The organism is Microbispora sp. NPDC046973, assembly GCF_040644495.1.
In the GTDB taxonomy this organism is placed as follows: Bacteria; Actinomycetota; Actinomycetes; order Streptosporangiales; family Streptosporangiaceae; genus Microbispora.
Window position 1 is genome coordinate 1 of sequence record NZ_JBEYWQ010000036.1, and the last position, 57,086, is coordinate 57,086.

The 57,086-nt window shown below is 72.1% G+C and carries 47 protein-coding genes (1 of these 47 running past the window's edge); 26 read left to right on the forward strand and 21 right to left on the reverse strand.

The genetic code is table 11. From position 1 onward, the window contains the following. Window positions 1-1,413: LuxR C-terminal-related transcriptional regulator (locus tag ABZ860_RS37305; protein ID WP_357229801.1), on the forward strand; the 1,413-nt coding region annotated here is incomplete at its 5' end. Here ABZ860_RS37305 and ABZ860_RS37310 read toward each other — a convergent pair. After that, window positions 1,310-1,789 (reverse strand): ATP-binding protein, encoded by a 480-nt coding sequence (locus ABZ860_RS37310; RefSeq protein ID WP_357229803.1) that lies wholly within the window; start codon window positions 1,787-1,789, stop codon window positions 1,310-1,312. The two genes, ABZ860_RS37305 and ABZ860_RS37310, sit on opposite strands and share 104 nt — an antisense overlap. Before the next feature lie 226 nt (window positions 1,790-2,015). On the opposite strand from ABZ860_RS37310, the gene folP reads away from it, so the two are divergent. Then, window positions 2,016-2,906 (forward strand): dihydropteroate synthase, encoded by an 891-nt coding sequence (gene folP / locus ABZ860_RS37315; RefSeq protein ID WP_357229899.1) that lies wholly within the window; start codon window positions 2,016-2,018, stop codon window positions 2,904-2,906. 563 nt (window positions 2,907-3,469) lie between these two features. After that, the gene (locus ABZ860_RS37320) at window positions 3,470-4,663 is read left to right on the forward strand and encodes a Cmx/CmrA family chloramphenicol efflux MFS transporter (RefSeq protein WP_357229805.1); all 1,194 of its coding nucleotides are present in this window, start codon (window positions 3,470-3,472) and stop codon (window positions 4,661-4,663) included. A 68-nt stretch (window positions 4,664-4,731) separates the two neighbouring features. On the opposite strand, the gene ABZ860_RS37325 is transcribed toward ABZ860_RS37320, so the two are convergent. From ABZ860_RS37325 to ABZ860_RS37345, 5 genes are all read right to left on the reverse strand, one after another. Then, the gene (locus ABZ860_RS37325; protein WP_357229806.1) at window positions 4,732-5,799 is read right to left on the reverse strand and encodes a glycerophosphodiester phosphodiesterase family protein; all 1,068 of its coding nucleotides are present in this window, start codon (window positions 5,797-5,799) and stop codon (window positions 4,732-4,734) included. A gap of 170 nt (window positions 5,800-5,969) precedes the next feature. Further along, entirely contained in the window at window positions 5,970-7,739 is a 1,770-nt protein-coding gene (locus ABZ860_RS37330; protein ID WP_357229808.1) for a bifunctional metallophosphatase/5'-nucleotidase, read from the reverse strand. Window positions 7,740-7,851: 112 nt separating this feature from the next. After that, complete coding sequence (locus tag ABZ860_RS37335) at window positions 7,852-9,270, reverse strand: aspartate aminotransferase family protein (protein WP_357229810.1); 1,419 nt, start codon at window positions 9,268-9,270, stop codon at window positions 7,852-7,854. Window positions 9,271-9,278: 8 nt separating this feature from the next. Further along, a complete protein-coding gene (locus tag ABZ860_RS37340) occupies window positions 9,279-10,631 on the reverse strand; it encodes an ATP-binding protein (RefSeq protein ID WP_357229812.1) in 1,353 nt (450 codons plus the stop codon). Between the two features lie 77 nt (window positions 10,632-10,708). Continuing rightward, entirely contained in the window at window positions 10,709-11,383 is a 675-nt protein-coding gene (locus ABZ860_RS37345) for a response regulator transcription factor (RefSeq protein WP_357229814.1), read from the reverse strand. A gap of 135 nt (window positions 11,384-11,518) precedes the next feature. Between ABZ860_RS37345 and ABZ860_RS37350 the strand changes: the two genes are divergently transcribed. The 4 genes from ABZ860_RS37350 (at window position 11,519) to ABZ860_RS37365 (ending at window position 15,241) form a co-directional block, all read left to right on the forward strand. Then, window positions 11,519-12,676: a DUF2092 domain-containing protein gene (locus ABZ860_RS37350; RefSeq protein WP_357229815.1), complete on the forward strand. Its 1,158-nt coding sequence runs from the start codon at window positions 11,519-11,521 to the stop codon at window positions 12,674-12,676. Then, entirely contained in the window at window positions 12,673-13,731 is a 1,059-nt protein-coding gene (locus tag ABZ860_RS37355) for an ABC transporter ATP-binding protein (protein WP_357229817.1), read from the forward strand. Before ABZ860_RS37350 ends, ABZ860_RS37355 begins: the two co-directional genes overlap by 4 nt. Then, entirely contained in the window at window positions 13,718-14,701 is a 984-nt protein-coding gene (locus tag ABZ860_RS37360; RefSeq protein WP_357229819.1) for an ABC transporter permease subunit, read from the forward strand. The genes ABZ860_RS37355 and ABZ860_RS37360 overlap by 14 nt, the downstream gene beginning before the upstream one ends. Before the next feature lie 63 nt (window positions 14,702-14,764). Next, on the forward strand, window positions 14,765-15,241 hold the full coding sequence (locus ABZ860_RS37365) for a hypothetical protein (RefSeq protein ID WP_357229821.1): 477 nt from the start codon (window positions 14,765-14,767) through the stop codon (window positions 15,239-15,241). Here ABZ860_RS37365 and ABZ860_RS37370 read toward each other — a convergent pair. The 4 genes from ABZ860_RS37370 to ABZ860_RS37385 are packed head-to-tail and all read right to left on the reverse strand — an operon-like array spanning window position 15,165 to window position 17,784. Beyond that, complete coding sequence (locus ABZ860_RS37370; protein WP_357229823.1) at window positions 15,165-15,971, reverse strand: ATP-binding cassette domain-containing protein; 807 nt, start codon at window positions 15,969-15,971, stop codon at window positions 15,165-15,167. The two genes, ABZ860_RS37365 and ABZ860_RS37370, sit on opposite strands and share 77 nt — an antisense overlap. Before the next feature lie 5 nt (window positions 15,972-15,976). Continuing rightward, window positions 15,977-16,765: an ABC-2 family transporter protein gene (locus ABZ860_RS37375; RefSeq protein ID WP_357229824.1), complete on the reverse strand. Its 789-nt coding sequence runs from the start codon at window positions 16,763-16,765 to the stop codon at window positions 15,977-15,979. A gap of 6 nt (window positions 16,766-16,771) precedes the next feature. Beyond that, window positions 16,772-17,572, reverse strand: a complete 801-nt coding sequence (locus ABZ860_RS37380) for an ABC-2 family transporter protein (RefSeq protein ID WP_357229826.1) — start codon at window positions 17,570-17,572, stop codon at window positions 16,772-16,774. After that, complete coding sequence (locus ABZ860_RS37385) at window positions 17,569-17,784, reverse strand: hypothetical protein (protein ID WP_357229828.1); 216 nt, start codon at window positions 17,782-17,784, stop codon at window positions 17,569-17,571. The genes ABZ860_RS37380 and ABZ860_RS37385 overlap by 4 nt, the downstream gene beginning before the upstream one ends. A 115-nt stretch (window positions 17,785-17,899) precedes the next feature. Between ABZ860_RS37385 and ABZ860_RS37390 the strand changes: the two genes are divergently transcribed. Beyond that, entirely contained in the window at window positions 17,900-18,880 is a 981-nt protein-coding gene (locus ABZ860_RS37390) for an alpha/beta hydrolase (protein WP_357229830.1), read from the forward strand. A 19-nt stretch (window positions 18,881-18,899) separates the two neighbouring features. Here the strand turns inward: ABZ860_RS37390 and ABZ860_RS37395 are convergent, their stop codons facing one another. The 3 genes from ABZ860_RS37395 to ABZ860_RS37405 are packed head-to-tail and all read right to left on the reverse strand — an operon-like array spanning window position 18,900 to window position 21,607. Beyond that, the gene (locus ABZ860_RS37395; RefSeq protein ID WP_357229832.1) at window positions 18,900-20,249 is read right to left on the reverse strand and encodes a HAMP domain-containing sensor histidine kinase; all 1,350 of its coding nucleotides are present in this window, start codon (window positions 20,247-20,249) and stop codon (window positions 18,900-18,902) included. After that, window positions 20,246-20,917: a response regulator transcription factor gene (locus tag ABZ860_RS37400; RefSeq protein WP_357229834.1), complete on the reverse strand. Its 672-nt coding sequence runs from the start codon at window positions 20,915-20,917 to the stop codon at window positions 20,246-20,248. Before ABZ860_RS37400 ends, ABZ860_RS37395 begins: the two co-directional genes overlap by 4 nt. A gap of 51 nt (window positions 20,918-20,968) precedes the next feature. After that, window positions 20,969-21,607, reverse strand: a complete 639-nt coding sequence (locus ABZ860_RS37405) for a hypothetical protein (protein WP_357229836.1) — start codon at window positions 21,605-21,607, stop codon at window positions 20,969-20,971. 347 nt (window positions 21,608-21,954) lie between these two features. On the opposite strand from ABZ860_RS37405, the gene ABZ860_RS37410 reads away from it, so the two are divergent. Together ABZ860_RS37410 and ABZ860_RS37415 are read left to right on the forward strand one after the other, a co-directional pair. Further along, entirely contained in the window at window positions 21,955-23,652 is a 1,698-nt protein-coding gene (locus ABZ860_RS37410; RefSeq protein ID WP_357229838.1) for a protein kinase, read from the forward strand. Window positions 23,653-23,697: 45 nt separating this feature from the next. Continuing rightward, window positions 23,698-24,501, forward strand: coding sequence for an ATP-binding cassette domain-containing protein (locus tag ABZ860_RS37415; protein ID WP_357229839.1), 804 nt, complete (start codon window positions 23,698-23,700; stop codon window positions 24,499-24,501). A gap of 111 nt (window positions 24,502-24,612) precedes the next feature. Here the strand turns inward: ABZ860_RS37415 and aceA are convergent, their stop codons facing one another. After that, window positions 24,613-25,905, reverse strand: a complete 1,293-nt coding sequence (gene aceA / locus ABZ860_RS37420; RefSeq protein ID WP_357229841.1) for an isocitrate lyase — start codon at window positions 25,903-25,905, stop codon at window positions 24,613-24,615. Between the two features lie 244 nt (window positions 25,906-26,149). On the opposite strand from aceA, the gene ABZ860_RS37425 reads away from it, so the two are divergent. After that, on the forward strand, window positions 26,150-27,622 hold the full coding sequence (locus ABZ860_RS37425; protein WP_357229843.1) for a helix-turn-helix domain-containing protein: 1,473 nt from the start codon (window positions 26,150-26,152) through the stop codon (window positions 27,620-27,622). A gap of 32 nt (window positions 27,623-27,654) precedes the next feature. Here ABZ860_RS37425 and ABZ860_RS37430 read toward each other — a convergent pair whose 3' ends face one another. Then, a complete protein-coding gene (locus tag ABZ860_RS37430; RefSeq protein WP_357229845.1) occupies window positions 27,655-29,532 on the reverse strand; it encodes a propionyl-CoA synthetase in 1,878 nt (625 codons plus the stop codon). A gap of 308 nt (window positions 29,533-29,840) precedes the next feature. Here ABZ860_RS37430 and ABZ860_RS37435 point away from each other — a divergent pair, with 308 nt between their 5' ends. The 3 genes from ABZ860_RS37435 to ABZ860_RS37445 are packed head-to-tail and all read left to right on the forward strand — an operon-like array spanning window position 29,841 to window position 32,552. Further along, window positions 29,841-30,515: a response regulator transcription factor gene (locus tag ABZ860_RS37435; RefSeq protein WP_357229901.1), complete on the forward strand. Its 675-nt coding sequence runs from the start codon at window positions 29,841-29,843 to the stop codon at window positions 30,513-30,515. 7 nt (window positions 30,516-30,522) lie between these two features. Beyond that, on the forward strand, window positions 30,523-32,076 hold the full coding sequence (locus ABZ860_RS37440) for a HAMP domain-containing sensor histidine kinase (protein ID WP_357229847.1): 1,554 nt from the start codon (window positions 30,523-30,525) through the stop codon (window positions 32,074-32,076). Next, a complete protein-coding gene (locus tag ABZ860_RS37445) occupies window positions 32,073-32,552 on the forward strand; it encodes a GerMN domain-containing protein (protein ID WP_357229849.1) in 480 nt (159 codons plus the stop codon). Before ABZ860_RS37440 ends, ABZ860_RS37445 begins: the two co-directional genes overlap by 4 nt. 194 nt (window positions 32,553-32,746) lie before the next feature. On the opposite strand, the gene ABZ860_RS37450 is transcribed toward ABZ860_RS37445, so the two are convergent. Then, on the reverse strand, window positions 32,747-33,718 hold the full coding sequence (locus ABZ860_RS37450; protein ID WP_357229851.1) for a serine hydrolase: 972 nt from the start codon (window positions 33,716-33,718) through the stop codon (window positions 32,747-32,749). Between the two features lie 883 nt (window positions 33,719-34,601). Further along, complete coding sequence (locus tag ABZ860_RS37455) at window positions 34,602-35,201, reverse strand: TetR family transcriptional regulator (RefSeq protein WP_357229853.1); 600 nt, start codon at window positions 35,199-35,201, stop codon at window positions 34,602-34,604. A 115-nt stretch (window positions 35,202-35,316) separates the two neighbouring features. Here ABZ860_RS37455 and ABZ860_RS37460 point away from each other — a divergent pair, with 115 nt between their 5' ends. The 3 genes from ABZ860_RS37460 to ABZ860_RS37470 are packed head-to-tail and all read left to right on the forward strand — an operon-like array spanning window position 35,317 to window position 38,819. Continuing rightward, window positions 35,317-36,549 carry an MFS transporter gene (locus ABZ860_RS37460; RefSeq protein ID WP_357229855.1) on the forward strand — a complete coding sequence of 411 codons (1,233 nt, stop codon included), beginning with the start codon at window positions 35,317-35,319 and terminating at the stop codon, window positions 36,547-36,549. A gap of 35 nt (window positions 36,550-36,584) precedes the next feature. Continuing rightward, window positions 36,585-37,550 (forward strand): glucosyl-3-phosphoglycerate synthase, encoded by a 966-nt coding sequence (locus ABZ860_RS37465; protein WP_357229903.1) that lies wholly within the window; start codon window positions 36,585-36,587, stop codon window positions 37,548-37,550. Window positions 37,551-37,607: 57 nt separating this feature from the next. Then, a complete protein-coding gene (locus ABZ860_RS37470; RefSeq protein ID WP_357229857.1) occupies window positions 37,608-38,819 on the forward strand; it encodes an acyl-CoA dehydrogenase family protein in 1,212 nt (403 codons plus the stop codon). A gap of 121 nt (window positions 38,820-38,940) precedes the next feature. Here the strand turns inward: ABZ860_RS37470 and ABZ860_RS37475 are convergent, their stop codons facing one another. Both ABZ860_RS37475 and ABZ860_RS37480 read right to left on the reverse strand, forming a co-directional pair. Then, a complete protein-coding gene (locus tag ABZ860_RS37475; RefSeq protein WP_357229859.1) occupies window positions 38,941-39,108 on the reverse strand; it encodes a hypothetical protein in 168 nt (55 codons plus the stop codon). A gap of 3 nt (window positions 39,109-39,111) precedes the next feature. Beyond that, window positions 39,112-39,585, reverse strand: a complete 474-nt coding sequence (locus ABZ860_RS37480; RefSeq protein ID WP_357229861.1) for a hypothetical protein — start codon at window positions 39,583-39,585, stop codon at window positions 39,112-39,114. A 475-nt stretch (window positions 39,586-40,060) separates the two neighbouring features. Between ABZ860_RS37480 and ABZ860_RS37485 the strand changes: the two genes are divergently transcribed. Continuing rightward, on the forward strand, window positions 40,061-40,588 hold the full coding sequence (locus tag ABZ860_RS37485) for an NUDIX hydrolase family protein (protein ID WP_357229905.1): 528 nt from the start codon (window positions 40,061-40,063) through the stop codon (window positions 40,586-40,588). 124 nt (window positions 40,589-40,712) lie between these two features. On the opposite strand, the gene ABZ860_RS37490 is transcribed toward ABZ860_RS37485, so the two are convergent. Beyond that, the gene (locus ABZ860_RS37490) at window positions 40,713-41,885 is read right to left on the reverse strand and encodes an ROK family transcriptional regulator (RefSeq protein ID WP_357229863.1); all 1,173 of its coding nucleotides are present in this window, start codon (window positions 41,883-41,885) and stop codon (window positions 40,713-40,715) included. A gap of 131 nt (window positions 41,886-42,016) precedes the next feature. Between ABZ860_RS37490 and ABZ860_RS37495 the strand changes: the two genes are divergently transcribed. The 7 genes from ABZ860_RS37495 to ABZ860_RS37525 all read left to right on the forward strand — a co-directional run bounded on the left by ABZ860_RS37495 (window position 42,017) and on the right by ABZ860_RS37525 (window position 54,849). Then, a complete protein-coding gene (locus tag ABZ860_RS37495; RefSeq protein WP_357229865.1) occupies window positions 42,017-43,144 on the forward strand; it encodes a Gfo/Idh/MocA family oxidoreductase in 1,128 nt (375 codons plus the stop codon). Continuing rightward, on the forward strand, window positions 43,141-44,643 hold the full coding sequence (locus ABZ860_RS37500) for a sugar ABC transporter ATP-binding protein (RefSeq protein ID WP_357229867.1): 1,503 nt from the start codon (window positions 43,141-43,143) through the stop codon (window positions 44,641-44,643). Before ABZ860_RS37495 ends, ABZ860_RS37500 begins: the two co-directional genes overlap by 4 nt. Further along, a complete protein-coding gene (locus ABZ860_RS37505) occupies window positions 44,640-45,665 on the forward strand; it encodes an ABC transporter permease (RefSeq protein WP_357229869.1) in 1,026 nt (341 codons plus the stop codon). Before ABZ860_RS37500 ends, ABZ860_RS37505 begins: the two co-directional genes overlap by 4 nt. Next, window positions 45,662-46,666, forward strand: a complete 1,005-nt coding sequence (locus ABZ860_RS37510; protein ID WP_357229871.1) for an ABC transporter permease — start codon at window positions 45,662-45,664, stop codon at window positions 46,664-46,666. Before ABZ860_RS37505 ends, ABZ860_RS37510 begins: the two co-directional genes overlap by 4 nt. Before the next feature lie 29 nt (window positions 46,667-46,695). Next, complete coding sequence (locus ABZ860_RS37515) at window positions 46,696-47,892, forward strand: substrate-binding domain-containing protein (RefSeq protein WP_357229873.1); 1,197 nt, start codon at window positions 46,696-46,698, stop codon at window positions 47,890-47,892. Then, window positions 47,889-48,740: a sugar phosphate isomerase/epimerase family protein gene (locus tag ABZ860_RS37520; protein WP_357229875.1), complete on the forward strand. Its 852-nt coding sequence runs from the start codon at window positions 47,889-47,891 to the stop codon at window positions 48,738-48,740. Before ABZ860_RS37515 ends, ABZ860_RS37520 begins: the two co-directional genes overlap by 4 nt. 100 nt (window positions 48,741-48,840) lie before the next feature. Beyond that, entirely contained in the window at window positions 48,841-54,849 is a 6,009-nt protein-coding gene (locus ABZ860_RS37525) for a ThuA domain-containing protein (RefSeq protein ID WP_357229877.1), read from the forward strand. Here ABZ860_RS37525 and ABZ860_RS37530 read toward each other — a convergent pair. After that, window positions 54,828-56,096: an MFS transporter gene (locus tag ABZ860_RS37530; RefSeq protein WP_357229879.1), complete on the reverse strand. Its 1,269-nt coding sequence runs from the start codon at window positions 56,094-56,096 to the stop codon at window positions 54,828-54,830. The two genes, ABZ860_RS37525 and ABZ860_RS37530, sit on opposite strands and share 22 nt — an antisense overlap. A gap of 130 nt (window positions 56,097-56,226) precedes the next feature. On the opposite strand from ABZ860_RS37530, the gene ABZ860_RS37535 reads away from it, so the two are divergent. Further along, on the forward strand, window positions 56,227-57,086 hold the 5' portion of the coding sequence (locus ABZ860_RS37535) for a helix-turn-helix domain-containing protein (protein WP_357229881.1). 139 nt of this gene lie beyond the right edge of the window; 860 of the gene's 999 nt are visible here — the first part of the coding sequence; its start codon is at window positions 56,227-56,229; the stop codon falls past the right edge of the window.

Consider the following 57,086-nt stretch of genomic DNA (forward strand, 5'->3'; position numbering starts at 1 on the left):
CGGGTCCGCTACCGCATGCTGGAGACGCTGCGGGAGTTCGGCAGGCTTCGGCTGCAGGGGCCCGGCGAGCGGCGGGCGCTGGCCCGCCGCCACCGCGACCACTACCTCCGCCTGATCGAGCGGGCCGTGGCCGAGTGGTTCGGCCCCGCCCAGGCCGTCTGGTTCGTCCGGCTGCGGCTGGAGCGGGCGCACCTGCGCGCCGCCATGGAGTTCTGCCTCGGCGAGCCCAGCGAGGCGGAGACCGGACTGCGCATGGCCATCCTCTTGTTCGATCCCCTCTGGATGCCCAACGCGTTCTACAGCGAGGGCCGTTACTGGCTCGACCGGTTGCTGGAGGCGACGCCGGGACCGACCGCCGTACGAGCCGAGGCGTTGTGCACCGACGCGCACCTGGCGTTCATGCAGGGCGACCCGACGGCGGGAGAGCTTCGGCTCGGCGAGGGCCGGGCGCTGGCGGAGAAGCTGGACGACTCCAGGATCCTGGCCTGGGCGTCGCTGATCGCCGGCATAGCGAGCCACCAGAGCGGCGACCACGCGCGGGCGGCCGTCATGCTGGAGGAGGCCGTGGACGGGCTCGCCGCCGCCGCGGGGGAGGGCATCGCCCTCGTCGTCGGCCTCTTCTCACTCGGGGCCGCGGTCGGCTATCTGGGCGACGTGGAACGGGCGGAGCGGTTGCTCGAGCGCAGCCTCGCGATCGCCGAGCGCCATGGTGAGAGCTGGATCCGGTCCTGGGTGCTGAACGTGTACGCCATCCAGGCCTGGCAGCGCGGGGACAACGCCCGGGCGGCGTCCGCGGCCCGTGAGAGCCTGCGGGTCGGCCGCGGTTTCGACGACGGGCTTGCGATCGGGACCTCGCTGGAGGCGCTCGGCTGGATCCTGCAGGGCGAGGGCCGGCACGCCGCCGCCACCCGCCTGCTGGGCGCCGCGATGGGGGTGTGCCGGACGGCCGGAATAGACGCCCTGTGGATGGTGCAGCACCGCGAGTTCCATGAGCGGTGTGTGAACGCGCTCCGGGCGCGGATGGGCGAGCGGGCCTTCGACCGCGCGCTGCGCCAGGGAGGGCGGTTGACGCCGGACGACGCCATCGCCGAGGCGCTCGGCGAGCCGGCGGACGCGGGCGGGACCGAGGACCGGGGCGAGGAACCGCAGGAGGCCGCCGTACCGGCGGCGTCACCGCTGACCAGGCGCGAGAGCGAGATCGCCGAGCTGGTGTCCCAGGGGATGAGCAACCGGGAGATCTCCTCGGCGCTCGTCATCTCCCTGAGAACCGCGGAGGGCCACGTCGAGCGCATCCTGACCAAGCTCGGCTTCAACTCCCGCGCCCAGATCGCCGCGTGGGTGATCGCGCGGAAGGCCGGCGGTCAGGACGGCCGGGATCGCGGCAGAGCCGCGCCGCCTCCCCATCCACACTGAGGAGCACGGGCTTCGCCGTCCACGCTGACGAGCATGCGATCTCCTTGACGGCCTCTCCGGCGATGGCCGGCCCGAGGCCGGAGCCGCCCGCGGACCTGCTCTTGGCGGTGTCCCTGCGGAAGAAGCGGTCGACAATGCGTTCGCGGTCGGCCTCGGAGACGGTCTCGCCGTCGTTGCTCACCGCGAGGACGGCCCGCTCGCCGTCCGTGCGGGCGTCCACTCGGACGGCCGTGGCGGCGTGCCGTTCGGCGTTGTCGAGTAGAGCCCCGTCGATCGCCTCGGACACGTCGTCGGAGTAGAGCCGCGCGGCCTCCAGTTGGGCTCGTATGGCGGCGATGGGGGTGAGCAGCCGGGTGCGGGCGCCGGCCTCCGTCAAACAGCCTTCACGGCGGACGGCCGCGCGATAGCGGGGTAGCCCACCCAACGGCTCAACATGGGTGATTTCCCCCGTGGCCCGGACCGTTGACCTCGCGATCGACGGGTTCCCCATGCGGGCGGAAAGTCGAACTGCTCAATCCGGGCGGCGCTTCGCCACGATGAGATCCGCGGGACGGTCCTCGGCACGCCGGCGGCAGTACGCTGGCGGCGTGTCCAGTTCGCCGATGCCCACCGGGGCGCCCGGCACCCAGCCCGGTGCGCAGGCCGTCACGCCGTCCGTCCTGCGCCTGCGCGGCCGTGCCTTCGGTCCCGGCGACTTCGCGGTCATGGCCGTGGTCAACCGGACCCCCGACTCCTTCTACGACAGGGGATCGACCTACGCATTCTCCGCCGCGGTCGACGCCGCCTCCCGCCTCATCGAGGAGGGGGCGGACATCGTGGACATCGGCGGCGTGAAGGCCGGTCCCGGCACGGAGGTCGATCCGGCCGAGGAGATTCGCCGCGTGGCGGAGGTCGTCGCCGCGGTGCGCGACCGGCACCCCGACGTGATCATCAGCGTCGACACCTGGCGGTCGGAGGTCGCCGAGGTGGTCGCCGAGGCCGGGGCGGACCTGCTCAACGACACCTGGGGCGGCGTGGACCCCAAGCTCGCCGAGGTCGCCGCCGCGTACGGCATCGGCCTGGTGTGCGCGCACGCCGGGCGGGTGGAGCCGCGCACCCGGCCGCACCGCATCGCGTACGCCGACGTGGTGGCCGACGTGGTCGCGTACACGACGGACCTCGCGGAGCGCGCGGTCGCCGCGGGGGTGCGCCGCGACGCGATCCTGATCGACCCGGCCCACGACTTCGGCAAGAACACCTGGCACTCGCTGGAGGTCAGCAGACGGCTCGGCGAGCTGACCGCCACCGGATGGCCGGTGCTGGTGGCCGTCTCCAACAAGGACTTCGTCGGCGAGACGCTGGGCGGCCTGCCCGTGGAGGAGCGCCACGCGGGCACGCTGGCCACGCTCGCCGTGTCGGCGCTGCAGGGCGCCCGGGTGTTCCGCGTCCACGACGCGGCGAGCGCCCGTACGGCTCTCGCGGTCGTCACCCGCCTCGGCGGGGTGCTGTCCTAGCCCGGCTCCGCCAAGGGTGCGGCAGGCCCCGGCGCGGTTGCCGGCAGGGCACCCGGGCTTCGGTCCTACCCGGGAAGACCGGCCGTGCCCGTCCGGCCGCGGGAGCAGCCGGTGACCGGAGCGGCCGCGACGAGACCGGGACGCGATCAAACCGGTGGACAGGGCGCTCGCGCCGTGACTAACGTGGCCGCCATGTCGAGCCCCGAGGCGTCGAGACGCTAGCCACCGGTCATTCGGTGGCTGAGTCGTCGCACCGCCGGCTGTCGTGCCGCTGAGCCGTCGTACCGCCCACCTTTGGTGCTGAGCGGTCGCGGCCGTTACGCGTCGCCGCGCGCTGCCTGTCACCGAATCACCGTCGTATGGGCCGTTTCTCCCGGGCTCCGCGCATGGTCACCGTCGTCGTGCCCCCATGGCCGGAACCGGGTTCCGTCGGCGCGGTGATCCCGTTGTACGCCGTCTGGACGCTCTCCTCGTCGTCCGGCTGCTGACCGCCATGGCTCGCCGCGTCCCCATCGACCCTTCGCGACCTTTCGCGACCTCTTACGACGCGGTGTGGAGTTGTCATGCCATTCGCCATCTACATGCTCGGACTGGCGGTCTTCGCCCAGGGGACCTCCGAGTTCATGCTGTCGGGCCTGGTGCCCGGCATCGCCCGCGACCTGCAGGTGTCCGTCCCGGCCGCCGGCGCGCTGACGTCGGCCTTCGCCGTGGGAATGATCGTGGGCGCGCCGCTGACGGCCGTCCTCAGCCTGCGGTGGCCGAGACGGCGGGCGCTGCTGGTCTGCCTGACCGTCTTCATGATCGTTCACGTGGCCGGTGCGGTCACCACCAGCTTCGGCGTCCTGCTGGCCGCGCGCGTCGCCGGAGCGCTGGCCAACGCCGGATTCCTGGCCGTGGGTCTCGCGACGGCGACCGCCATGGCCGGGCCCGGCGCCAAGGGCCGGGCCGCCTCCGTACTGCTCGGCGGGATCACCCTCGCCTGCGTCGCCGGGGTGCCGGCCGGCGCCGTGCTCGGCCAGGCGTGGGGGTGGCGCTCGGCGTTCTGGGCGGTGGCGATCGTCTCGGTGCCGGCCGTCGTCGCGGTCGCACGCACCGTTCCGGCCACGCCACCGGAGGCGGCCGTGCCCGACGCGCGGCGCGAGCTGCGGGCGTTGCGCCGCCCCCGGCTGCTCGTGACCCTGCTGCTCGGCGCCCTGGTGAACGGCGCCACGTTCTGCACCTTCACCTACCTGGCTCCGCTGGTCATCGAGGTCGGCGGGTACGGCCCGCAGTGGGTGCCGGTGCTGCTGGCGCTCTTCGGCCTGGGATCGTTCGCCGGGGTGTCGATCGGCGGCCGGATGGCGGACCGGCGGCCGATGCGGCTCCTGGTGCCCGGCGGCCTGGCCCTGCTGGCCGGCTGGATCGTGTTCGGCGTGGCCGCGGGCAACCCGGCGGCCGTGCTCGTGCTCGTCTTCGTGCAGGGCACGCTGTCGTTCGCCGTCGGCTCCACGCTGATCACCCGGGCGCTCTACGCGGCGGCCGACGCGCCGTCCCTGGGCGGCTCGTTCGCGACCGCCGCCTTCAACGTGGGCGCGACCGCCGGGCCCCTGCTGGGCGGGGCCGCCATCGGCGCGGGCCTGGGCTACCGTTCTCCGCTGTGGGTCGGCGCGCTGCTGGTGGCGACGGCGTTCGCGGTGGCGGTGGCTGCCCTGGCGGCGCAGCGGGGCGACAGGACCGGTGGGAGGACGCCCGACCCCCGCGACGCCGCCGCACTGTGAGTGCCTGTCCGTGAGCCGCGACAGGGCCGCCTCCGGATGAGGGAGGCGGCCCTGCCGGGGCGTGACCGTCAGCGCGGCTCGTAGGCCTTCGGCAGCCGCATGCCGCGGTCGGCCATGATCTGGCGGACGACGTTCGGGTAGTCGGTGATGATGCCGTCGATGCCCATGTCGATGAGAGCCTCGATGGTGGCCGGGTCGTCGCAGGTCCACGGGATGACCTTCAGGCCGCGTGCGTGCGCCTGCTCCACCATCGCCTCGTCCACGTAGAAGCGGAAACCGGGGTCGCTGACCTTCCCGTTCTGCGGGAAGCCGTACACCGGGGACAGCGCGGTGACGCCGGGGATGGCCGCGGCGGCCTTCACGAAGTCGCCGCCGAAGTCGTCGGCGTCGAGCCCGCCGAGCCAGGGCGAGGCGCCGGGCCTGCCCACCTGGAGGAAGTCGTAGTTGGTGAGCGCCACCAGCGGCCAGTTCGGGGCGAGCCGGTGCATCTCGTTCAGCGCGCCCCAGTCGAAGGACTGGATGGTGACCTGATCCTCGATGCCCGAGGCGTGGATCTCCTCGTACACCCGGCGGACGAACAGCTCGCGCGGCGCGGTCTGCTCCGGCGCGCCCGCCTCGACCTTGGTCTCGATGTTCAGCGTGACCTGCTTGGCGTGGTAGCTCTTGACGAGGTCGAGCACGTCCTTGAGCTCGGCCATCCGGAAGCCGTGGATCACCTCCTGCTCGGGGAACCCGGGCAGCTGCTGGTAGCCGCAGTCCATGGTCTTGATCTGGGCCAGGGTCAGGTCCTTGATGTACTTGCCGACGTAGGGGTACATCGGGTCGCCGGGCACGACCGGGCCGGTGTCGCGGCACTTCTGGGCGCTGATCTGCCGGTCGTGGTTAACGACGACCTTCTCGTCCTTGGTGACGTGGGTGTCCAGCTCCAGGGTGGTGACCCCGAGGCGCAGGGCCTTGGCGAAGCCCTCCAGCGACTCCTCGGTCGTCATGCCGATGCCGCCGCGGTGGGCCTGCAGGTCGAAGTGGGTCTTCTGGGGCAGCACGCCGGGGCCGCCGGCCGCCGAGGCGTGGGCGGCCGTGGGCGCGGCGAGCGCGGGTGCGAGGGCCAGGCTCAACAGAAGCTTGCGAAGGTGCACGGGGGGCTCCGGTTCGTTGGGTCGGTCCGGCGCCGGGACACCGTCATCGGCGGCCGGCCGCCGTTGCCGACGGGACATGCGGGAATCTGCGGGGACGGTGCACGGCGGGGCCGTCTCCGGGAGGGGAGACCGCCCCGCCGGCCCTGAATCAGAGCGCGGTCAGAGCGTGGTCAGAGCGCGGTCACCCGGTCGAGTGCGGGCGGAGCGACCGTCTCGTTGGCCTGGAAGTAGGCACGGAACGCGTCGTAGTCACGCGAGTTGCGCACCGGGTCGGTGAAGGCGGTCAGCGCGGTGAAGCCGTCCGCCCCGATCAGGGTGTACGCGAGGGCGGCCACCCGGTAGGTCCTCCCGAGGTCCAGGGGGACGCCGCCGATCAGCACCCGGGAGGGGTCGATCCGGTCGCCCACCGGCCGGGAGGCGTCATAGGAGTAGCGGACGCCGGCCGACACCGCCAGCGGGCCGAACCGCACCGTGCCGTCGGCCTGGGTCTGCCACTGCTGTTCGAGCGCCTGCTCGATCTGCCGCCCGGTCAGCGAGACGGTGAGCACCGGGTTGGCGTAGCCGTACGCGCCCCAGGCCTCGCCGAACAGGACGGTGCCGTCGGCGTCCGCCGGGTTGGTCCCCTTGGCGAAGCGCAGGTCGCCGCGCAGACTGGCGGAGCCCGTCAGCGGCGCCGCGGCGACCAGCGCCAGGTCGACGGGCCCGCCGCGCCGCGCGTCGGCGTACTCCACGTCGGCGACGAGGTTGCCCAGGGCGCTCTCGCCGTCGGTGGCGCGGGTCCGGGTGATGTCGCCGCTGATCCTGCCGACCGGGCGGGCGGCCGTCTGCGCGGACCTGGCGTTCCAGTAGTCGACGAGCCGCACCGTCGCCGGGTCGGGGGCGACGTCCCGGGTGACCGGGTGGTTCACGGCGGTGGTGGCGGAGCGGATGACCTCACCCGTCTTCGGGTCGATCTTGAGGTTGATCTCGCTGATCAGGCGTCCGTGGTTGGCCGCCTCCACGACGGGACGGGGGTTGCCGGCCGGGTCGGGGATGGTGCAGTTGAACAGCGCGTGCCAGTGCCCGGTGACGATCGCGTCGATGTCGGGGGAGGCCTGCCTGGCGAAGTCGACGACCGGGCCCGACGGGTTGGTGCAGCCGTCGTAGTAGCCGCCGGCCGAGCCGCCCTCGTGCACGTTGGCCACGATGGCCTCGACGCCCTGGCGCTTGAGCTCGGCCGCGTACCGGTCGGCCGTCTCGACCAGCGGCAGGTTGTCCAGCTCGGGCTGGTACGACGTGGAGCCGGCGACCGTCGTCGTGGTGGTCAGGTTGATGAAGCCGATCCGGACCTCCCGGCCGCCGTGGACCTTCACGTGCTTGATCACGTACGGCTTGAAGATCGGCGTGGTGGAGCCCTCGCGGGTGACGTTCGCGGAGGAGATCGTGTAGTCCGCGCCGTGGAACCTGCGGCCGGTGGAGTCGGTGAAGCAGCTGTCCACGTCGACGACGCCGAAGCACCGGCCCTTGCCCATGTGGTCGCGGAGGAACTCCAGCGGCCGGTCCAGCTCGTGGTTGCCCACCGCCGCGAACTCCACGCCGATGGAGTTGAGGAACTCGACGGTGGGCTCGTCCTCGTGGTAGGCCACCTCGACCGGCCAGCCGCTGAAGTCGTCGCCGGTGGTGAAGGTGATGGAGTTGTCGTGGCCCTGCCGCAGGTCCTTCAGGTGGGCGGCGATGTACGCGGCGCCCCCCACCACGATCGTCCTTCCCTGGGCGTCCTTCACCGTGCCGTTCGCCGCGTCGTTCTGCGGCGTCAGGTAGCCGTGCAGGTCCGTCAACGACAGGAGCTGCACGTCCACCGGCGGCGGTGCGGCGTCGGCGGCGGCCGGCAGGGCCGTCGTCACCGAGAGGGCCAGGGCCGCCGTGGCCATCGCCCAGCGCCGGAAGCTGTTGTGATCCACGTAGATGCCTTCGCTAGCTCGTGCTTGCTTGCGGCAGGCATCTGATCAACTCCAGATGACGGACAACGGGCGGGGGAGCGCCCAAAAGGTGAAGATCGGGAAGACAGCCGCATCAGGAGTACATAACCGACAGGAACCGGACGAGGATCGCCTCGCGGGTCGCGGCCGGCAGCGCGTCGAGCACGGCGTTCACGACCGCCATCCCGGGCTGTCCCGTCGCGGTGAGGTCGATGCCCACCGACGCGGCGAGCTCGGTGAACGTCGCGTCGTCCAGCGCGTCGAGGTCGAGGGACGCGATGAGCTCGGGCAGCCCCTCGGGCACCTCGGCCGGCCCCCGCAGCCGGGCGGCCGCGGCCGCCTCCGCGATCACCTCCAGCATCGCGTCCACCCCCGCCAGCGTCACACCGGTGACCGTGACGTGGATGTTGGCCGGGATCCCGGCGTACGACAGCTGCGGCTGGAGGAACCAGCCGAGCCGGCGCGCCTCGTCGGCGAGCACGAAGACGTCCACCTCGGCGGATCCGGCGATGGCGACCAGGGCGGCCTCCGGCTCCCCGAGCACCCGCAGCCCGGGGATCTTCGCCACGCCCTCCACCAGCCGCCGGGTCGCCTCCAGCGTCCTGCGGCCGAGCTCCAGGTAGCCCTCCCTGCCGAGGGACTGCAGGGTGGCCCAGGCGCCGCCGAGCGGCCCGGCCGACCGCGAGCTCTGCACGGTCGCGTTGATGATCGTGTAGCCGGGCCAGGCCGCCGAGGCGAAGTAGGCCCGGCGGCGCAGCTCCGCGTCGCGGAACAGCAGCACCGACGCGCCCTTCGGCGCGTACCCGAACTTGTGCAGGTCGCACGAGATCGAGGTGACGCCGGGCACGCTCAGGTCGAAGGGCGGGATCGCGGCGCCCGCCTCGCGCAGCCACGGCAGCAGCCATCCGCCGACGCAGGCGTCCACGTGGCACGGCACGCCGCGCGCGGCGGCGAGCGCGGCGACCTCCCCGACCGGGTCGACGACCCCCTGCGGGTAGGAGGGGGCCGAGACCACCGCCAGCGCCGTACGGTCGTCCAGGGCGGCCTCGAACGCCGGGACCGAGGCGCGGTAGGTGACCGGGTCGACCGGGACCGGCACGATCTCCATGCCCAGGTAGTGTGCCGACTTGTGGAACGCCGGGTGCGCGGTGACCGGCAGCACGACCCGGGTGGCGCCGGGACGGGCGTCGCGGGCGGCCTTCACCGCCAGCATGATCGACTCGGTGCCGCCGCTGGTGAAGATTCCCGGCGCGCCGGGACGCCCGAGCAGCTCGGCGACCGCCCCGACCACCTGCCGCTCCAGCGCGACCATGCTGGGGAAGGCCGTCGGGTCGAGCATGTTGACCTCGAGCATCTCCGCGTACGCCCGGTGCGCGGCCTCGTGCACCTCCGGCAGGCCGGTGTCGTAGACGTAGGCCGTCACCTTGCCGCCGCGCACCGGCAGGTCGGCCTCCTTCAGGGCGGTCAGCTCGGCGAGCAGCTCGGTGACGGGCCTGCCGTACTCGGGAAGCATGGAACTCCTCAACGTGCCAGGGGGAGCCGGACGACGGCGCGCAGTCCGGGGGAGGCGTCCTCCAGGTGGACCGTACCGCCATGGGCCTCGACCGTGGTGCGCACGATCGCGAGACCGAGCCCGGCGCCGCCGTCGTCGCGGCTGCGGGCGTCGTCGAGCCGGGTGAACCGGTCGAAGACCCGCTCCCGGTCCTCGGGCGGGATGCCCGGCCCGTCGTCGGTGACGGTGAGCTCCGCGGCCGTCCCTCCGGCGCGCACGCCGATCCGGACCGCCGACGTCGCGTGCCGCAGGGCGTTGTCGACCAGGTTGGCGAGCACCCGCCGCAGGTCCAGCGCGTCGCCCAGCACGACGCACGACCCGCCGGGTGCGAGGTCGAGGTCGAGGCCGTACCGCTCGGCCGTACGGCGGGCCATCTCCGCCAGGTCGACCGGCTCTCGCCGGCCGAGGCGGCCCTCGTCGAGCCGGGCGAGCGCGAGCAGGTCCTCGGCGAGGCGGGACAGCCGGAGGGTGTCCTCCAGCACCCCCTCGGCCGTCTCCTTCCAGTCCTGCCCTTCCGGATGGCTGAGCGCGACCTCCAGCTGGAGCCGGATGCTCGCGAGCGGACTGCGCAACTCGTGCGCCGCGTCGGAGACCAGCGCCCGCTGGCGCGCGTCGGCCTCCTCCAGCCGCCCGAGCATGTCGTTGAGCGTCGTGGCGAGCGCGTGCACCTCGTCGCGCGCCTCGGGCACCGGCAGCCGCCGCGACCGCGCCGTGGCGCCCACCTCGGCCGCGCCCCGCCGCAGCAGCGCGATCGGCCGCAGCGTGCGCCCGACGACCAGCCACGAGACCGCCGCCAGCAGCGCGAGCAGGAGCGGCATGCCGGCGATCAGCACGTGCCCGATGGTCACCAGGCTGCTCTCCACCTCGCCGAACGACCGCGCCACGATCACCGTCACGCCGCGGTCCGCGCTGAGCGCCCGCACCCGCAGCGGCCCCGGCAGCGCGTACGGCCGGCCGTCCAGGAAACGGGCCGCGCCCGTGCGCACGGCGGCCTCCCGCGCCTGCGCGGACAGCAGGGGGACCAGGCGGTCGGTGTTCGGGGTGGCGTCGACGATCCGCCCGTCCCGGTCGAGCACCTGCACGATCGTGTTGTCCACCGAGACGACGGGATCGGACAGCCGGTTCGCGTCGGACAGCGCGACGATCTCGCGTCCCCGCTGGTAGACCTGGTCGTCGATGCTGCGGACGAGCGCCTCGCCGAGCACCGCGACGAACACGTACGCCGACACGGCGAGGGCGAGCGCCAGCACGGCCGTCGCCGCCGCGGTGACCCGGAACCGCAGGCTCTGCCGCCGCCACCACGTCACCGGGCGCGCGAGCACGGCCAGACCGGGCCCGCGTGATAGGGGCGCGGACGGCTGGGGCGGGGGTGACGTGGGCCCGGGTGACGTGGGCATGCTCAGCCGCCGTCGCTCGCGAGCCGGTATCCCGCCCCGCGCACGGTCTGCACGGCGGCGCGGCCGAAGGGCGTGTCGATCTTCCTGCGGAGATACCCGACGTACACCTCGACCACGTTCGGGTCGGTGTCGTAGGTGTCCCACACGTGCTCCAGGATCTCCGGCTTCGACACCACCTCGCCCGGCCGGCGCATCAGGTACTCGAGCAGGGCGAACTCCCTGGGCGTCAGCTCGACCGGCGCCTCGCCCCGCGTGACCACCCGCGCCGCGGGGTCGAGCGACAGGTCGCCCGCGCGCAGCACGGCGGGCCTGCGGCCGCCGCCCCGGCGCAGCAGCGCCCGGAGCCGGGCCACCAGCACGACGTACGAGAACGGCTTGGTGAGGTAGTCGTCGGCGCCGAGGTCGAGCCCGTCGGCCATGTCGTACTCGCCGTCCTTGGCCGACAGCATGAGGATCGGCACCCAGTTCTCCTCCGCGCGCAACTGCTTGCACACGTTGTAGCCGGACATGCCGGGCAGCATGATGTCGAGCACGACCACGTCGTAGTCGCCGACGCGGGCCAGGTGAAGGCCCTCGTTCCCGTCGTGCGCCAGGTCGACGGCGAAGCCCTCCGCCTGCAGCCCCCGGCGCAGCGCCGCCGCCATCCGCCGCTCGTCCTCCACCACCAGAACCCGCATTGCCCCAGTGTGGACCCTTTCGGACGTGCGGGCGCGGAGAGCCTGAGAGCCCTCTCAGCCCGTCTCAGCGTCGGCACAGGAACGTCCCGGCAGTCTCGGGTCGTCAGGTTTTCCGCCCATAGTGGGAGATGTGAAATGGCGAAGAGAGCCCGCGCCGTGAGGTGGGGAGTGCCGGTGGCGGCGGTGGCCGTGGTGGCGGCGGCCGTGGGGACGGGACCGGTGATCGCGGCGGTGAGCAACGAGCCGTCCCTGCCGGACCGTACGGCGGAGCAGTTGCTGGCCGACGTCGCGCGCACCTGGCAGACCGGCCGGATGCCGCAGATGTCCGGCACGATCGTCGAGACGGCGTCGCTCGGTCTGCCCGCGCTGCCCGGCCTGTCCGGGGCGCCCGGGCCGTCCGGGGCCTCGGCGGCGTCGCTGCTGTCGGGGTCGCACCAGCTCAAGATCTGGTACGCGGGGGAGGACCGGTTCCGCCTCATGCTGCCGGGGGAGATGAGTGAGACCGACGTCGTCGCCGACGGCGGCACGGTGTGGTTGTGGGACAGCGCCGCCAACAAGGCGACCCGTCTCACCGCCCCGGCGGCCTCCGGCGGCAGGCCCGACGGCGCCTTCCCGATGCGGTCCGGAGCCGCGTCGCCGTTCGCGACGCCGGAGCAGGCCGCGCGGCAGGCGCTGCAGGCGGCCGGGACCGACACCGCGATCAGCGTCGGCGACGTCGTCACGGTCGCGGGCCGGGCGGCCTACCAGATCGTGCTGACGCCCAAGTCGGCCGACTCGCTGATCAGGGACGTCCGGGTGGCGCTCGACGGCGAGAAGCTGATGCCGCTGCGCGTCCAGGTGTACGCCAAGGGAGCGGCCGAGCCGGCCTTCGAGGTCGGCTTCGAGTCGCTGTCGTTCACCGCTCCCGCGCCGGAGAATTTCTCCTTCACGCCGCCGCCCGGCGCGAAGGTGGAGCAGGGGACGGTCACGCCGCCCGCCGGTCACCGGCCGGAGGCGGCCGCCGAGGCGCACGACCGCAGCAGCGTCGTCGGCTCGGGCTGGGACAGCGTGCTCGTCACCTCCCTGCCCGACGTCCCCGCCCAGAAGCAGGACGGGAAGGGGCGTGACGGAGTGGACCTCGGCGCGCTGCTCGACGGTGTGAAGTCGTCGGCCACCCCCGTCAGCGGACAGTGGGGCAGCGGCCGGCTGCTGCGCACGAAGGTCGTGTCGATCCTCATCACCGACGACGGCCGCCTGCTCGCCGGCGCCGTGACCCCGGAGGCCCTCTACCGCGCGGCCGGTGTGAAGGGATGACCGAGCCCACGCACCGCGGACGAGCGGGGGTCGCGGGGGACGCGGTGGACGCGGTGACGGTGGGCACGCGCGCGGGGGCGCCACGGGTGGACACCGGGGCGCCCCCGCCCTCCCCCGAGGGCGCGCACGCCATCGTCACGTCGGGTCTCACCAAGCGCTTCCGCGGCGGCCAGGTGGCCGTCGACGGCGTCGACCTGGCCGTTCCGCGCGGATCGGTCTTCGGCTTCCTCGGCCCCAACGGCTCGGGCAAGACCACGACGATCCGCATGCTGCTCGGCCTGGTCGCCCCGACCTCGGGCACGTGGTCGCTGCTCGGGACGCCCGTCTCCGCCGGACCGGCCCGGGCGCTGCCGCGCGTCGGCGCGGTGGTCGAGGGGCCGGCCTTCTATCCGTACCTGTCGGGCGAGGCCAACCTGCGCCGCTTCGACGCGGCCGATCCGTCGGCCGACGCGCGTACGGCGCGGGCCAGGGTCGGCGGGGCGCTGGAGCGGGTGGGGCTGACGGCGGCGGCGGGCAAGCGCTACCGCACCTACTCGCTCGGCATGCGCCAGCGCCTGGCCATCGCGGCCGCGCTGCTGGTCCCGAGGGAACTGCTCGTGCTGGACGAGCCGACCAACGGCCTCGACCCGCAGGGCACCCGGGAGGTCCGCACGTTGATCAGGAGGATCGCCGAGGACGGCACGACCGTCTTCGTCTCCTCCCATCTGCTGAGCGAGGTCGAGCAGATGTGCACCCACGTGGGCGTCATGCGTACGGGCAGGCTCGTCGCGCAGGGCCCGATCGCCGCGCTGCGCGCGTCGGGCGAGGAGCCCCGCCTGCGGGTGGAGACGCCGGACGTCGGTGCGGCGGCGGCCGTGCTGGCCCGGGCCGGGCTCGGCGACGTGCGCGCCGAAGACGGCGAGGTCACGGCGGTCATCGGCGCCCGGGCGCCGGAGGAGATCTGTGCGCTGCTCGTCGGCGAGGGCGTGGCCGTGCGCGGGTTCGGCGTGGTCCGCCCCACGCTCGAGGAGGTCTTCGTCGGTCTGACGGGGGAGGGGTTCGATGTCGATGCATGAGAACGGGACAGCGGTGTCGGAGGCCCGGGCGCCGGAGCGGGAAGAGGCCCGGCCGCCGGAGCGGGAGGAGGACCGGTCGCCGCGGCCCGCGGAGGCGCGGACGGTGCCACGGGAGGAGCGGCCGTCCGTCCACGCCGCCGGGCCCACCCCGGGCCAGGTGCGGCACCTGACGCGGTTGCTGGCCTCCGAGATCGGGCTCACGTTCCGCCGCCCGCGCAATCTCGCGATGCTCGGGGTGCTCGCGGTCGTGCCGGTGCTGGTCGGCGTCGCGGTGCGGGTCGCGTCGGACGGCGACGCGGGCGGCTCGATCATCGGCCAGATCGCGGGCAACGGCCTGATGCTGACCTTCGCCGCGTTCGCCGTCATGATGCCGATCGTGCTGCCGCTGACCGTGTCGGTCGTGGCGGGCGACGCGATCGCCGGCGAGGCGGCCCAGGGCACGCTGCGCTACCTGCTCGTCGCCCCGGTCGGCCGGACCAGGCTGCTGCTGGTGAAGTACGCCAACGTCGTGGTGTTCTGCCTCGCGGCGTGCGCGCTGGTGGCGCTGTCGGCGCTGGCGGCCGGGCTGGTGCTGTTCCCCGTCGGGCCGGTGACGCTGCTGTCCGGCACGACGATCCCGGCGGCCGACGCCCTGCTGCGCGTCGGGGTGGTCGTCCTGTACACCGCCGCGGGGATGGCCGCGCTCGGCGCGGTGGCGCTCGCGATCTCCACCCTGACCGAGGCGCCGATCGGTGCGGTGGCCGCGAGCGTCGTGCTGGTGGTGGTCAGCCAGGTCCTGACCGCGATCCCGCAGGTGGCGGTCGTACGCCCGGTCCTGCTGACCTCGTGGTGGGGCGAGTTCGACGGGGCGTTGCGGGCGCCGGTGGCGTTCGACCAGATGGGGCAGGGGCTGCTCGCCTTCGCCGCGTACGTCCTGGTTTTCGGCTCCCTCGCCTGGTCGCGCTTCACGAGCAAGGACATCACGGCGTAAGTGCTGCCCTTTACCGTTCTTTGTCGCTAGTGTTGCCGCGGACCTCTCACCCAAGGCGGTGTTATGCGGCACTTCTTCGGGCTGCTCCTGGGCGTTGTCGTCGCGGCGGCTCTTCTCCTCGGTGGTGGATGGGCATCCCAGGAGGCGGTCCGGGGAGCGGCGCAGAGCGTCGACCCGGCCAAGGACACGCGGATGCTGATCGCCCTGGGCGTGATGGCCGTCGTGGGCCTGCTGCTCGGGCTGGTGCTGGTCGGCCGGGTGTCCCCGCTGGCGGCGTTCGTCCCGTCGATGGCGCTGCTGGCCTGGACCGTGGTCTACGTCCTCGACGTGTCGCGCGCCGCGAGCCTCGTGCCCACCGGGCCGTCGGTGCAGGCCGAGCTGCTGCAGGCCGGCCGGGGCATGCTCACGCTGCTGTCCACCGGCGTGTACGGCCTGCTCGGCGTCGCGCTGTTCCTCCCGGTGCTCATGCCGTCCCGCTGGGCCCGTCCGGAGCCGGACGAGGAGCAGGAGGAGGAGTACGAGGAGTCGTTCGGCTTCTGAGATAGAGCCCGGCCACCACCTCCTCGATCGACGTCACGCCGGGCGCGGTCGCCCGCAGGTCGTCCAGCGTGCCGTCGAAGGCCAGCCGGCCGTGGTCGATCAGCAGCACGCGGCGGCACAGCCGTTCCACGTCGCCCAGGTCGTGGGTGGTCAGCAGCACCGTCGTCCCGCGCCTGGCGCCTCGCCGCCGCAGGAAGTCGCGCACCTCCGCCTTGCTGACGATGTCGAGCCCGATCGTCGGCTCGTCCAGCACCAGCACGGCGGGGTCGTGCAGCAGGGCGGCGGTGATGTCGCCTCGCATCCGCTGCCCCAGGCTGAGCTGGCGCACCGGCGTCCCGAGGAAGCCGCCCAGGTCGAGCAGGTCGCACATCTCGTCGAGCCGCTCGCGGAACACCTTCCGATCTACTTTGTAAAGGAGCCGGACCAGTTCCAGGCTGTCCCGGAGCGGCAGGTCCCACCACAGCGTCGTCCGCTGGCCGAAGACGACGCCGATCCTGCGGGCGAGAGCCGTACGGCGCCGGGAGGGATCGAGACCGGCCACCCTGATCCGGCCCGACGTGGGCGTGAGGATCCCGGTCAGCATCTTGATCGTGGTGGACTTGCCCGCGCCGTTCGGGCCGAGGCAGGCGACGAACTCCCCGGCCGCGACACGGAAGGACAGGTCCCGCACGGCGTGCACGACCCGGCGGCGGACCGTGAAGGTCCTCCCGACCCCGTCTGCCTCGATCACTGGTCTCAGCTCCCCGTCGATCGGTAGCGGCGGATTCCCGCCCGCCAGGCGAGCGCGGCGACGGCGGCCAGCGCGAGCGCGGCGGCGGGGGACAGCAGGCCCGTCCAGGGCGGCAGCCCGAGCGGGTCGGGGCGGCCGAGCACGTAGAGGCCCGGCTGCCAGTTGACGAACGCCAGCGGCAGCGTGAAGGTCAGCCCCCGGACGATCCGGGTGTCGTAGACGCTCAGCGGATACTGCGTGAGCGTCGCCCCGCCGTAGGTGAAGGCGTTGGCCACCTCGGGGGCTGCGGTGAGCAGGAACTGCAGCGCGCCGCCGAGCGTGAAGAGCGCCGCGAAGATGACGATGCCCGAGACGACCATGACGGGCACCATCCAGACGCGGCCGAGCGGGACGTCCAGCCGCGTCAGGCCCACGGCCAGCACGGCCGCGGCCTGGATCGACCGGCCGATCCGATGCGGCGTGAACCGGTCGGCCGCGACCTGCACGAAGGGCGACGCGGGACGGATCAGCATGACGTCGAGCGTGCCGGCCCCGATGTGCTGGCTGATCCTGTCGACGTTGCCGAACAGCAGGTCGGCGAGCGCGAAGGCCAGTTGCGACGCGCCGTACAGGAACATGACCTCGGTCACTCCGAAGCCGGCCAGCGTGTCGGTGTTGGCGAAGATCACCCAGATGGCGGCGATGTCGAGGCCGCCGACCACCAGCCCGCCCGCCGTCATCAGCGCGAACGACAGCGGATACTGCGCCGCCGCTCGCGTCCACGTCCAGGCGAGCAGCGCGTACGTCCTGATCACGGGCGCTCAGCCACCCTGGATCACGATCTTCCTGCGGGCGGCGTCGGTCATGAGCGCGCCCAGAGCCAGCAGGACGGCGGCCCACAGGGCCTGGAAGGCGAGGGCGTGGACGGGATCGGCCGTGCCCAGGTAGACGTCGGCGGGCACCTGCGCCATCGCCGACCAGGGCAGCGCCCGGGCCAGCTCGCCGAACCACCCGGGGAAGATCGTCAGGGGCAGCATGAGCCCGCTGAAGAACGTCGTGAGCACCATCGACAGCACCGCGAGGCCCCGGTCGTCCATGACCCAGCACGTGGCCAGCGCGACGAGGTAGCGCCACCCGAAGCTCACGACCACGCCCAGGGCGACGCTCAGGAGGAACGCGGCCGGGGCGTGCGGGGCGACGATGCCGAACAGCAGGGCGCCGACGAGGGTCGGCGGAGCGCCGCGGACGACGAACAGGTACGCCGCCCGGCCCAGGTCCTCCGACAGGCACCACACCTGGAGGGACGCCGGGCGGACCAGATCGAGCGCGACGTCGCCGGTGCGGATCCGCTGCGGCAGGTCGAGGCCGCCGCCGAACAACTGCATCGGGCCGATGAACGCCTGCGTGAGGAAGGTGTAGGTGACCGCGCCCGCCACGTCGTACCCGCCGAGGCCGGGGCGGGCCTGCCACAGCGCGATCAGCACGTACGCGCGCAGCACCCCGAAGACGGTGTTGGTGAACGCGCCCGCCAGCGCGGCGGCCCAGTAGGTCGCGTGCCTGCGGAAGCCGTACCAGGCCAGCCGGGGGTAGAGGGCGGCGGCGGCGCCGTGACCGGGGATCACCGCGCCGGGCGCCCGGGCGCCCGCGGGGACCCGGCCCGCAGGGCGGCCTCGCCGGGACGGAACATCGCGATCACCTCATGCGGCCCGGGACGTCCGTCGTCCTTCTCGCGGTCGTCGAAGGGCAGACTTTGCGGAGCGTTTACCGGCGACACGCGGTGGCCGGGCTTGACACCGAGCTTCCAGGGCAGCGGAGCCCTCGAATATCCCGTCACGGGTGCCTCATGTCCTGCGGCGTTACCTTCTCGTAACACTGCTGTAAGGGGAGTGAAACTTACCTACCGGTAGAACGGATGACCAAATGGGGAATGTCCCTTTTTGGAGGCTTGCATGGGACATGGGCTGAATGTAGACATCCGTCCGGAATATCCGGTCAGCTGGCAGGCCGCTGCGATCAACGGGGTCCTGCGGGGCACCATGAAACCGATCTCCACCATCCTCGTGCGCAACACCGCGGGGATGGCCGTGGCCAGCCGCATCATCTGCCTCGGCGAGCGGGTCCCCGGCATCCTCCCCAAGCACGTGTCCATCGTTCCAGACGGGTTCGGCTCGTGCACCGGGGAATGGGTGCACGGTGGTCCCGACATGGACGAGGGCAAGGTGGTGCTCTACTTCCACGGCGGGGCGTACTTCGTCTGCTCCCCGGCCACCCACCGGCCGATCACGTGGCGGCTGTCCGCCGTCACCGGCCGCCCGGTGTTCTCCCTCGACTACCGCCAGGGGCCGATCCACTCCCTCGCCGAGTCGCTGTCCGACGCGCTCAAGGCGTACGAGTGCCTGCTCGGCCTTGGGTACGCCGCCGAGGACATCGTGCTGGCCGGCGACTCCGCCGGAGGCCATCTCACCCTCGCCACGCTGCTGTCCCTCCGCGACCGGGGCATGCCCCTCCCCGCCGCCGGCATCTGCCTGTCCCCCTGGGCCGACCTCAGCTCCAGCCGCCGCCGCGCCAACGTCTGGTCCGACCCCATGCTCCCCGCCGGCCGCATCGACTGGCTCGCCCGCCGCTGGACCGACGGCCTCGACTGCTTCGATCCCCTCGTGTCCCCCGTGTACGGCGACTACACCGGCATCCCCCCGCTGATGATCGTCACCGGCTCCACGGAGGTCCTGCGCGACGAGGCCCGCCGGGTCGCCGTCAGCGCCCGCGAGAACGGCGTGCAGGTGACCTACGAGGAGTGGAACCGCATGCCGCACATCTTCCCCCTCCTCGCCGACGTCCTCCCCGAAGGCCGCTTGTTCTTCGAGCACGTCTCCCGCTTCCTCGACGCCGTCCACGCCCACAACTCCGCCTCCGGCGTCGAGGCCGCCTGATCGGCCCACCGGGGGGTGCCTACGGCTCCGGGTGTTCGACGCACGCGGGCAGGATCAGCCGCAGCAACGCGCCGCTTCGGCACGGCACGGCTTCGGCCGTCCCGCCATGAGCCTCGGCGACCTGCCGGACGATGGCCAGGCCCAGCCCGGAGCCGGGGTGCGCGCGGGCCGCGGGTGACCGGTAGAAGCGGTCGAAGACGAATTCGAGGTCGCTGTCGGGGATCCCCGGGCCGGTGTCGGCGACCTCGAGGATGCCCGCCCTGGCGCTGATCCTGACCCGGCCGTCGGACGGGCTCCACTTCACGGCGTTGTCGACGAGGTTCGCGACCGCGCGTTCCAGGGCGTCGGGGTCTCCGTGGACGAGTGTGGGCGTGCAGTTCAGCTCGAATTCGATCTGCGGCGCCCGGCGCGCCGCGCGCGCCGCGACGCGCTCGGCGACGAGGTCGAGTCGGACGTCTTCCGTGTGGAACGGGGCCTGGCCGTAGCGAGCCAGGTCGATCAGGTCGTTGACCAATGTCGTGAGTTCGCCGGCCTGGCCGAGCGCCTCGGCGGCGAGGAGAGGGGCCTGCGCGTCGGCCGGGTTCTCCGCCAGCAGCTCGAGGTTCACCGTCAGGCTCGTCAGCGGTGTGCGCAGCTCGTGTGAGGCGTCGGCCACCAGACGGCGCTGGGCGCCGACCGATTCGTCCAGGGCGGCGGTCATCGCCGCGAACGCCGAGCCGAGCCGGCCGATCTCGTCCCGGCTGTCGGCGGGGATCGGGATGGCCAGGTCGCCCGTCGTGCGGATCAGTTCGACGGTCTCGGTGAGCTGGTGCACCGGGCGCAGGACGCGGCGTGCTGCCAGGCGTGAGATCAGTGCCGCCAGAAGCCCGGCGGCCACCGTCGAGCCGGCGAGCAGCCAGGCGAGCTCGCGCAGCGTCGGTGCGGGATCGGATTCTGGGATGGCCGTGCGTACGAGCGTCCCCGGCGCTTCGGGGAACTGGGCCGTGTAGACGCGGTAGGCGACGCCGTCGTAGACCGCGTCACGGAAGTAGGCGCCGGCGGTGCCGTCCGCGACGGCGACGTCGCGGGCGGTGAGGTCGACGAACTCCGTCGACGGCCCGACCCGGACCGGGCCCGGAACGATCTGCAGCTGCGTGCTTCCGATCCCCAGCGGAACAGTCGGGAAGCCCGGCTCCCCGTTGACGTCCCTGAACTTGGCCTTGATGGCCGCGGCCACGCTCGGTGCCTGGGCGGCGGCCGCGACCAGCGTGCTGTCGATCTGGCCGCGGAGGTTGGCGTTCACGGCCGGATACAGGACCACCGACACGAGCACCAGGGCGCCCGCGACCACGGAACCGCCGGCGACGGCCAGCCGGGTGCGCAGGTTCATGGTTCCTCGCGCAGGACATACCCCAGGCCGCGCACCGTCTGGATCAATCTGCTGCCGCCGTCCGCTTCGAGCTTGCTCCGCAGGTAGCTGATGTAAACCCACAGCGCGTTCGACTCCGGGCCGAAGTCGTAGCCCCAGACGGACTCGAAGATCTGGGTCCGGCTCAGCACCCGGCCGGGATTGCGCAGGAACAGCTCCAGCAGGGACAGCTCCGTCTTGGTCAGATCCAGGCGCCGGCCGGCACGCTCGGCCCTGCAGCCGCTCAAGTCGAGGTCGACGTCGGCGAAGCGCAGCACCTCGGCCCTGGCGCCGCTGCGCCGGAGCAGCGCTCTGAGCCGGGCCCGCAGCTCGTCCAGGGCGAAGGGCTTGGCCAGGTAGTCGTCGGCCCCCGCGTCGAGCCCGGCGACCCGGTCGGTGACCAGGTCCCGGGCCGTGAGCATCAGGATCGGCGTGTCGTGCCCGCCCGAACGCAGCGCCCGGCACACCTCCAGCCCGTTCGGTTCGGGCATGAGGACGTCGAGGACGACCGCGTCCGGGCGGAACATGCCGTGCTCGGCGAGGGCGGACGCCCCGTCGGCGGCGGACGAGACGTCGTAGCCGTCCCGGCGCAGCGCATGCTCCAAGGACCGCCGCACAGCCGGGTCGTCGTCCACCACAAGTATCCGCATGGTCGCCCATCCTCACCGTCGGTCCTGAAGCTGTGCCAGACGTGGTGGCGGTCAGCCCTTGCTCAGTGACCGCTTCAGCTCGCTCAACGCGGCATCGAGCCGGTCGGAGCCGACTCCGAGCGAGGCGGCGATGTCACCGAAGGCCTTGGACGTCGGATCGACTCTGCCCAACGCCATCACAGCGGCCAGCGCGGCCCTGGCCTTGGCTTGATCGACACCGAGCGCCGCGGCCAGGGACGCCGCCGCGGCGTCGGTGGTGAGCGGCGAGTCCTGCGGGCCGTCCGGGGCCTTGTTGTCCATGCTGTCCAGCTTGCCCTGGTCTTTGCCGCTCGGCGCGGGTTCGGCGACCATCGGCCTCAGAGCGTCCTGAACCTGCGCGACCGGCAGGCCCAGGTTGGCCGCGACCGCCGCGACGAAGGCCTCCGGCGTGGCGCCGGCCGAGCCGGCCAGCGACGTCTTGGCCGCGACCAGCGCGGCGTCGAGCCGCTCGGCCGTCACTCCGAGCTTCGCCGCGATCGCGGCCAGATCGGCGTCGGCACCCGCCCTGGCCTTCCCGCCTGCCGTGACCGTCGCGGAATCGCATGTGGCGGCGCCGGGTGCCGGGGCCGGATCGGCCGCCGCGGCCGTACCGGTCGCGGCCAGCGTGGCGAGCGTGACCGTGGCCACGACCAGCCGTGTGCGTTTCGTCATCGTGATGCCCTTCGTCCACTGAGCGCGCCGGAGGGGAACCGGCGTCGTGGGGACAACGCAAACATCGCGGCCTCTGGCGTGGTTTCAGCCACCTTTAAAGGTTCCTTAGAACGGCTCCGTTCGCGTGATCGGTCGGTCATGCCGCCGACGACGGCCCCGCCTTCGTCTGTGGCGCCGCTTTGCTGTTTGTGGCTTATGAGACCTATGTGACCTGCGTCTTCGCCTTCCGGCCTATCTCCAAGGTGCCATTGGGCTTACCTCTCATGCCGCTTGTCGCTACTTGAGCGCGTGGCGCGTTCCAACCGGCCACAGTGGCTGTGCGGCACTTCGAGAGAGGTAGCTTCCGTATGGCACGTGGCGGAACGGCTTCCCACAACGGCATGCCTCCCGGTGTGCGCCCGCTGACCGTGGGCGACCCGGTCGTCATCGGGCGCTACCTGCTGCTCGGCCGGTTGGGCAGCGGCGGAATGGGCGTCGTCTACCTCGCCGAGCACCCCGGTGGAGGGTACGTCGCGCTGAAGACGCCGCATCCGGTGCACCTGGGGGACCCCACGCTGCGGGCCCGCTTCGCCGAGGAGGTCGCGTTCTCCCGGCGTGTGGTGCCGTTCTGCACCGCCGCCGTCATCGAGGACGGTCTCGACGGCGAGCGGCCCTACCTCGTCACCGAGTACGTCCCCGGCCCCGCGCTCTCCCAGGTGGTCGCCGCCCGGGGGCCGCTCACCCCCGACCTCGCGTACGGCGTGGCCCTCGGCACGGCCGCCGCGCTCGTGGCCACGCACGAGGCCGGGCTGGTCCACCGGGACCTCAAGCCCGGCAACGTGCTGCTGTCGCCGCACGGGCCGTTCGTCATCGACTTCGGGATCGCCCGCGACCTCGACGTGGCGATGGCGCACACGCAGGCCGGGCAGATCATGGGCAGCCCGGGGTGGGTGGCGCCCGAGCGGCTTCGCGGTCACCACGCCATCCCCGCCTCCGACGTCTTCTCCTGGGGCTGCCTGGTGGCGTTCGCGGCGACCGGGCTGCATCCGTTCGGCGCCGGCGATCTCGACGTGCTCACCCGGCGCATCCTCGTCGAGGAGCCGCGGATCGACGCCGTGCCGAAGCTGCTGTGGGGCGCGGTGGCGGCGGCGCTGCGGCGCGAGCCGGCCGATCGCCCGGACGCGGCGTGGCTGCTCGCCTCCCTGCTCGCCGCGGGCGGGGTCCACGTGACCGCCGACCCCCGGCGGGCGGTCGCCGCCGTGCTCGACGAGATCTGGCAGCCCGTGTCCTACCCTGCGGGGACCGTCCCCGGCCGGGCCACGCAGGGGCAGCGCACGCGGGGCAGGGGTTCCCAGGAAGCGGCACAGGGATCGGCACAGGAAGCGGCGCGGTTGCCGACGCAGGGCCGGGCGGCGCGGCGCCGGGCGGCGCGCTCGCGGGGGCAGGTGTCGCACGCGGGCTTCGCGGCGCTCGCCACCGTGACGATCGCGGCGGTGACGGTGGTCGCGGCGGGCGCCGGGTCGGCCCACATGGAGAGCACGGCGGATCCGCCGCCGGCGCTGCCCGTGGTCATCCCCGGTGAGGACAGCGCGTTGCCGCCGGAGGACGTGCTCGGCACCGCGCGGCCGCCGGTGGTGCCCATCGTGGACGGTGCCCGGCCCAGGGTGACGGTGACGGCCACGCGGACCATGCCGCCGCCCGGGCCGGTGTCCCCGGCGACTGAGGACGGCGGGTGGACGACCTCGGCGCCCTCGCCCTCGGCGGCCGCAGCCACCCTGCGCCCAGGGGACGGGCACTGCGTCACCGGGCGGCCGAAGGACTGCCGTTCCACCCGGCCGTCTCCGCCCGGGCGTCCAGGCCAGCCCGGGCAGCACGGACATCCAGGCCAGTCCGGACATCCTGGACAGCCGGGGCAGCCGGGGCAGACCGGCTCTCCGGTCCCGCCCTCGGGGATCAGCCAGGAGCCGCAGTGGGGCGACGGGGAGTCGTCCCCGCCGATCCCGAGCACGTCGCCGGAGAGCCAGCCGCCCAGCGTGGTGGCCACCCCCGCGCCGTCCATACCCTGAAACGCCGACCCGATCGGCTGCCTCCATGCAGCATGCTGTGTGTTCATGGAAGCAGCTCTCGAACTCGACGACGTGACCGTACGCGTGGTCGGCCGGACCCTGGTGACCGGCGCCGACTGGCGGGTGGACCACGGCCAGCACTGGGTGATCCTCGGCCCGAACGGCGCCGGGAAGACGACGATGCTCTCGGTCGCCGCGGCCGTACGGCACCCGAGCTCGGGGACGGCCACGGTGCTCGGGCGGCGGCTCGGCAGGGTCGACCTGCGGGAGCTGCGCCGCAGCATCGGCCTGGTCGCGGCGAGCCAGCGGCTCGTGGACGAGTCGCTGCTGGAGGAGGAGGGCGCTACCGCGCTGACCGTCGTGCTCACCGGGCACACCGGGACGAGCGCGCCTCTGTGGGACCGGTACGGCGACGAGGAGCGGGAGCGGGCGCACCGGCTGCTGGCCGACCTCGGCTGCAAGGACCTGGCCGACCGGAGGTTCCAGGTGTGCTCGCAGGGGGAGCGGGCCCGGATCCGGGTGGCCAGGGCGCTGATGGCCGATCCGGCGATCCTGCTGCTCGACGAGCCGTTCGCGGGCCTCGACCTGCCGGCGCGGGAGGACCTGATCGAGGCGCTGGAGGACCTGGCCCGCACCCGCCGGGGGCTGACGACCGTGATGGTCACGCACCACCTGGAGGAGGTGCCGGCCACCACGACGCACGCCCTGCTGATGCGGGACACCCGCATCCTGACCGCCGGTCCCGTGGGGGAGGTGCTCACCGGGCCGAACCTGTCCGACTGCTTCGGCCGGCGGCTGCGCATCGACTCGCTGGACGGCCGCTGGTACGCCCGCGCGCTGCGCATCTGACCCGCTCCGCGTACGGCGAGGCCCCGCCGCCCGTCCGTCAGATCCCCGAGGGTGACCTGCGGACCGGCGGCGGGGCCCGCCACCGACCTGGGTCCGAGATGTCCGCTGTGGTTAGTGAGCCCCGGCGAACTGCGCCTCCTCCGTCGAGCCCTTCAGGGCCGTCGTGGAGGAGTCCGGCGCGACGGCCGTGCTGACCAGGTCGAAGTATCCGGTGCCGACCTCGCGCTGGTGGCGGGTGGCGGTGTAGCCGCGCCGCTCGGCGGCGAACTCGGCCTCCTGGAGCCCGACGTACGCCGTCATGCCCTCCTCGGCGTAGCCGCGGGCCAGGTCGAACATCGAGTAGTTCAGCGAGTGGAAGCCGGCCAGGGTGATGAACTGGAACTTGTACCCCATGTGGCCCAGCTCGCGCTGGAACTTGGCGATCGTCGCGTCGTCCAGGTGCTTCTTCCAGTTGAACGACGGCGAGCAGTTGTAGGCCAGCATCTGGTCGGGGTACTCCCGCTTGACGGCCTCGGCGAACTCGCGGGCCACGTCGAGGTCGGGCGTGGAGGTCTCCATCCACAGCAGGTCGGCGTACGGCGCGTAGGCGAGGCCCCTCGCGACGCAGGCGTCGACGCCGTTGCGGACCCGGTAGAAGCCCTCGGCGGTGCGGTCGCCGGTGCAGAAGGCGCGGTCGCGGGGGTCCACGTCGCTGGTCAGGAGGGTCGCGGCCTGGGCGTCGGTCCGCGCGATGACCAGGGTGGGGACGCCCGCCACGTCGGCCGCCAGGCGGGCCGCGTTGAGGGTCTTGATGTGCTGGCCGGTGGGGATCAGCACCTTGCCGCCGAGGTGGCCGCACTTCTTCTCCGAGGCGAGCTGGTCCTCCCAGTGCACGCCCGCGGCGCCGGCCGCGATCATGGCCTTCATCAGCTCGAACGCGTTGAGCACGCCGCCGAAGCCGGCCTCGGCGTCGGCCACGATGGGCGCCAGCCAGTGCGGGGCGTCCTCGTCGCCCTCCGCCCAGCTGATCTGGTCGGCCCGCAGCAGCGCGTTGTTGATCCGGCGGACCACGGAGGGGACCGAGTTGGCCGGGTAGAGGCTCTGGTCGGGGTAGGTGTGACCGCTGAGGTTGGCGTCGGCGGCCACCTGCCATCCGGACAGGTAGATGGCCTTGAGGCCCGCCTTCACCTGCTGGACCGCCTGGTTGCCGGTCAGCGCGCCCAGGGCGTGGACGTAGTCCTCGTGGTGCAGCAGGCCCCACAGGCGCTCCGCGCCGAGCCGGGCCAGCGTGTGCTCCTCCTGCACCGAGCCGCGCAGGCGGATCACGTCCTCGGCCGTGTAGCTGCGCTCGACGTTCGTCCACCGCGGATTGGTCTCCCAGTCCTGCTGCAGCCGCTGGGCGGCTGCGGTAAGGCGATCCGACATCTTTGGTCACTCCCTTGTTGCGTGCGTTGTCGTCACCTGGGGCTTGCTTCCGAGTTTGTGTCGATTGCAAGACACTCACAAGGAGGCGTCAGTCGAAAGAACGTCAAATATTCCGATCTGTGTAAGACTGGCGGGTATTCGACAGTGAAGAATCGCAGAGTTTTCGCTATGGACTAGACCAATCTGTGTGGGGTGGATCACGTATCGCTGGAAGAAACGCAGATTTTCCGCATAAGATCGGGTCATGACCTCCGTCCTGGGCGAAGAACCGCTGTCTTTGACGCACGAGCTCGATCTCCTGGCTTTCGGCCAGCGGCTCAAGCACCTGCGCAAGCAGCGCGGCCTCACGCTCTCCGAGCTCGGCGAGCGCGTCGGACGAGCGCCCAGCCAGCTGTCGCTGCTGGAGAACGGCAAGCGCGAGCCCAAGCTCTCCCTGCTGAAGTCGCTGGCCGCCGCGCTGAACGTGCCGGTGGAGGAGCTGCTGCGCAGGCAGGCGCCGAACCGGCGGGCCCAGCTCGAGATCGCCCTGGAGGAGGCCCAGCGCGACCCGCTCTACGCGGGGCTCGGGCTGAACCGGCTGAAGGTCTCCTCACGGGTGCCCAACGACGTGCTCGAGCACATCCTGGGCCTGTTCGAGGAGCTCAAGGCCAGAGAGGCGAAGGGCACGGCCACGCCGGAGGAGGCGCGGGCGGCCAACGCCGAGCTGCGGCGCCGGCAGCGCGAGCTGGGCAACTACTTCGAGGAGATCGAGAAGGCCGCCGCCGAGGCCCTGACCGCGGTCGGCTACCGGACCGGCGCGCTGTCGGAGAGCACCGTCCAGGCGCTGGTGTCGCACTTCGGGTTCGCCGTGCACACCGCGCCCGACCTGCCGCGCTCGGCGCGGTCGGTGACCGACCTGCGCAACCGGCGCATCTACGTCAAACGCCAGCAACTGGGCATGCACACGCCGCGTACCGTGCTGCTGCAGACGCTCGGGCACATCGCGCTCCAGCACCACAAGCCGCGCGACTTCGCCGACTTCCTGCGCCAGCGGGTGGAGGCCAACTACTTCGCCGCCGCCGTCCTGGTGCCCGAGGCGGCGGCCGTGCCCTACCTGCGGGAGGCCAAGCAGGACAAGGCGCTGTCCGTGGAGGACCTGCGCGACGTGTTCGCGGTGTCCTACGAGATGGCGGCGCACCGGTTCACCAACCTCGCGACCCGCCACCTCGACCTCGTCTGCCACTTCGTGCGCAACGACGCCGGGGGGATCATCTACAAGGCGTACGAGAACGACGGGATCGTCTTCCCCGCCGACGAGCAGGGGGCGATCGAGGGACAGCGGATGTGCCAGCAGTGGTCGGGCCGCCAGGTGTTCCTCTCACCCGACCGGTTCTCGCTGTACTACCAGTACTCCGACTCGCCCACCGGCACGTACTTCTGCGTGGCCCACGTGGACCCGTCGCAGGAGAAGGACTTCGCGATCACGCTGGGCGTGCCCTACCGGGAGTCGCGGTGGTTCCGCGGGCGCGAGACCACCCACCGCACCAAGTCGAACTGCCCGAACGGCGAGTGCTGCCGCCGCCCGCCGGCCGAGCTCGCGCAGCGCTGGGAGGGCTACGCCTGGCCGTCGGCCCGCGCCAACTCCCACGTGCTCGCCGCGCTGCCGCCCGGGTCGTTCCCCGGCGTCGACGAGGCCGACGTGTACGCGTTCCTGGAGCGCCACGCCGCCCACGGCTGAGCCGTGTCACTGACGGCGGCGGGGGAGGGGCGTCACTCCCGGCGCAGGTGCGGGCGCAGCGAGGCCAGCACTCCCGGGTCCTCGATCGTGGAGGGCACCGGCTCGTCGCGGCCCTCGGCGATCGCGCGCATCGACTTGCGCAGGATCTTGCCCGAGCGGGTCTTCGGCAGGCCGTCCACGATCGTCACCTCCTTCAACGCGGCGACCGGGCCGATGTCGCGGCGCACCGCCGCCACGAGCTCCGCCTGGAGGGTCTCCGGCGCGATGTCCACACCGGCCTTCAGCACCACGAAGCCCCGTGGCACCTGCCCCTTCAGCGAGTCGCGCACACCGATCACCGCGCACTCGGCCACGGCAGGATGCGCGGCCAGCACGGCCTCCATGGAACCGGTGGACAGGCGGTGCCCGGCCACGTTGATCACGTCGTCGGTGCGGCCCATGACGAACAGGTAGCCGTCGGAGTCGACGTAGCCGCCGTCGCCCGTCAGGTAGTAGCCGGGGTAGGCGGACAGGTACGACGCGACATACCGTTCGTCGTCGCCCCACAGCGTCGGCAGGGCGCCGGGCGGCAGGGGCAGCCTGACGCAGATCGCGCCCTCGGCGCCCGGCGGCACCTCCTGCCCCGACGGGTCGAGGATCCGCACGTCGTAGCCGGGCACCGGCACGGTCGGCGACCCGGGCTTGATCGGCATCGGCTCCAGCCCGCGGAGGTTCGCGGCGATGGCCCAGCCGGTCTCGGTCTGCCACCAGTGGTCCACGACCGGCACGCCCAGCTTCTCCGAGGCCCACCGGTGGGTCTCGGGGTCGAGCCGCTCGCCGGCCAGGAAGAGCGTGCGGAACGCCGACAGGTCGTACTTCGCCGTCTCCGCGCCCTCCGGGTCGACCTTCTTGATCGCCCGCATCGCCGTCGGGGCGGTGAACAGCGCCCTGACGCCGTACTGGGAGATCACCCGCCAGAACGCGCCGGCGTCCGGCGTGCCCACCGGCTTGCCCTCGTAGAGCACCGTGGTCGCGCCGGCCAGCAGCGGCCCGTACACGATGTAGGAGTGGCCGACGACCCAGCCGACGTCCGAGGCGGTCCACCACACGTCGCCGGGCCCGATGTCGTACACGTTGGCCATCGACCACGTCAGCGCGACCGCGTGGCCGCCGTTGTCGCGCACCACGCCCTTCGGCCTGCCCGTGGTGCCGGAGGTGTAGAGGATGTACAGCGGGTCGGTCGCCGCCACGTCGACGCAGCCGACCGGCTCGGCCGCCGCCATCAGCTCGTCCCAGTCGACGTCCCGCTCGCCCATCCGGGCCCGCGCGGCGTCGCGCTGGAGCACGACCACCTTCTCCGGAGCGTTCGGCGTGGCCGCGATCGCCTCGTCCACGATCGGCTTGTACTCGACGACCCTGCTCGGCTCGATCCCGCAGGAGGCGCACACCAGCACCTTCGGCGCGGCGTCGTCGATCCGGGCGGCCAGTTCCTTCGGGGCGAACCCGCCGAACACGACCGAGTGCACCGCACCCAGCCGCGCGCAGGCGAGCATCGCGATCACCGCCTGCGGCACCATCGGCATGTAGATCACCACGCGGTCGCCCCGGCCGACGCCGAGGCCGCGCAGCGCCCCGGCGAACCGCGCCACCTGGTCGCGCAGCTCGGCGTAGGTGTACCTCGCGATCGCGCCGGTCACCGGCGAGTCGTAGAGCAGGGCGGGACGCTCGCCGTGCCCGGCGTCCACGTGCCGGTCCAGCGCGTTGTAGCAGGTGTTCAGCTCTCCGTCGGGAAACCAGCGGTAGAACGGCGCGCGGCCGGCGTCCAGCCCGCGCCGGGGGCGGCGCGACCAGGTCACGGCGTCGGCCGCGGCGAGCCAGAAGGCATCCGGATCTTTCAGGCTCGCCGAGTAGGCGTCGCGATAGTCACCCATCATCGATCCCGTCAGTCGTTCGTCCTCCGCGCCCGGGGACGGCGCGGGAGTCACGTCCATCCTGCGTGAGGCGCTCTGCCAGAAGAAGCCCCGGACGTTGTGGTGTGCGGCGCTTTCATGCCGAACTACGATTGACGCCGCATGTGGGCGCGTTGTCAGCCCCATGTCACCGTTCATGACGGCGGCCACCGTCGGCGCGACCGTGACACAACCATGACACGGCGCGGACAAGGTGGGGACACGGCCGGCCGACAGTGGATGGGTTGACCGGCGGGAGAGTTACGGAGCGTGCGGTGAAACCCGGCGGCGTGCCGCGAGTGTTGTTGATCGAGGATGACCCGGCTGTGCGGGAGGGCCTTGAGCTGGCCCTGACCCTGCACGGATACCGGGTGCGGGTGGTGGAGTCCGGTGAGCAGGGGCTGGAGCGGCTGCGTGCGGACCTTCCCGACGTCGTCGTGCTCGATCTGATGTTGCCCGGCATCGACGGGTTCGAGGTCTGCCGCCGCATCCGGGCCGCCCGGGAGGTGCCGATCATCATGCTGACCGCGCGCGGCGACGACATCGACGTGGTGGCCGGGTTGGAGGCGGGCGCCGACGACTACGTGGTCAAGCCGGTGCAGCCGAGGGTGCTCGAGGCGCGCATCCGCGCGGTGCTCCGGCGGATCGGCCGGGACCAGGCGGAGCTGGAGCGGCACGGGGACCTGACCATCGATCGGGCCGCGCTGGTGGTCGCCAAGGGCGGCGTCCCGGTCAGCCTCGCCCCGACCGAGCTGCGCCTGCTGCTCGAGCTCTCCGGCACGCCGGGCCGGGTGCACAGCCGCCAGCAACTGCTGGAGTCGGTCTGGGAGCACGGGTATTTCGGCGACTCGCGTCTCGTGGACGCGTGCGTGCAGCGGTTGCGCGCGAAGATCGAGGACGACTCGGCGGCGCCCGTCTACGTGCAGACGGTGCGCGGGTTCGGGTACCGGTTCGGGCCGGTGTGAGCCGCCGGTGGGATCTCGGCCGAGCCCGGGGCTGCGTGCCCGGCTGCTGTTCGCCTTCGCACTGCTGTGCGTGGTCACCGCGGCGGCGGTGGCCGGCGGGATGTACGTCCAGGCCCGCAACGCCATCCTGCTGCGAACCCAGGATGCCGCGGTGGAGGCGATGAAGAGCCGCCTGGAGGCGGTCTACCCGTTGCGGAGCCCGGCGCCGGGCCCGGACGAACTCGGCGAGATCGCCGGCGCGGTGACCGACCGGTACAGCTCCGCGATCGCCGTCTACCACGAGACGTACGCGCCGGTCAGGCCGCCGCCGCCCGGGGACCGGAGGCCGGGCGGGAACGCGCCGGCCCTGGATCCCGGGGTGATCCCGGACGTGCCGGTCAGGCCGCCGCCGGGAGATCGGACGCTGGGCGGGGACGCGCCGGCCCTGGATCCCGGGGTGATCCCGAAGGGGCTGCGGCGGGCGGTGGCCGGCGGCGACATCGCGTGGCAACGCGTGGTGTGGCAGGACGCGCCCTTCCTGATCATCGGCATGCCGTTACTGATCGTCGACCGGGACCGGACGGCGCGGGTGTCGGGCATCGAGGTCTACGCCGCGCGCAGCCTGCTGCCCGAGCAGGTCAGCGTCGACGAGCTCGCCGCACGCGCCTGGCGCACCGGCGGGGCGGCCCTGGCGTTCGCGGTCGTCCTCGCGTTGCTGGCCACCCGTGGCGTGCTGGGGCCGGTGCGCGAGCTCGGCCGGGCGGCACGCCTGCTGGGCGAGGGCGAGCTGCGGACCAGGATCGCGGTGCGCGGGTCCGACGAGCTGGCCGAGGTGGCGCGCACGTTCAACGACACCGCCGCCGAGCTGGAACGGCACGTCAAGCAGCTGCGCGAGATGGAGGCCGACGCCCGCAGGTTCGTGGCCGATGTGTCGCATGAGCTGCGTACCCCGCTGGCCGCGCTGGCCGCGGTCGCCGACGTCCTGGACGGGGAGGCGGCCCGGCTGCCCGAGCCCGCCGGCAGGGCCGCCCGGCTGGTCAGCCAGGAGACGCTCAACCTCACCGCTCTGGTGAACGATCTCATCGAGATCAGCAGGTTCGACTCCGGCGTGGCGGCCCTCGCGCTGAACGAGGTCGACGTGGCCGAGCTGGTGCACGCGACCCTGCGTGTCCGAGGCTGGTCAGACCTGGTGCACACCGAGCTCGCGGACGCGGTGACGGCGCGGCTGGACCCGCGCCGAGTGGACGTCATCCTCGCGAACCTGGTCGGCAACGCCCTGCGGCACGGCGAGCCACCGGTGTCGGTGCGGCTTCACGCCGATCCGCACTGGATCGCCGTCGAGGTCCGCGACCACGGACCGGGGCTGGACGAAGCGGTGCTGCCGCACGTGTTCGACCGGTTCTACAAGGCCAGCGCGGCCAGGGCCAGGTCCGAGGGCAGCGGCCTGGGCCTTGCGATCGCGCGGGAGAACGCGCGCCTGCACCGAGGCGACCTCACCGTCACCAACGCCCCGGACGGCGGCGCCGTATTCACGCTGCGCCTGCCACGCCGGGCACACGGTCCGGACGGAGGCCCCGAGTGAGGACCGGGCTCGCCGCGGGCCTGGTGGCGCTCGTCGCCGTGGCCGGCTGCGGCGTGCGACCCAGCGGCGTCATCACCGGCGGCGACCCGCCGAGCGGAGCCGTCGCACGCAGCACGGCGATCACCCTCTATCTGGTGAAGAACGGCCGGCTCAGCGCGGTGACGCGGCGGTTCGGCGGTCGTCCGCTGTTCCCGGCGGACACGCTCACGCTGCTGGCGGCCGGGCCCACCGCGGAGGAACAGGCGGACGGACTGACCTCCGACGTCCCGCCCACGGCCGGCCCGTTCTCGGTGACCGCCGGGCCGGCCGGCCACGTGGTGGTGACCCTGTCGGCCGCGGCCGGCGATCTGTCCGCACTGGCCGTCGAGCAGATCGTGTGCACGGCCGCCGCCACGACGCCGCAAAGCCCTGTTCAGGTCACCGTCGTCGGTGCCGGGCAGAGGGTCGGCCCCCGGAACTGCCCGAGGCGACCGTAGCGATCCGTCGGCGTCGCCGAAGGGCCGGCGCGCGTCCCCGGCAACGGTCGTGCGGGTGCTGCGGGGACACGCCGGATGCGCGGCACGAGCTCGGCAGTCCCACCGCGCGGACCTGCGGTTGGACCGCTGCTCCGCGACGTGTCGCGGCTTCGGAAGTGCCCGGCCGCCCGAGAGGGGATGAACGACTGAGCCATTCACGAAATCGGCATGATTTCAGGATTCAGGTATCGCAGCGCCGCCACGATCAACTTCCTGCTCGCGACGAACGCGGCCTCCTTCTTCTCCTCGAGCGTGTCGTCGGGGTCGCCCTGGCGCAGGACCACCCCGAGGATCAGCCGGTCGCGGTCCCCGGAGAGGGGACGGACGGCCCACAGCAGCGCTCCGCCCGCCGCCGTGCTGGTGCCGGTCTTGATGCCGACCACCCTGGGCAGTTCGAGCAGCGTGTTGGTGTTCACGATCTCCCCCGGGATGCCCGGGACGGTGGTCCTGGCGGTGGCGACGATGTCGCGCAGCACAGGGTTCTTCATGGCCTGCCTGGCCAGCTTGAGCTGATCCACCGCCGTGCTGACCGTGGCGGGCTCATATCCGCTCGCCCCGGTGTAGGTGGTGTTCGTCATGCCCAGCTTGGCGGCGGCCGCGTTCATCTTGCGGGCGAAGGCCTGCTCCGAGCCGGCGTCCCAGCGGGCCAGCAGACGCGCGGCGTTGTTCCCCGAGGGGATCAGCATCAGCTCGAGGAGCTGCCGCTCGGTGAAGACCTGGCCTGCGGCGAGCGGCACCGTGGACTCGTCCCGGTTCCCTGACTCGATCGCCGCCTGCCGGTCGACCTGGATGGACGGCCCTGGCTCGTTTCTGCCGAGCGGGTGGTCGCGGAGAATCACCAGAGCGGTCATCACCTTGGTGACGCTCGCGATCGGCACGGGCCGCTGCTCGCCGTACACGCTGAGGCTGTCTGCCCGCCCGGCGACCTCGACCGCCGCCTGCCCCGTCGACGGCCAGGGCAGAGCCCACGGCCAGGCCGAGGTGAACGATGCCGGCGTGGAGTTCGACAACGGCGGTGGCTCGTCCTGGTCCTGTACGCCGGTGTAGACCAGCAGACCCCCGACGGCGAGGGCGGCGGACGCGGTGACGCCGAGCACCCGCGTGAGGGGAGAAAGTCGAGACGGCAAGGGCTCTCACCTCCGAAAGACCGGGGCGCGCTTCCCGCGCCCGTGTGGGTCGTGCGTAGGGACGGCGCTCATGGGCGGGCAGCGGTGATCGACGGCTTCGGGGCGCAGGTCTAGCGCCATGGGGCACGAACGCCGAGGGCGGCAGGAGTACGGCGAGCACCGGCGTGACCGCGGCGTGCAGCCGGTCACGGGGTCGAAGCGGGATGATTTGTGGCTCGTCCATGCCGAACCACGATCGACGCGGCATGTGCGCGCGTCGTCCGCCGAATGTCACCGTTCGTCGACGGCTGCCACCGTCGGCGAGAGCGTGACGCGACCATGACACGGCGCGGACGAGGTGCGGACGAGACGGGGACGAGCTGGGGACACGGCCGCTCGGCAGGGGACGGGTTGACCGGCGAGTTAAGGAGCGCGCGGTGATACGCGGCAGCAGGAAGCCGGCACGCCGTTCCGTGCGGTGGCCGTCGTGCAGCCGGCGCGGCAGGACAAGGTGAAGCGGCAGGGCAAGGTGAAGCGGCAGGGCAAGGTGAAGCGGCAGGGCAAGGTGAAGCCGCCGGAGGCGGTGGGAACCCATCTGACGGGTTTCGCCAAGGAGGCCGCCGAGCAGATGACCATCCACCACCTGCTCTCCCGTGCCTCCGGGCTGAACTCCCCGGAGGAGGACCTGCACCGCATCGTCCAGAGCCCGGAGAGGAGGCGCAGGAGTTCTACGAGCGGTTGGTCCGGCCGTCGTGGATGGTGGCACCCGTCGGCGGGCGCCGGTCAGTTCCCGACGGCGCCGGTCAGTTCCCGACGGCGCCGGTCAGTTCCCGACGGCGCCGGTCAGTTCCCGACGGCGCCGGTCAGTTCCCGACGGCGGGCGCTCACCTCGCGACGGCGGGCGTCATTTCTCGACGGCGGCGCGGACGAAGTCCACGAGGTGCTCGCGCAGCGCCTCGCGCCCCTCGGGGGTCGCCGCCTCCTCACCGACCGTGATCCGGGCGAGCTGCGGCATGACGCTCGGCCACATCGCCATGCCCACCAGCGAGAACACCATCCGGGCGACCGAAGCGTCCGGCTCCCGGTCGAGGCCCTCGGCGAGCGATTCGGTCTTCGACCGGCACTTGTCCACCCTGAGCTCCTGGCCGGGCAGCAGGTCGTCCTCACCCCGGTAGTGCAGCGCCTCCCACATCAGCAGGCGTACCAGGTCGGGGTGGGTGGAGTAGAAGTCGAAGAGGTTGCCGACGTACTCCGCCGGGTCCTTGCCCGGCATCGCCACCGCCGCGGCGACCTCGTCGAGCGCCGCCTTGATGACGGTGTCGAACAGCTTCTCCTTGCTGCCGAAGTGCCCGTAGATGCGCTCCTTGTTGACCCCGGCCCGCTCGGCGATGCGGTCCACCCGGGCGCCCGCCACGCCGTACGCCGCGAACTCCGTCCGCGCGGCCTCCAGCAGGGCGGCCTTGGTGGCGGCGGTGGGGTCTTTGGCGTCTTTGCGGGGCGACATCGGCTTCCTCCGTGTTCGCGAGCGGACGGGGCTCGGGGGCGGACCCCAGCATACCCATTGCAGCCACCAACTAGTTGGTTGACAGCCAACTGGTTGGTTGGCTACCGTCCTCGCCATGAACACATCGACTCCCGTCGTTCCGGCACCGGCAGCCCCCGAGGCACCGGCCGCACCCGCCGCAGCACGCGAGACGTACGCGCCGATGTGGCGCACCGTGGCCGCGTTCGTGCCTGCCGGGCTCCTCGCCACCGGGCACCTCTACGTCGTGATCCCCCTGCTGGCTCAGATGTCGGCCGACTGGGGCGCCCCCGCCGCCGTCCTCACCTGGCTCGTCAGCGCCTTCGGCCTCGGCTACGCGGGCGGCTTCCTGGTGTTCGGCCCGCTGTCCGACCTGTACGGCAGGCGCCGCGTGATGACCTGGGGCATGGCGGCCACGGCGGTGACGACCGCGCTGGTCGCGCTGAGCCCCGGCCCCGGGGCGGCGCTCGCCCTTCGGGTGGTCGAAGGCGTCACCACCGCCGTCTTCGCCCCCACCGCGTTCGCGTACATCGCCGAGCGCGTCGAACCCCGCCGCCGGGCCGTCATGATGTCCTCCGTGGTCAGCGCGCTGTTCGCCTCGGCCGTGGTCGCGCAGCTCGCCGCGAAGGCGCTCGTCGACCTGCTCGGGTGGCGGCCGGTCTTCCTGCTCGGCGGCGCCGCGTTCGCCGTCGTGGCCGTGGTGCTGCGCCGGGTGATGCTGCCCGACACCGCCCGCCGTGCCGGAGCGAACCCCTACGCCGTCGTCCCGGCGCTGCTGCGCACCCCGCGCCTGGTCCTGGTGTATGCCGCCACGCTGACGATCCTCGGCGCCTTCGTCGCCCTCTACACCGCGTTGCAGCTCGAAGGCCCCGCGGGCATCGCCGGGGACCCCTCCGCGCTGCTGACGCTGCGCGCCACCGCGCTGCCGGCGATCGTCGCCATCCCGTTCGTCACGCCCTACCTGGCCAGGATCTCCCCGGCCCGCAGGGCGGCGCTGGCCCTCGGGCTCGCCGCGGTGGTCGCGCTGGTGGTCGGGCTGGCCGCCCCCGGTGTCGCCGCGCTGGCGGTGCTGCTGGCCGTCTTCGCCTTCGCGATCGGCGTCGGCGCCCCCGCCGTGATCGAGACCGTCGGCCTGCTGGCCGGCCCCGCGCGGGGCACGGCCGTCTCCCTGTTCACCTTCTTCCTGTTCACCGGGGCCAGCATCGGACCGGTCGTGGCCTCGGCCGCCGCGCCGTACGGCTTCGCCGCCCTCATGTACGGCGTGGCGGGGGTGCTCGCGCTGGGAGGGGGGCTCGTGCTGATCGCCTCCTCCGGCCGCCGCATAAGGTGATGCCAGTGAACGTGGCGGACAGGGGGAGGACGGGCGTGCTGCCTGAGGTGGAGGCCTGGCTGAGTCGGCGTACCTCGTCGGCGGCCGACTGGCCGGCCCGCGCCCTGCTGTCCGCCAAGGGAGGCGCCACGATCTCGGTGGTGCTGCCCGCGAGGAACGAGGAGGAGACGGTCGGGCAGATCGTCTCCGCCGTGCGGCGCGACCTCGTCGAGGCCGTGCCGCTCGTGGACGAGCTGGTCGTGATCGACTCCCGGTCGTCGGACGACACGGCGGCCCGCGCGTTACGCGCCGGGGCGAAGGTGTTCGCGCAGGACGAGATCCTGCCCGAGCTGCACGATCCGCGCTACGACGGCAAGGGCGAGGCGCTGTGGAAGTCCCTCGCGGTGACGACCGGCGACCTGGTGGTGTTCGTCGACGCCGACCTGCGCGAGTTCCGGACCTCGTTCGTGACCGGCCTGCTGGGGCCCCTGCTGGCCGACCCCGCGGTCGGATACGTGAAGGCGTGCTACGACCGGCCGCTGCTCGGAGCGACGGAGCCGAACGCCGGGGGCAGGGTCACCGAGCTGGTCGCCCGGCCGCTGCTCAACCTGCACTGGCCGCTGCTCGCCGGGTTCGTGCAGCCGCTCGCGGGCGAGTACGCCGGCCGCCGCGCGGTCCTGGAACGGGTGCCCTTCGTCACCGGGTACGGCGTGGAGCTGGGGCTCCTCATCGACCTCCTGGACATGGTGGGGCTCGACGCGCTCGCCCAGGTCGACCTGGGCCGCCGGGTCCACTCCCACCAGTCGACCGAGGCGCTCGGCGGGATGGCCGGGCAGATCATGCACACCGCCTGGGCGCGGCTGGAGCGCCAGGACAAGATCGTTCCCTTGCACGAGCCGTCCGCGCGGCTCGTCCAGTTCGAACGCGGTCCCGCCGGGCACCGCCCGCTGACGCGGGACGTCGGGGTGGCCGAGCGACCGCCGATGGCCACCATCCCGCAGTACGCGTCGCGGCTGCGCTGATCGGCTTCTTCCGCCGAGGTGTTACCGTTGGTAACACCAAGGAGAGGAGAGCCCCCGATGACCTTCTGCCCCGAGTTGAGCGACGACCTCCGCGAACTGCGCGACTGGGTCCACGAGTTCGCCCGGGACGTCATCCGCCCGGCCGGGGCGGAGTGGGACGAGCGCGAGGAGACGCCCTGGCCGGTCATCCAGGAGGCCGCCAAGATCGGGCTGTACTCGCTGGACTTCTTCGCCCAGCAGTGGTTCGAGGAGTCGGGGCTCGGCCTGCCCGTGGCGTTCGAGGAGTTGTTCTGGGGGGACGCCGGGATCGGCCTGTCGATCGTGGGCACCGGCCTCGCCGCCGCCTCCATCGCCGCGAACGGCACGCCCGAGCAGATGGGCGAGTGGCTGCCCGAGATGTTCGGCACTGCCGACGACGTCAAGCTCGGCGCGTTCTGCTCCTCGGAGCCGGACGCCGGCAGTGACGTCGGCGCGATCAGGACGCGGGCCGTCTACGACGAGGCGAAGGACGAGTGGGTCCTCAACGGCGTGAAGACCTGGGCCACCAACGGCGGCATCGCCAACGTCCACGTCGTCGTCGCCACGGTCGACCCCTCCCTTGGCACCCGGGGCCAGGCGTCCTTCGTCGTCCCGCCGGGCACGCGCGGCCTGTCCCAGGGGCAGAAGTTCAAGAAGCACGGCATCCGCGCCTCGCACACCGCCGAGGTCGTGCTCGACGACGTACGGGTGCCCGGCCGGTGCCTGGTGGGCGGCAAGGAGAAGCTGGACGAGCGGCTCGCCCGGGTGCGCGCCGGCGCGCGGTCCGGCGAGCAGGCCGCGATGCGGACCTTCGAGACCACCCGCCCGCTCGTCGCCGCCATGGCCGTCGGCGTCGCCCGTGCGGGCTTCGAGTACGCCCGCGACTATGCCCGCGAGCGTGAGCAGTTCGGCCGCAAGATCGGGGAGAACCAGGCGGTCGCGTTCCTGCTGGCCGACATGGCCACCCGGGTGGACATCGCCCGGCTGATGACCTGGCGGGCGGCGTGGATGGCCCGGCACGGCCGGCGGCTCGAGCAGGCGGAAGGGTCGATGAGCAAGCTGGTCGCGAGCGAGACGGCCGTCTGGACGACCGAGCAGGCCATCCAGATCCTCGGCGGGGCCGGCTACACCCGTGAGCACCCGGTCGAGCGCTTCCACCGCGACGCCAAGATCTTCACGATCTTCGAGGGCACCAGCGAGATCCAGCGCCTCATCATCGGCCGCTCCGTCACCGGCCTCCCCGTCCGCTGACCCACCCCCACCTCCTGCTGGCCCACGTCCAGGCCCCTGTTCCGTTCCTGTTCCGTTCCTGTTTCGTCCGAGACGGAGCGCGGGCGGAACAGGCGGTCACCGATCGCCCGATCGATCGCGGTCATCCGTCGATGACCGCGATCGGCTCGCCGGAGACCCTGTCGGCGATCCTCCGCTCTGCCAGCGGTGCTTTCAGCCGGAATTCCACGAGTAATGCGATCTGACCGACAAGAAGCAGGCTTATAGCGGTCCTGCTCGCAATGGAAGCCGGCGCATTCAGCCTTTTCATCGGTCAGCCCCTCAACAACAGGCCCGTTCCGAGAACGACGATGACGACGGCTATTCGTATCACCCAGTGGAAGTGGCGCCGATGGCCGTCTTCGATAATCCCTGCGCGCTGATAACTCTGCGCGACGGAGAGGGCCTGCATGGCGATGGTCAGGCCGATCCCGACCGAGACGACTGTGAGGGTCGCGTCCGAGCGGATAATCGATTCGGCCAGCTTGTGTGATCCCGCTTTGCTGCCCGCGACCACCAGGGCCGCCATCTCGAGCACAGTCAGCACCGAAAGGAATATGGTCTGCACGGCCAGGATGAACAGAAACTGGTTGGCTAATCTCCGCCCCTGATCCGGGGACATCTTCTTCCGCGACTCCGTGCCGACGATTCGCCAGGCCTCGTATGCGCCGCGATATTCCACGATCACGGCAAGCAGGACCACCGGAATCACCTGTGCCAGCAGACCGGCGTAACTGGACGTGTCCATCAGTGGATTCTTCTCCCGACGTCCTGCCTGTGAGGGAACGGGAGCCCATCTTGCCAGACAAAGGAGAGCAGGATCGATCTTGGCCGGGGCGGCTGATAGCAGACATCAGTGACGGGCCGGTCGAACGCATAACCTCTAACCTCATGCCGCGCCGGCGCCGAATCGTAGCCCCTGCCGGCCGCGCGGTCGACGGCGAGCGGGCGTCCTGCGGGAGCGACGGCGCGGTGCAGGTCTTCCGTGACTACCGCCGCAAGGTGCCGGCGCGTCCGCCGGGAGGTCCTCGCCGGTCTTCCGCCCGCCGCGCATCCCGACGACGTGAAGCGTCTCGCCTGGCGGCACGCCGACACGGTCCGTGCCCCGCGGCGGCCCCGCCGTCCGGGTCTGACGCCGAGCCGATCGGGGGAGGCCCGGCGCGGGTTGTGCGGACCTGCGAGCCGCCCCCCGCCTGGGCAAGTACGATCGACCCGTGACCGAAATGACCGAAACGACGCCAGGCTGGCTCGCTCCCGACGAGATCGAGTCGGTGCGGGGCCGGATGCCGATCCTGTACGTGGACGCCGTGCCGGTGCGGGTGGACGACACAGGCACCGTGACCCGGGTCGGCCTGCTGCTGCGGATCGGCGCCGACGGCACCGTGAGCCGGGCGCTGGTGTCCGGGCGGGTGTACTACCACGAGCGCATCCGCGACGCGCTCCTGCGCCATCTGGAGAAGGACCTCGGGCCGGTGGCGCTGCCGAGCGTGCCGGTCTCACCGACGCCGTTCACCGTGGCGGAGTACTTTCCCACCCCGGGGGTCACGCCGTTCCACGATCCCCGCCAGCACGCGGTCTCGCTGGCGTACATCGTCCCGGTGCGGGGGGACTGCCGGCCCCGGCAGGACGCACTGGACCTGGAGTGGTTCACGCCCGAGGAGGCCGCCTCTCCGATCGTGCAGCAGGAGATGACCGGCGGCCAGGGCGTGCTGCTCAAGCAGGCGCTCGCCCACGTGGGCCGCCTGCCCTGATCGGTCATTCCTCCGCCCAGGAAGGGCCGACGCCCGCACCAGGCGTTCCTGCCAGTCGCCGCGCCGCCTTTCACCTGAGGATGTTCGGTGCTGGATCCCGCTCGGCGTACCTCTCCGGCAATCTCTAGGCCAGCTCGCGGTCCAGCGTGGTGGGAGAAAGGGCGTGCTGGACGACCATCGCAGCGGCACCGACGACGCCCGCGTTCTCGCCGGCCCGTGAGATGACGATGCGCAAGCGCTCCGTGGCCAGCGGCAGCGATCGACGGTAGATCGACTCCCGCACGCCCGCCAGCAGCATCTCGCCGGCCTGTGCGAGCGCCCCGCCGACCACGATCAGCGATGGGTTGAACAGGCTGACGCCGGCGGCCAGCACCTCGCCGATGTCCCGGCCGGCCTGCCGCACCGCCTGGCCGGCGACCGGGTTGCCGGCCTGCAGGAGGGCCACGACGTCGGCGTTGGTCGTCGCGTCGAGGCCGGCGGCGCGGAGCTTGGCGGCGATGGCGGGCCCGCTGGCCACGGCCTCCAGACAGCCGCTGTTGCCGCAGCGGCAGCGCACGTCGCCGGCGTGCGGGGCGAGGATGTGCCCCAGGTCGCCGGCCGCGCCGACGTCGCCTCGATGCAACTGGCCGTTGCTGATCAGACCGGAGCCGATGCCGGTCGCGACCTTGACAAAGATCATGTTCTCTGCGTCGGGGAAGCAGCGGACATGCTCCCCGAGCGCCATCAGGTTGACCTCGTTGTCCACCAGGACCGGCACGGCGAAGTCGGCGGCGATCCGCGCGGGCACGTCGTATCCGTTCCAGCCCGGCATGATGGGCGGGTGGGCCGGTTTGCCGGTCGAGTGCTCGACCGGGCCGGGCAGCCCGACGCCGACGCCGGCCACGGGAGCGGTGGCGCCGTGCTCGGCGCGCATCCGACGCCAGGTGTCGATGAGCAGGCCCAGCACCGCGTCAGGGCCGTCGGCGATGTCCAGCGCGAGCCTCTCGACGGCCAGCGGCTCACTGGTCAGGTCGGCGATGGCGACGGTGGCGTGGGTGGCCCCGACGTCTGCCGCCAGCACCACTCGCGCGCGGGCGTTGAACACGAACCTGCTCGCGGGCCGGCCGCCGGTGACGGCGTTGTCGCCCCACTCCGCGACCAGCCCGGCGTCCATGAGCGCGTCGAGGCGCAGGCGGATGGTCGACCGGGCCAATCCGGCCTCGGCCGCCAGCTCGGTGCGGGTGCGCGCCTGCCCGTCCCGCAGCAGCCGAAGCAGCTCGCCAGGAGACGTCGATGTGGCGCTTTGCCCGTGGCTCACGCCTCAATTAAAGCGAAGCGGCCGTAGTCCGTCGGCAGCAGCGGGCACTTGAGACGTCGATCATAAAAAGTTATGGCGTTTGAGGGGAAACTTTCGTTGACCATCGACATAAGTTGACTTACTTTCAACGCATGTCTGTGACCGATCTATTACGGGCGCCCGGTGGGGCCGGGCCCGAGCAACCGCCGCTGCGCGTGGCGGTTGTGGGCGCGGGGTTCATGGGACAGGTGCACGCGGAGGCGGCCCGGCACGCCGGGGCGAGCGTCGTGGCAGCGGTGGCGTCCCGCCCCGAGGGGGCCGCCATCGCAGCACGCGCGGTCGGCGCGGACGAGGGCTACCGGGATCTGGCGGCCCTGCTCGACGACGCCGAGATCGACGTGCTGCATGTCTGTACACCTAATGCGTCGCATGCCGCCGTCGCCGCCGCCGCGCTCGCCGCCGGTGTGCACGTCATCTGCGAAAAGCCGCTTGCCATCGGGAGCGCGGAGGCCGTCGCGCTCGTCGCGGCCGCCGGCGATCGGGTGGCCACGGTGCCCTTCGTCTACCGCTTCCACCCCATGGTCCGTGAGTTGCGGGCGCGGCTGGCCGCGGGGGAGGCCGGCGTCGTCGCGAGCGTGACCGGCGGCTACCTCCAGGACTGGCTGTCCCGCCCGTCAGACGACGACTGGCGGGTGGATGCCGCGCTCGGCGGGCCGTCGCGGGCGTTCGCCGACATCGGTTCGCATTGGTGCGACCTTTTCGAGTTCGTTACGGGCGACCGGATCGCGCGCCTGTCGGCGCGTACCGCGGTCGTGCACGAGCGTGCCGGCAGGAACGGGAAGGCCACGGAGGACCTGGCCTCCGTGCACTTCACCACCGCCGCCGGCATGGTCGGCACTCTTGTGGTGTCGCAGGTCGCCGCGGGTCGCAAGAACCGGTTGCACCTGGAGCTCTCCGGCACCGAGGCGAGCTTCGGCTTCGACCAGGAGGACCCGGAGCGGTTGTGGGTCGGCCGGCGCGAGGGCGGCCAGACGCTGCTGCGTGACCCCGGAACGCTGCACCCCTCCGCCGCGCGCTACGTCCGGCTGCCGGCCGGGCACGCGCAGGGCTACCAGGACTGCTTCAACGCGTTCGTCGCCGACACCTACCGGGCGGTGCGCGGCGAGGACGTGCCGGACGGCCTGCCCACGTTCGCGGACGGCCTGCGCGGCGTCCGGATCACCGAGGCGGTGCTGGCCTCGGCGGCCGCGGACGGCGCATGGAGAGAGGTGCCGGCATGACGCCAGGCATCGCGACCAACGTGCGGCTGAGGGGGATCTCCAAGTCCTTCCTCGGCGTGCCGGTGCTGCAGGGCGTGGATCTGGAGCTGCGCGGGGGTGAGGTGCACGCGCTGATGGGTGAGAACGGCGCGGGCAAGTCCACGCTGCTCAAGGTTCTGGCCGGGGTGCACCGCCCGGACGGCGGCACCATCGAAGTCGACGGCGCGGAGGTGTCCTTCGCCGGTCCGACCGACGCGCAGCGGGCCGGCATCGCGATCATCCACCAGGAGTTCACCCTGCTACCGCATCGCAGCGTCGCCGAGAACGTCTACCTCGGCCGCGAGCCCGTGCGGGGGATGCGGGTCGACCGGCGGCGTATGGTGGCCGACACCCGCGAGCTGCTGGACTGGCTCGGCGAGGACGGGATCGATCCAACCGACGCCGTGTCGTCGTTGTCGGTCGCCCAGCGGCAGGTCGTGGAGATCGTCAAGGCGCTGTCGACCGACGCCCGGGTGCTGGGCATGGACGAGCCGACCGCAGCCCTCGCCGATCACGAGGTCGAACTGCTCTACGACCTGGTGCGCCGGCTGCGGGAGCGGGGCATCGCGATCCTCTACGTCTCGCACCGTATGCGAGAGGTGTTCGACCTCTCCGACCGGATTACCGTGCTCAAGGACGGCCGGTTCGTCACCTGCGCCCCGACCGGCGAGCTGACCTCCGAGGCCCTCGTCCGGCACATGGTGGGCCGCGACCTGGGCGAGTATTACCCGGACCGGGCCGCCCCCGGCGACCTCGGGCCGGTCCGTCTCGCGTTGCGCGACGCCGGCAACGACCGCGTCCATGAGCTGAACCTCGAGGTGCGCGCCGGAGAGATCGTCGGACTGGCCGGGCTGCAGGGCTCGGGCCGCTCGGCGGTCGCACGCGCGGTGTTCGGCGTCGAGCCGTTCACCCGGGGCGTGCTGGAGGTGGACGGGGTGGCACAGCGGGTCACCCGGCCCCGGATCGCGGTGCGCCTCGGGATCGCGCTGGTCACCGAGGACCGCAAGGGGGAGGGGCTGGCACTCCGCCAGTCCGTACGCGACAACACGCTGCTGGTACGCCGCGCCGCGCTGCCTGGCGCACGCTCCCGCGCGAAGTCGGACGTCAAGGCGTTGCTCGACATGGTGACCGTGGTGGCCCAGGGCGAGCACCAGGAGGTGCGCTTCCTGTCCGGCGGCAACCAGCAGAAGGTCGTGCTCGCCAAGTGGCTGGCGGTCGAGCCGAAGGTGCTGGTCGTCGACGAGCCGACGCGTGGCATCGACGTCGGCGCGAAGCGGGCCGTACACGAGCTGCTGCGTGATCTCGCGAGGCGCGGCGTGGCGGTGCTGATGATCTCTTCGGAGCTCCCCGAGCTGATCGGGATGAGCGACCGGATCCTCGTCATGCACGACGGTGCGCTCGCCGGTGAGCTGCCCGCCGGCGCGAGCGAGGAGGCCGTGATGGCGTTGGCCACCGGGCACCGGGCCGGTGAGGCGGCGTGAGCGCTCTCGAGGAGAAAACTGCACCGGTCACGCCGAAGGTCACGCGGCCCGCGGTTCACCGGCGACTCACCCCGGTCGCCATCGTCTACATCGCACTCGCCGCGCTGCTGATCGTCGGCAGCGTGCTCGTCGGGCTCCGCGGGGAGGTCCTCCTCGACCAGGGCGGCATCCTCAACATCCTCACCCGGGCCACCGCGCTCGGCCTCGTCGCGATAGGACAGACGATGGCGATCCTCACCGGATCCCTCGACCTGTCCGTCGCCTACCTCGTCGGCCTCACCTCACTGATCGCTGCGGAGACGATGGCCGGGCGGGACGGCATGATCGTGCCCGGCGTGCTGCTCGCGCTCGGCGTGGCCGCCGGCGTCGGTCTGGTCAACGGGCTGGTCATCACCGTCCTCAAGGCCAACGCGTTCATCGCGACGCTGGGCGTGGCGCTGATCCTGCGCGGCTACCTCGAGGACAACTACTCCGGCCCGGCCGGCGACGTACCGCGTGGCTTCCAGCACCTCGGCTACGACCGGATCGGCCCGGTGCCGGTCGCGGCGCTGCTCATGCTGGCCGTCGCCGCCCTGTCCTGGTGGTACCTGTCGCGGACCCGCCCCGGTTACCACATGTACGCCGTGGGCGGCGACATCGAGGTGGCCCGGCTATCGGGCGTGCCGACCCGCCGGGTCATCGTCACCGCGCACGTGCTGTGCTCGGTCGCCGCCGGCCTCACCGGGATCTACCTCGCCAGCCGGCTCGGATCGGGCGCCCCGTACGTCGGCACCGACGCCGGGTACGACCTGGAGTCGATCGCGGCCGTTGTGCTCGGCGGGACGCTGCTCGCCGGTGGGAGGGGCGGCGTCGTCGGCACCATCGGCGGCGTCTTCATCCTGGCCACCCTGGACACGATCTTCGACGACCTCGAGGTCGATCCGTTCTTCAAGGACGTGGTGCGCGGCGTCGTGCTCGTGACCGCGGTCGCGCTCTACGCCCGGCGCATGACGGCCAATCGCGCACGCGGGAGGTTGACATGACCTGGCGTCCTCGCCTGGCCGAGGGCACCGCGCCGGTGCTCGTCGTGCTCCTTCTGCTGCTCGCCGGCCTGGCGATCGTAGGGCCGGCCTATGACGAGCCGTCCGGTTACCTGGCGCTCCTCAAACGTGCCGCGCCGCTCATGGTCCTCGCGATCGGGCAGTACTTCGTCATCGTCTCCGGCGGATTCGACCTGTCGGTCGGCGCGCTGGTGACCGCCGGCGTGGTCATCGCGGCCAGGCTCATCAACGGGAGCGAGTCGGCGACGGTGTGGGTGATCCTGCTCGTGCTCGGGTTCGGCCTGCTCGTCGGCCTGGTGAACGGTCTGGTCACGACGAAGCTCCTGGTGCCGTCGTTCATCGTCACGCTCGGCATGCTGCTCGTGCTCGACGGCGCGATCTTCCTGTGGACCGGTGGCGCGCCACGCGGCGCGCTGTCCGCCGGGTTCCGGGTGTTCGGGCGCGGTGCCGTGGATGTCCCGGTGCTCGGCAAGGTCCCGTGGTCGGTGCTCATCCTGCTGGCGGTCCTGGTGGCGGCGGCGCTGTTCATGCGCGGCGGCACCGGCCGGGCGCTGGTCGCGGCCGGCGACAACGAGGCCGCCGTGCGCCTTTCCGGTGGCCGTGTCGGCCGGCTCCGGCTGCTCGCGTTCGTCCTCTCCGGGCTGCTCGCCGCGGTCGCCGCGATCCTGCTCGGCGGGTTCGCCAGCGTCTCGGCGCAGGTCGGCAACGGCCTGGAATTCCGGGCGATCACCGCGGTCGTGCTGGGCGGCGTGCTCCTCGGCGGCGGGCGCGGGTCGGTCGTCGCGGCCGCCGCCGGCGCACTGTCCCTGGAGGCCCTGTTCACGCTGCTGAACCTGCTCGGCGTCAGCGGCGCCCTCGAGTCGGCCGTACAGGGCGTGATCATCATCGCCGCCGTCGCCTACGCCGCCCTCGGCAGCGACGTACGGCAGCGGCTGCGGTTGTGGCCGAAACAGCGGAACCCCCCGCAACCCGTCTCCTCCTGAAGTCCCCCCTAATAAGGAGATCAATGATAATGATCAATAGATTGGCCATAGTGGTCGTGGTGGGCGCGCTCGCGTTCGCCGGGTGCTCAAGCGACCTGCCCGACGACAAGGCCCCGAGCGGGGGATCACCCAGTTCGAACGAGGCATCGTCCAGTTCGGACGCGGGCACGTCCAAGTTCTTCGATCAGGCCGAGTACGACCGCCAGCTGGCGTTCCGTAACGCCACGCCGGAAGGCCCGGCCGGCAAGCCGTGGGAGCAGATGCTCCAGCCGGAAATGGTCGACACCGCGAAGTTCGCGAAGCCGGGCGGGAAGTACACCTTCTGTTTCTCCAACGCCTCGGTGGACAACCCCTGGCGGCAGGTGGGTTACAAGACCATGCAGCAGGAGGTGAAGCTGCACCCGGAGATCACCAAATTCACCGTTCTGGACGCGGAGGCGAAGGACGACAAGCAGATCAGCGACATCCAGTCGCTGTCGGGCCAGAACTGTTCCGCGATCATCATCTCGCCGAACACCACCGCCACGCTGACGCCGGCCGTCGAGCAGGCGTGCAAGACCGGCGTGCCGGTGATCGTGTTCGACCGAGGCGTCAACACCGACTGCCAGGCCACCTTCATCCACCCCATCGGCGGCTTCGCCTTCGGCGCGGACGGCGCGGAATTCCTGAAGGAGAAGGTCAAGCCGGGCGGCAAGGTCCTCGCTCTGCGCATCCTGCCGGGCGTGGACGTGCTCGAGCAGCGCTGGGCGGCCGCCAACCAGATTTTCGCCGGCAGCGAGCTCAAGGTGGTCGGCGTGAAGTTCACCGACGGCGACGCGGCCAAGACCAAGAGCATCGTGACCGACTACATCCAGCGCGAGGGTCAGATCGACGGCGTGTGGATGGACGCCGGTGCCACCGCCGTCGCCGCGGCGGAGGCGTTCCAGGACGCCGGGGTCGCTGTGCCCGCCATCGTCGGCGAGGACCAGCAGGACTTCCTGCGGCTGTGGGCCGACGAGGGACTGACCGCGGTCGCGCCGACCTATCCCACCTACCAGTGGCGGACTCCGATCATCGCGGCGCTGAAGATCCTCAAGGGCGAGCAGGTGCCGAAGGAGTGGGTGCTCCCGCAGCCGCGGATCACCGGCGACACCGTCAAGGAGTACGTCAAACAGGACATGCCGCCATTGCACTACGCGATGTGCGGGTGCGAGGGCATGCCGGGCTACCCCGGGCCCTGGAAGTGACCAGACATCCGCTCGGGGTCAACACCTGGGTGTGGACCTCTCCGCTGACCGACGCGACCTTGGCCGCCCTCGCCGCCAAGGTCGCTGGGTGGGGCTTCGACGTGCTCGAACTCCCGGTGGAGAACCTGGGCGACTGGGAGCCGGGACGGGCCGCTCGGGTGCTCGCCGATCACGGTCTCGGCGCTGCCGTATGCCTGGTGATGCCGGCCGGTCGTGAGCTGGCCGCGGCCGACCCGGCCACCATCCGGTCCACACAGGACTATTTGTTCGGCGTGGTGGACGCCGCCGCGACGGTCGGCTCGCCGGTGATCGCCGGGCCGGCGTACGCCTCGGTCGGCCGGACCTGGCGGATGTCACCCGCCGAGCGGGCCTCGGCGTACGCGCAACTGCGGGACAGCCTCGCCCCCGTGGTCGAGTACGCGGGCGCGGCCGGCGTGACGGTGGCCGTCGAACCGCTCAACCGCTACGAGACGAGCCTGCTCAACACCATCGGCCAGACCCTCGATGCGATCGATGACCTACCGCACTGCGGCGTCGCGCTGGACCTCTACCACCAGAACATCGAGGAGACGGACATCCCGGCGGCGATCCGCGCGGCCGCCGGCCGGGTGGCACACGTCCAGGTGTGCGGCAACGACCGCGGCACACCCGGCGCCGGCCACCTGGACTGGCCGGCCATCCTCGCCGCGATCGACGACGCGGGCTACGCCGGCCCGCTGTGTATCGAGTCGTTCACGGCGGAGAACGCGACGATCGCGACAGCCGCCTCCATCTGGCGTCCACTCGCCGTGAGCCAGGACGCGATCGCCGTGGACGGGCTCGACTTCCTGCGGGGGGTGATGCCCTAGACCCGACGGCCGACTCGACACCAGCCCGACGGCGCCGGCACGCCGCACGGTCACGACCCCAGTAGTTCCTCGCGTCATGGAGGTACCGCATCTTATGAACGTGACCTGGCGTCCCCGGTGGGGGCGGTGGTTCGCGATGCCCGTGGCCGGCGCGCTGGCGCTGACCATGATCGGCTCGACGCCGGCGACCGCGCACGAGGGCACGCATGCTGAAGCCCACGTGCTGATCTTCACGAAGACCACTCAGTTCCGGCACACCGAGGCGATCGAGCAGGGCGTTCCCGTGCTGGAGGCCGCCTTCGCCGACGCCGGCATCACCTCGGAACACACCGAGGACTCGTCCATCTTCAACGACGAGGACCTGGCGCATTTCGACGCGCTCGTGATGTTCCAGGCCTCTGGCGACCCGTGGACCGCCGACCAGAAGGCGGCCATGGAGCGCTACATGCGGGCCGGCCACGGCATCGTCGCCATCCACAACGCCACCGACATGCGTGGCAACTACGCGTGGTGGGACAACATGATCGGCACGCTGATGCCCGGTCACGCCGCCACCGGCACCAGCCCCGGGCTGCCCGGCACCGTCCGGGTGGAGGATCGGGTCCACCCGTCCACCAAGCACCTGCCGCAGCGGTGGGGGCGCGCCGACGAGTGGTACAACTACGCGCTCAACGTCCGCGGCGACGCGCACGTGCTCGCCACGATGGACGAGACAACCTACAGCCCGGGCGGCAATGCCATGGGCTACGACCACCCGATCTCCTGGTGCAAGCCGTACGACGGCGGCCGCGCGTGGATGACCGGCATGGGCCACTTCGGCGCCCATTACACGGGCGAGGCGGCGCTGGTGCAGCACATCGTGGGTGGCGTGAAGTGGGCCGCCGGGATGGAGAAGGGCGACTGCGGCGGCACCGACTGGGACAATTTCGAGAGGGTCCCACTGGACCAGAACACCAGCGCCCCGTACGCCATGGACGTCGCGCCCGACGGCCGAGTGTTCTTCACCGAGCTGGTGCGCGGCCAGATCCGCGTCTACGACCCGCGAACCAGGACCACCTCCACGGCGATCACGATCCCGGTGTACTCCGGCGGTGAGGACGGGCTGCTCGGCATCGCGCTCGACCCGGACTTCGCCAAGAACGGCTACCTCTATATCTACTATTCACCGGCGAGTGCGAACGACAGCGACCCGGCGAACTTCGTCAACCGCCTGTCCCGCCTCACCGTCGGGCAGGGCTCGCAGATCGACCGCGCCTCGGAGAAGGTCCTGCTCGAGGTGCCGGCGCACCGGCTCCCCGACGAGCCCGGTCACACGGGCGGCGGCCTCGCGTTCGGTCCGGGCGGGAACCTCTACCTGGGCGTCGGCGACGACGTGAACCCGCACTCCGAGCCGTCCGGCGGCTACGCGCCGCTGTCCGAGCGGGACGGAACCTTCCACGACGCGCGGGCGACCTCGGCCAACACCAACGACCTCCGGGGCAAGCTCCTGCGGATCCACCCGGAGCCGGACGGCACCTACTCCATCCCCGCGGGCAACATGTTCGCGCCGGGCACGCCGCGGACCCGGCCGGAGATCTATGCGATGGGCTTCCGCAACCCGTTCCGGTTCTCGATCGACCAGAAGACCGGGGCCGTCGGGCTGGCGGACTACTCGCCGGACAACAGCGCCGACAACCCGGACAACCGGGGCCCCGCCGGTATCGCCGAGTGGAACCTCATCACCGAGCCCGGCTTCTACGGCTGGCCTCTGTGCATGGGCAACAACGAGCCGTTCCGCGACGTCGACTACCGGACGAACCCGGTGACCGTCGGCCCGTACTTCGACTGCGCCAAGCCGATCAACGATTCGATCCGCAACACCGGCCTGACCGAGCTGCCGCCGGCCAAGCCGGCCACGATGTGGTACGGCTACAAGCGGTCCTCGGTGCCGTCGGTCATCCCGCAGGGTGGCGGCCTGGCTCCGATGGGCGGCCCGTTCTACGACTACGACCCGGACCTGCGGTCGGACACCAAGTTCCCGGCGTACTACGGCGGAAAGCCGTTCTTCTACGAGTGGTCGCGGAACAAGATGTACTCGATCATCCCGAACGGGCAGGGTGGGATCGAGAAGGTCAATCCGTTCCTGCCACAGCAGCAGTTCCTCGCGCCGATCGACTCCAGGTTCGGTCCTGAGGGCTCGATGTACGTGCTGGACTGGGGTGGCGGGTTCGGCCGCGACAACCCGGACTCGGGGCTGTACCGGATCGACTACATCTCCGGCTCGCGCTCGCCGACGGCGAAGATCAGCGCCTCGCCGGACTCCGGCCAGGCGCCGCTGCGGGTCCGCTTCGACGGCTCGGGCAGCACCGACCCGGAGAAGGAGCAACTGCGGTACGAGTGGGACTTCACCGACGACGGCGTCGCCGACTCGACCGAGGTGAAGCCGGCTTTCACCTACACCGCGAACGGCGTCTACAACGCCCGGCTCACGGTGACCGACCCGGCCGGCAAGACCGGGATGACGACGGTGCCGATCACGGTCGGCAACACCCGGCCGGAGGTGAAGTTCAACCTGCCGCCCAACGGCGCGTTCTTCGACTTCGGTGACGAGGTGAGCTGGGACCTGTCGGTCACCGACGCCGAGGACACCAAGATCGACGACGCCGACGTGGTGATCCAGCCGGCGATGGGCCACGACGCGCACGCGCACCCGGCCGAGCCGCTGCACGGGCGCACCGGCTCGGTGGTGACCGCCCTCGGCGGCGGGCACGGCGAGGACATGAACGTCTTCTACGCGCTCGACGGCCGGTACTCCGACTCCGGCGGTGCGGGAGGCACCCCGAGCCTGACCGGTTCGGAAACCACGCTGATATTCCCGAAGCAGCGGGAGGCGGAGTTCTTCGACGACTCGTCGAACGTGACGGTCGGCCCGTCGCGGGACATCGAGGGCCACGCGAACTCCATCTCCGGCCAGAACGGCGCCTGGGCGTCGTACGACCCGGTCAACCTGCACAACGTCGACCGGCTGGTCCTGCGCGTGTCGGCTTCCGCCGCGGGCAAGATCGAGCTGCGGCGGGGCGCGCCGGACGGTGAACTGATCGGCACGGCGCAGGTGCCGGCGACCACGAGCGGCGGTTACGTCGACGTACCGGTCAAGGTGTCCGACCCCGGCGAGACGTTCAGCCTGTACGCGGTGTTCCCGGGTGCGGGTGAGCGGCGGCTGAACTTCATCGAGGCCGACGGCAAGGGCGTCTCACCGACGAGCAAGCCGAAGGTCACCGTGACCTCTCCGACGCCGGCCGACAAGCTGGAGCCGGGTGAGATCCAGGTGACCGCGGACGCGAGCGACGCGGAGAACACGATCACCAAGGTTGAGTTCTTCGCCGACGGCACGTCGATCGGCACCGACACCACGGCGCCGTACTCGGCGACCTGGAACGCCCCCGCCGAGAAGCGCTACCAGCTGACCGCGGTCGCGGCCAACGACAAGGGTTACCGCACGAAGTCCCGCGTCGTGCAGGTCGAGGTCGGCGACCTCCTCGGCGCCTGGCAGACCTATGCCAACACCACCGCCGGCTTCGACCGGCCGGACCAGGACACCTGGATCGTCAAGGCCGGCGGAGAGAACATGTGGCAGGGCACCGACCAGTACGGCTCGGTGTATCTGCCTGCGGCGGCCGGCGACACCTGGACCGCCACGGTGAAGATCGAGAGCCAGACGAACACCAACAACTCCGCCAAGGCCGGCCTGATCGTCCGCAACGACATCACCCGTCCCGGCGTATCGCCCGGCTATGCGGCGATGACGATGCGGGCGGGCCTCGGGTTCGAGTGGCTGCGCGACACCGACGGCAACGGCCAACTCGACGCCAGCACCGGCGCCGGCACGACGAGCTATCCGTCCTGGGTGCGGATCGTGCGGGACGGCGGAAAGTACTACGGGTACTGGAGCAAGGACGGGAAGTCGTTCACCCTGGTCGGCGACCCGGTGACGCTGCCCGGCGCGGCCGGCCCGCAGGACATCGGTCTCGCGGTCACCGCGCACAACGCGTCCGCCACCAGCGAGGTGAAGTTCAGCGGCTTCTCGCTGGTCGACCGGGCCATTCACCCGTCACCGCCGGAGACCTCGCCGATCTGCGCGATCCGCGGCTCGGACACCTTCGACGGTGACACGCTGAACACCAGCCGGTGGAGCGCGGTGCGGAACGCGCCGAACCTGCCCGCACGGGTCGCCGACGGCGGGCTGGTGCTGCCGGTCACCAACGGTGACATCAACGAGGGTGCCGCCGGGCCGATCAGCTACGTCGGCCAGCGTGCCAAGACCGGGCCGTGGACGATCACCACAAAGGTGACCATCCCGCACAACCGCGAGTGGCAGCACGCCGGTCTGCTCATGCACGGCACCGACAACGACTACGTCAAGCTGGCCTTCACCCGTAACTCGTCCGGCGGTCGGATCATGGAGTTCCAGACCGAGGCCGGCGGGACGCGGACCTGGCACGCCAACGTGGGTGTGCCGGCGGACTTCCCGTCCACCGCGCACCTGCGGCTGGTCAGCGACGGTCAGAAGCTGACCGCGGCGTACTCCGCCGACGGCCGGACCTGGACGGCGCTCGACGGCTCCGCGAACGTCATCCCGAACGCGACCGTCGGCCCCGTGGCCGCCGGGGACACCGGGGCAGCGCAGGTCAACGCCGTGTTCGACCACTTCACCATCACGCCGGACGGCACGGACGACGGTGTCCGCGCGCCCCGCGACGAGTTCGACGGCAGCGCTCTCGACGGCTGCCGGTGGAACTCGGTGGTGCGATACGACTCGTCCAAGGCCGCGGTGAGCGGCGGCGCCCTGCGCATCGAGACCCAGCCGGGCGACATCAACGGCACCGACAACGCCTCGCCGCGGAACTTCGTCCTGCAGAAGATCCCCGCGGACGTCGCCGCCGGCAACTGGACGATCGAGACCAGGCTGACGCCGACGATGCTGCACAAGTGGCAGCTGGCCGGCTTCCTCGTCTACAACAACGACGACGACTACGTGAAGTTCGACGTCGTCGCCGGCAATGACGCCGGAACGCCGGCGGACCTGCGTGCCGAGCTGGTTTCGGAACGCAACGCGCAGTTCGGCAACGGCGGCAACCGGTCGATCGACATCGCGGACTCGTCCGAGAGCGGCTGGTACTACCTGCGGCTGAGCAGGAGCGGGAACACCTACTCGGCCCAGATCAGCGACGGAGGGGTCAACTGGACCTCGCTCGGCCAGCCGGTCACCAACGACGCCGCGATGACCTCGTTCGGCCTGATGGCGATAGGTCCGCAGCAGGCGCAGCCGGTCACGGTCGCGTTCGACTACTTCCGGGTCCTCGACACGACGGCGCCGAGCCTGACCGTGTCGGTCGATCCGGCGCAGCCGAACGGCCGGCGTGGCTGGTACACCTCGCCGGCGACGGTCACCGCGTCGGCGAACGACGATCGCGACGGCCCGGTCCGCATCGAGTTCGCACAGGGCGACGGCGCCTGGACCCAGTACCGCGAGCCGGTCCGGGTGACCGAGGACGGCCTGCGGGAGCTGCGGTTCCGGGCGATCGACGAGGCCGGCAACGTTTCCGCGCCCGCAGCGGTGTCCCTGCGCGTCGACACCACGACCCCGGTCGTGAGCGTGGACGGCGTGGCGAAGGACGGCAAGTACGACGTCGGCGTCTCACTGCCGATCGCCGCCACGGCACGGGACGCCACGTCGGGCGTCGACTCGGTGGCCCTCCGCCTGGACGGGGTGGCGATCGAGAGCGGTGCGGGGGTCGAGCCCACGGCGGGCGGTCACAAGCTGACCGTCGTGGCGACCGATCTGGCCGGCAACGACACGGAGGTGACGGTCGCCTTCGAGGTCGTCGCCACCTACGACAAGACCCAGGCGCTGGTGCGGCGCTACCAGGCGGAGGGCCTGCTCGGCGACGAGCTCGCCGACCACCTCTTCGGCCAGCTCCAAGCGGCCAAGGCCACGTCGGCGGCGGGCCGGACGGACCAGGCCAAGGCTGCCCTGGACCGGTTCACGGCGGCGGCTCGTACCGCCACCGACGAGTCGGTCCGCGCGCGACTGCTCGCGGCCGGTGCCTACCTGCGGGCCCGCCTGTGAGTGGATGACGGGGAGCCGGTGCCGGCCGGCTCCCGACCGGTGCCGGAGCACGCCACGCGTGCTCCGGCACTTGGTCTTCCGGGGCGGTACCGCGCACGCGACAGGAGGTGGCGGGTCAGGGCGAGCGCGGCGAGCAGCGCGACGAGCGCGCACACGCCCGGCCATCCGGTCGCGCCCCAGACGCGGACCCCGAGCCAGGACCCCGCGCTGCCGCCGAGGTAGGCGCAGGTCATGTAGGCGGTGTTGAGCCTGCCCCGGGCGCCCGGACGCAAGGCGTAGACCCGGGCCTGGTTGGCGACCATGCCGCACTGCATCGCGACGTCGAGCAGCAGCGTGCCGAGGGTCAGCGCGGCCAGGCCCGCCGCGCCGCCGAGCGACCCGGCGGCGAGAACCGCCGCCGAGACGAGGACCCCGAGCATGCAGACGAGGTTCACCGGATCCGGCCCCACGCGGTCCACCAGACGGCCGGCGACGGGCGTGCACAGCATGGTCGCCGCGCCGACCAGGGCGAGCATCCCGACGGCCTGGGCGCCCAGGCCGTACGCCGGGCCGGTGAGCAGGAGCGCCAGGCAGGTCCAGACGGCTGAGAACCCGGCGAAGACGGCCGCCTGGTAGACGCAGGAGCGGCGCAGCTCGGGCTCGGCACGCAGCAGTCGCAGCGGCTCGGCCAGGAGCGCCGGGTAACGCCTGCGGGTGGACGGGGCCGTGACCGGCACCGTGACGGCCAGGCCCGCCGCGAGGAGCAGCGCCAGGGCCGCGGCCACCAGATACGGAGCCCGCCAGCCCAGCCATTCGCCGAGGGTTCCGCTGAAGGTGCGGGCAAGCAGCATGCCGCCGGTCGACCCGCTCAGCAGCGTGCCGAGCACCGCTCCCCGGCGGTCGGCCGCCACGAGACCGGCCGCGAGCGGGCCGACGACCTGCGCGGCCACGGTGGTGAGACCGACCACGGCGCCGGCGGCGACGAGCGGCGGCAGGGCCGGCGCGCAGCCCGCGGCGAGCAGGCCCAGGCCGGTGAGGACGAGCAGGGTCACCAGGAACGGCCGGTGCGGGAAGCGGTCGCCGAGCGGCACCAGCAGGACGATCCCGGCCGTGTAACCGGCCTGGGTAGCGGTCACCACCAGGGCGCCCGCGTCGGGGGGCAGGTGCAGCCCGGCGGCGACGAGCGGCGCGATCGCCTGGGGGAAGTAGATGTTGCCCACGGCCACCGCGCAGGTGAGGGTCAGGATCGCGAGCGTTCTGCGGCTCATGCCCCGGCTCATGCTCGGGCTCATGCTCCGGCCCCCCGCCCGCACGGCAGTCGTTCGAGGAATGCGTGGATCACGGACAGAAGTCCACGCCACGGGCCTTGCGCCGCCAATCGATGTAGCCTATGGCTTAATGATCAGCTTCGTGCTCGGCGTCGAGGACCTCGCGGACACGAGGTTCGCCCTCTCGCCCCTGACCGAGACGGTGCTCAGCCTGCGGGTGCTGCGCGACCCGGGCCTGTCCGCGGTGCATCTCCCGTGGCGCAGGTCCGTTCTCGGCAGGCTCGGCACGCTCGACACGGACCTGCTGATGTCCCTGGTGGCGGAGAGGTTCACCGTCCCCGACTTCCTGACCCCGAGGCCGGAGATCTTCGCCCCGGACTTCGGCGAGGAGCTGGCGGTGGTGCGCCGGACACCTCCCGAGCGGGTCCGCCGCGATCTGGCGGCCACGCACGCGCCGGCGCCGCTGCCCGAGCCGCTGCGCGCCGCCGCCGCCACCGACGACGCGCAGGTCGTACGGCTCAGGGACGCCGTCTGTGATCTTTTGGCCCGTTACTGGGAGATCGCCGTCAGCCCGATGTGGCCGCAGATGCGGCTGGTGCTGGAGGCCGACATGACCTATCGGGCGCGGCAGCTGGCCGTGGGAGGCGCCCGCCTGCTGTTCGCGGGCATGCACCCGAACCTGCGCTGGGACGACGGCGTGCTGCACGTCGACAAGATGATCGGCAACTTCCGCGTCGCGGCGGCCGGCCGGGGGCTGCTGCTCGTGCCCTCCGTGTTCGCGCACAAGCCCGCGCCCCCGGTCCTCCCGGAGGAGCCTCCCACGCTGGTCTATCCGAGCCGCGGCGTCGCGACGCTCTGGACCCCGGCGCCGGTCGCGGACGGGACCGCTCTCGTGTCGCTTCTCGGCGCGCCCAGGGCGAGGCTGCTCGGTCTCCTGGGCGAGCCGCTGCCCACCGTCGAGATCGCCCGTCGCCTCAGGGTCACCCCGAG

What these genes read in the sequence shown, in the direction of transcription:
- ABZ860_RS37360 (WP_357229819.1), top strand. Translation starts at nt 13,718, where the DNA reads ATGTCGATGCATGAGAACGGGACAGCGGTGTCGGAGGCCCGGGCGCCG.
- ABZ860_RS37415 (WP_357229839.1), top strand. Translation starts at nt 23,698, where the DNA reads ATGGAAGCAGCTCTCGAACTCGACGACGTGACCGTACGCGTGGTCGGC.
- ABZ860_RS37390 (WP_357229830.1), top strand. Translation starts at nt 17,900, where the DNA reads ATGGGACATGGGCTGAATGTAGACATCCGTCCGGAATATCCGGTCAGC.
- ABZ860_RS37485 (WP_357229905.1), top strand. Translation starts at nt 40,061, where the DNA reads ATGACCGAAACGACGCCAGGCTGGCTCGCTCCCGACGAGATCGAGTCG.
- ABZ860_RS37470 (WP_357229857.1), top strand. Translation starts at nt 37,608, where the DNA reads ATGACCTTCTGCCCCGAGTTGAGCGACGACCTCCGCGAACTGCGCGAC.
- folP (WP_357229899.1), top strand. Translation starts at nt 2,016, where the DNA reads ATGCCCACCGGGGCGCCCGGCACCCAGCCCGGTGCGCAGGCCGTCACG.
- ABZ860_RS37365 (WP_357229821.1), top strand. Translation starts at nt 14,765, where the DNA reads ATGCGGCACTTCTTCGGGCTGCTCCTGGGCGTTGTCGTCGCGGCGGCT.
- ABZ860_RS37500 (WP_357229867.1), top strand. Translation starts at nt 43,141, where the DNA reads ATGACGCCAGGCATCGCGACCAACGTGCGGCTGAGGGGGATCTCCAAG.
- ABZ860_RS37495 (WP_357229865.1), top strand. Translation starts at nt 42,017, where the DNA reads ATGTCTGTGACCGATCTATTACGGGCGCCCGGTGGGGCCGGGCCCGAG.
- ABZ860_RS37475 (WP_357229859.1), bottom strand. Translation starts at nt 39,108, where the DNA reads ATGAAAAGGCTGAATGCGCCGGCTTCCATTGCGAGCAGGACCGCTATA.
- ABZ860_RS37425 (WP_357229843.1), top strand. Translation starts at nt 26,150, where the DNA reads ATGACCTCCGTCCTGGGCGAAGAACCGCTGTCTTTGACGCACGAGCTC.
- ABZ860_RS37460 (WP_357229855.1), top strand. Translation starts at nt 35,317, where the DNA reads ATGAACACATCGACTCCCGTCGTTCCGGCACCGGCAGCCCCCGAGGCA.
- ABZ860_RS37455 (WP_357229853.1), bottom strand. Translation starts at nt 35,201, where the DNA reads ATGTCGCCCCGCAAAGACGCCAAAGACCCCACCGCCGCCACCAAGGCC.
- ABZ860_RS37335 (WP_357229810.1), bottom strand. Translation starts at nt 9,270, where the DNA reads ATGCTTCCCGAGTACGGCAGGCCCGTCACCGAGCTGCTCGCCGAGCTG.
- ABZ860_RS37510 (WP_357229871.1), top strand. Translation starts at nt 45,662, where the DNA reads ATGACCTGGCGTCCTCGCCTGGCCGAGGGCACCGCGCCGGTGCTCGTC.
- ABZ860_RS37395 (WP_357229832.1), bottom strand. Translation starts at nt 20,249, where the DNA reads ATGAACCTGCGCACCCGGCTGGCCGTCGCCGGCGGTTCCGTGGTCGCG.
- ABZ860_RS37350 (WP_357229815.1), top strand. Translation starts at nt 11,519, where the DNA reads ATGGCGAAGAGAGCCCGCGCCGTGAGGTGGGGAGTGCCGGTGGCGGCG.
- ABZ860_RS37410 (WP_357229838.1), top strand. Translation starts at nt 21,955, where the DNA reads ATGGCACGTGGCGGAACGGCTTCCCACAACGGCATGCCTCCCGGTGTG.
- ABZ860_RS37405 (WP_357229836.1), bottom strand. Translation starts at nt 21,607, where the DNA reads ATGACGAAACGCACACGGCTGGTCGTGGCCACGGTCACGCTCGCCACG.
- ABZ860_RS37355 (WP_357229817.1), top strand. Translation starts at nt 12,673, where the DNA reads ATGACCGAGCCCACGCACCGCGGACGAGCGGGGGTCGCGGGGGACGCG.
- ABZ860_RS37320 (WP_357229805.1), top strand. Translation starts at nt 3,470, where the DNA reads ATGCCATTCGCCATCTACATGCTCGGACTGGCGGTCTTCGCCCAGGGG.
- ABZ860_RS37345 (WP_357229814.1), bottom strand. Translation starts at nt 11,383, where the DNA reads ATGCGGGTTCTGGTGGTGGAGGACGAGCGGCGGATGGCGGCGGCGCTG.
- ABZ860_RS37400 (WP_357229834.1), bottom strand. Translation starts at nt 20,917, where the DNA reads ATGCGGATACTTGTGGTGGACGACGACCCGGCTGTGCGGCGGTCCTTG.
- ABZ860_RS37480 (WP_357229861.1), bottom strand. Translation starts at nt 39,585, where the DNA reads ATGGACACGTCCAGTTACGCCGGTCTGCTGGCACAGGTGATTCCGGTG.
- ABZ860_RS37430 (WP_357229845.1), bottom strand. Translation starts at nt 29,532, where the DNA reads ATGGGTGACTATCGCGACGCCTACTCGGCGAGCCTGAAAGATCCGGAT.
- ABZ860_RS37530 (WP_357229879.1), bottom strand. Translation starts at nt 56,096, where the DNA reads ATGAGCCGCAGAACGCTCGCGATCCTGACCCTCACCTGCGCGGTGGCC.
- aceA (WP_357229841.1), bottom strand. Translation starts at nt 25,905, where the DNA reads ATGTCGGATCGCCTTACCGCAGCCGCCCAGCGGCTGCAGCAGGACTGG.
- ABZ860_RS37515 (WP_357229873.1), top strand. Translation starts at nt 46,696, where the DNA reads ATGATCAATAGATTGGCCATAGTGGTCGTGGTGGGCGCGCTCGCGTTC.